This window comes from Proteus columbae (assembly GCF_009914335.1).
In the GTDB taxonomy this organism is placed as follows: Bacteria; Pseudomonadota; Gammaproteobacteria; order Enterobacterales; family Enterobacteriaceae; genus Proteus.
In genome coordinates, this window is the sequence record NZ_CP043925.1 from 1,038,087 (window position 1) to 1,095,757 (window position 57,671).

The window sequence follows — 57,671 nt, forward strand, 5'->3', positions numbered from 1 at the left end:
CTAGCGCACCACCAATAAAATAACTTGTCATATAAGCGGCAGTCAGGCGGTTTCTAGCATCAGGTAAAATACGGTATATGGTGCTCTGATTGGTGACATGAACACCCTGAACAGCTAAGTCTAGCAGGACAACGCCAATAATAAAGCTGATGAGCCCAACCCAGTGATAATAAGGTGCAACAATGATAAAACCCCAAGAAAGAAAGAGGATGATTAATCCTACTGTGGTGGTTTTCTTGCCTTTTCCTTTATCTACTAATACACCCGCTTTACCCGCCATTAATGCACCTGCGGCACCTACAAGACCAAATAAACCAATCACGGCATCCGAGTAATTAAAAGGATCAGAAGCCAATAAAAAGGCCATTGAGGTCCACAATAAACCAAAGTGAGCAAAAATAAGAGCACCAACTAATGAGCGAGTTCTTAATACGGGAGTTGTTGCAAATAATTTGAAAATAGAACCTAGCAATTGGAAATAATTTAAGTTGGTTTCACTTTTATAAGTGGGTAAACAGCGCCATAAGGTGATGGCTAACATCGCCAGAAAAATACTGGCTATCCAGAAAATACCCTGCCAATTAGTAAATGACGCCATTAACCCAGATGCGGTTCTCGCCAGTAAGATCCCGAGTAAAAGGCCACTCATAATCGTTCCGACAGCCTTTCCACGTTGATGTGGCGCGGCAAGCGTTGCAGCAAAAGGAACAAGAATTTGAGCTACAACGGAGAACATGCCTGAGAGTGCAGTTCCTATTAACATCACCCAAATATTAGATGCCATGGCGGTAATTAATAGGCCACTTGCTGAAATTAATGTCATGGTAATAATGAGTGAGCGACGTTCAAAAATATCGCCAAGAGGCACTAATAACATTAACCCTATGGCATAACTTAATTGTGCGGTGGTGACAATAAATCCAGCCAAAGTAGCAGATATGTGGAAATAGTTTGCGATTGAATCAAGTAGAGGTTGTGCGTAATAGTTACTGGCAACAACCATACCTGTGGCAACCGCCATAAGTAAAATAAGACCTTTGCTTAGCGATGTTTGTGGTGCGGTGTTTTCCATAATACTCGTAACAAATCATTTGTAAGGTAAATGATAGTAACATGAGTCATTTTTTTGAGAAAAGAATTACTGTGATAGAAATGTTCAATTAATTTGATACAAACCCTTAGAATCTATTTCTATAACATATTGTTTTATATGATAAATAAATATTAGATTTTGCTTGTTAATAACTGAAAAGTGTAAAAAAGAGCATAGCCAAACACCATATCCATTGAATTGAAACGCCAATAACGGCAAAAGAAAATAGGCGTTTAGTCCCTAGCCAACGGGCTTCCATAGTCTGTTTTTGGGGACGTTTAGGAAATAATATAGAGAGACTTTCATCAAAACTAACATCGTCTTGATAACGATAAAGAGCTTGAAAAAAATGGCTATCAAGCCATAAACGAAAAAGATGATATTGCGTAAATAAAAATAAAAGAGAAGCAACAAAGAAAGCCAATTTATTGTGAAAATGAAGGCTAAATACAGGTAATGTGCTTATATAAGGTAACAGTGATAACAGCAGTAAATAGCGCCAACTTCGAGTTAAAGACACAATGACTTTACCACTAGTTTTTGTTGTCAGCATAGTTGCCTCGTTATCTATTTTGTTGGAAACGTGAATACCAAATTTGTAATGCCTCTTGTGTTTCTGAATTTAAAATCACTTGAGGGCGTGTTTGATACACCTGTTTTATTGCGTCTTCCAAAGTATCTACTGTGCCATTGTAAACGAGCCATGCAACCGCAATGGTTGCACTGCGTGAATAGCCTAATTTGCAATGAATATAAACAGTACCTACTTGGCTAAGTTGTTCCATAGACAACATGGCTTTGCTGATATCATCAGGAGATAATGGTAATAAATCGATTTGAGGTTGGGCTAGATAAAGCTGATTTTGGCTAAATTTGTTTCTTGGCCATTCACAGGTTAAATCAAAAACTGCATTCGCTTTTAATTTATAAAGTGGGCGTCCACCTAATAAAATACCTTCGGTTACTAAACTGGGTGTTTGGCAGCGAGTTAAATAATAGCGATAAGTACACCAAGCAAAAAAGCGATAAGGTAATAGGATTATCTGTGCAGAAAGGGGAATTTCACCCTGTGCATTTTTTTGAAAAATAGAAGCTCCAGCCCCTAAATAACCTAAAGTCACAAAAGTTAATGTGATTGCAGGCCAGAGAAAAACCCAAAAGAAACCTTGTAAACCAAAAGATAACAGGTAGAACACCATTGCTGATAATGCATAGTTTTTACCAATACGTAAACTGCGTTTGCTGCCAGTAAAATGCCATTTCCAACGTGAATTTATTGGCAATAAATAACAGATAAATACGCCAACACCAAAGCCTGTAATAATATCAATAAAGTGATGCTGCCATGTTGTCAGTACAGAAACAGCAATAAGCAATGACCATAAATTTAAAAACCATTGCCATGATTTAGGCGTATGTGCGCGAAAACGTAACCAAAGTATCCACAATAAGATAATGTGCAAAGAAGGGGCTTGATTATAAGGTAAATCAAAACCTTCTAATTGGGTAAATAACCAACCAGAAAATCCTTCTGTTGTTGGGCGAATAAAACTAAATTTTAAAGGAAATAATAAAAAACCAGCACAAGCAATAAGAGAGGCCACAATTAAACGTAGTCCATGTATAAATTGTTCTCTCAATGTTGTACAAATAATCAGTGAAATACCATAGGCAATATTCACACTCCAATAAGGAATGATTGTCCAAGGTAAAAAAGGGATCGCTTTTTCCCACGAATAAACAAAAGAAGGAACATCAGATAAAGTGGAAGTGTAAGTGTTAACTTGCATATAAGTTAAATAGAAAAATGGGGCAAGAAACAACTGCCATACAATACCAGCAAGCCAGATATTTTTTCTCGATGATGTTATTTGAGTGTGTTGGGTTCCACCCATACTAAAATTCCTTTCTTTGTTTATGTTTCTATTTTTACAACAACTTAAAACTATCGCTATATGTTGCCATATAGCGATAGCTCAGTTATTGATGGTGCATTCCGTTAGCGACGTTTTGCTATTGATACACTGAAAATACCCCAATGATCAATTTGTTGATCTAACTTCTCAAAACCAGCTTCATTAACTAAAGCATCCATTTCACCTTGACTACGGCAACGCATGATCCAAGGTTGTCCATTTTGGTGACTCGGTAATACACGCGCAATCATTTCAAGTTGGGGGTGCCAAGGTTGACAGGTATAAATTAATAAACCGCCACTTGGTATGGCTTGCGATAGCCCTTTTAAAGACTCTTTTAACAGATGATTTTCAGGGAATAATTCATAGAGCCCGCTGACAATACCTAACGTTGGTGAAGGCGAAATAGTACTCAAGCTTTCTGCATCAAACGCGTTACCTTCTTCAAAACGCACTTTATCTTCTAAGTGACGTTCTTTAATCACCATTCTGCCTTGTTCAACGTTAATAGCGCTATAATCGCGCATTAAAATCGAATCGACCTTACCATAATCATTAACAGCATCAAAAAGATAGCGACCTTGTCCTGCGGCGATATCCATAATATGCACAGGCATATTATTTTGTATTAATTGGCGAATGGCATAACGAATTGTATTTTCAATATTAATTTTTCGTTGGCGAATACCTTGCCAACCAATACTATTTAAATATTGTCTATCAACGACACGACCAAATAAGCCTTTTCCCTGCGGTTGATTACGATAGACATAATCCAGAGTTGATCCAGAATCAAAACCTTTATCGTAACCCAGAGCAACACCTTCAGATGCTTTACCTAAAGTGCTCATAGAACGGCTAAGTATTTTGTAATAAAGTCTTTTTGGACAATATGTAGGAAGAGGGGTTTGTAATGAGCGATAAACATCTGCACTATGGCTCCAAGTATCTTCATGTTGGTAATCATGTTGATAAAGTGGTTGTGCAAATAATTTTTCAATAAAACTGCGCATTTTATTGATAGGGATAACTCTATCTTTCTCACCTAAGGTATCGTGGTAAAAACCCGGCAGGACATGTTTTTCTTTGATTGATGTGTTTAAACGTTTATAGAAAAGATGTTGAGGCTTGGCGTGAACGACATGATCATTGCCTGAAATAAATAACTGTGTTGGTAAAGTAATCGCGTTTGCATCTTCAACAACACGATCTGCTGTTTTATAAAGCTCTAATAAAATATTGACAGCAATAGGGCGAGTGATTAGTGAGTCTTGGTTAAAAGAGTCGATACGACTTTGGTCATGGGTTAGGTATTTCGCTTTCACATACGAATTAACATAAAAAAGCCCGCGAACTTTTTGCATTAAGGCAAGACCTGTACGTGCAAAAGGAACATATAATTTCACTTTAAATGCAGGAGAAGCTAACACCATGCCGCGAATTTTTGGGGCGTAATCGTGTACCCAACCGGTAACTAAAACAGCACCTACACTTTGACCAACAACCAGAATATTCTCCATTGGAATACTATAGTTAGAAGAAACGTAATGAACGAATTCGTCTATATCTTTTATTGATGTTCCCATTGATGGGCTATAACCGCGAGCACCTTCATTTTTACCATGCCCACGAGCATCCCAAGCAAACATTGAAAAATCAGGAAGATCTAACTCATCAACGAGATGAGCAACACGACCTGAGTGCTCATGTCCTCGGTGAAATAAAATAATTGCTTTTGGCTCAGTGGTAATTTGAGCAGGCCAATGACGATAATACAACGGTGTCTTATCGCTGGTGGTAAATTCAGACTCAATCATATTCCTTTGAGTTTGATATTGCGGCTGTTGATTCATAACGATGTATCCTTATCTTTATCTGTCATCGTTGCTTCTTTTAGTGCGCGATGAATTCGGTGATAACAAGTCAACAAAAGTAATAAATTAATAATAATAAAAAGATAATGTGTGCTTTCTGATAATGTCAGTGAGGGGAATAATCCGATAAAAAATGCGATAGTACCAAAAATAAAGGCTCTATCACTTTTTCCCATCGGGCCATCATAACGACGAGAAGCATTAATAGTTTGGGCTAGAACACCTAAGAACTCAGTCATTATCATTAAAAAAAGTGCCAGCATGATCCACCAGTAGGCTTGTGGAAAAATAAAAGCAAAAGGTAGATAGAGTGCAATGTCTGAAATAACATCGCTGGCTTCGTTTAATATCGCCCCAAGCGCACTTTTTTGATTATGTTCTCGTGCAAGCATGCCATCTATGGCATTAAGCGCCATACGAAAAAAGAGGACAAAAGGGAGTAATAAAAATAAACGAGGGGAAGGATAAAGTAAAAGTAACCCACCAACGGCAATGGATAACAGTAAAGCAGAGAGCGTGACCTGATTTGCGGTGATCCCTTTTGTGAATAACTGTTCTACATAAGGGCGCAATAGAGATTGAAATTTTGGTTTTAGGTCATAAATTGTCATGACGCATCCTTGTGTTCAAAAGTGCGTATATTACCTCAAAATTATTATTTTATTATTAGCTGATTTTTATCCCATTGAATATCTTTATTTCAATGGTTTAATTTATTTAAGATTTAAACATAAAACTAATATCTGAAATTTACTTGAATTAATAATTATTTAGCGCCTTAAAAAAGGGAAAATAAGATACGCATAATTGTAATTATCAGACTGTTCCGTGTCTATTTTATTCTTTTTATTTTAAGAATGATTAAATTTTCTTTAGTAATATGTTCGTAATTATAATTAGAGAATAAAATGAGAGGAATGAAATAAGGAATATCAAATACCTTATAGTAACTAATGAAATTAGTTTAATTTATTAAAAATATCATTTTAGATAAAATTTAAATCTAACAAGAGTGTATCAATAGAGTAGTTATCTGTATTGAGTGATAAATGCAAAAAAACTAGATAATGATAATTATTATCATTATCATAATTAGCGCTGTTAGTTACAGCTCTAACCATCTATCAAACTAATAACCATACAAAAAGATACTACTATTATGATCCATTTCTTAGCAAAAAATGATGCTTATCGTCAGGGAATTGGGATATTTTCATTTTCGTCATCAGCGATTGCATTATTATTGACTTCACTCACTTCGTTAAATAGCTATGCAACTGAAAGTGTAAAACCAGAAATAACGACATCCATAAAGTCGGAGAGTCCTGTACAACCAAAATCGAGTGAAAAGATTATTCTTGAACCTATCTATGTATCAGGTGAGCTCAATTCGAGTGTTGATGCAGGAAGTACCGTTCTGACATTAAAAGATATCGACAGAATTCAGCCTAATAATATTGCAGAGCTGGTGGATAAATTACCCGGAATTTCATCATCGGGCTCACCAAGGCCAGGCGGTCAAACATTAAATATCTGGGGGATGGGTAATCCTGAAGATATTAAAATCACCCTTGATGGTACACCTAAAACCTTTGAGAAATATCGCCAAGGTTCAATTTTTATTGATCCTGAATTAATACGTCGTATTGATGTTGATAAAGGGCCTCATAATATTACTCAAGGAAATGGCGGATTTGGTGGTTCAGTGAGAATTGAAACCAAAGATCCCGATGACTTATTATTACCCGATCAGAATATTGGGATGTTTTTAAAATACGGACATCATACTAACGACAGACAAAATCGTTATAGTGGTGCGGTATATGGCAAATTACTTGATGGTCAAGCTGACGGATTATTCTATTTTAACCGTCGTGAAAGTGATGATCTGCGACGCCCTGATGGAACTAAATTTGGCTATTCACAGTCAGACCAAGATTCTTTTTTAATTAAAACGAATATCTATTTAACTGAAGCACAAACATTAACGTTATCAGCATCACGATCAGAAAGTGATGGTTGGACACCTTGGGCGGCTAAACGGGATGAATTAGCTAAACCTAGCCAAGCTGAAGTGGATAAATATGGCTTTGATGCGGCGATGAAACGTAAATTAGTTTATCGTGATCAAAAAGATGACACCTTCAGTGTGAAATGGAATATTCAGCCAATTGATTCTGATCTAATTAATTTAACGCTTACCTACGGTTATTCAAAAACTAAGCAAAACGATAGTCGCCCAGAGACAGCAAGCTCCTATTTTAGCAGCAGTATGGGGAATCAAAGTTGGGTAGATTATCGAAATCATCAAATTGAAATTAAAAATGAAAGCACTATTATGCAAGGTGCTTTAGAGCATAAAGTATTAGTGGGAACACGTTGGCATCGTAATGATCGTGATGTCTTAATGTTTACTCGTGATAAAGCTAAGAATCCAAATTACAACTATGGATATTATGCGCCTCCTTATATGCCAGAAGGTACGCAAACGACAACCAGTTTCTATCTTCAAGATTCGATGAGTTATAGAAACCTGACGATAACACCAGGCGTTCGCTACGATATCGTTAAAAATAAAGGCAAAGGAAGCCGAGCTATCACTTATCAAGATCCGGATCCCTATTATGGCCATGATTATTCGGATGTGACTTATAGCGGGGCAACGCCTCACTTAGGTTTATTATGGAAAATGAATCAGAATTTCAGATTCTTTGGTGATCTAACCTATACATGGCGAGCGCCATTGATTGATGAGCAGTATGAAGTTCAAGGAAGTGTTTCTAGCTTAACGGGAACAAGTCGCCACCTAGATAAAGAAACAGTAAGAGCTGCACGAATTGGTGCAATTGCAGACTTTGAAAGTGTTATTCAGCAAGAAGACCAACTGCAATTAAGAACAACACTGTTTGATACTCGTGGTAAAGACGAAATCTTCCGCCGCCGTGGTGTCTATTGTGAAAGCCAAAAAGTGGATGGGCATAATGGAAATTGTCCGCCTTCAATAGGTAATTACCGTAATTTACCAGGTTACCATATTCAAGGGTTGGAAATTGAAGCCTTTTATAATAGCCCTAATGTATTCGGTCGTTTAGCGTATTCAACAATGAAAGGAAAACGTGACCAATCACCGCGTGATCCGTGGTTTGGTCAAAAAACATGGATTGCAGAGATCCAGCCTGACGCTTTACATGCCACCCTTGGCGTAAAAGTACCAAGTATTAATGTCAATATGGGATGGACGGGCGATTTTATTGGCGCTCAACGCCGCTCGCCAATGGATGCTGATCCTGATGCTGGCTATTGGTCATTACCAAAAAGTAAAGGTTATGCAATCCACGGTTTATTTGCGAATTGGGAACCTTCTTTTATAGATAATACTGAGGTTCGTTTTACAGTCGCAAATTTATTTAACCGTGATTATTACCCTTATTTAGGTGAATCAGTTTCAGGTGTAGGACGTGATTATCGATTTACTGTGGTAAAACGTTTCTAATATTACTGAAAATAAAAACCGCGGCCTTTGGTCACTTAAACAAATAAACCCCATAGATATTATGGGGTTTATTGTCATTTAGAATTCAATACTCAAGATATTGAATTAATAACCGTGTGATGCAGAAGTTGCAATCATTGCCATCATGGTAGTGAAGAAGAAAATAAAGAAAAGAACAGCCATAATGATACTAATAATAAAGTAAATAAAGCCCGCTCTGTTCCATGTTTCTTGCACTTTCATAAAGGTTTCAACAGAATCGTAATCACCATTTTTCCAAGCCCATTCATTCCCTTTAATACCACAGACAAAGATCCAAACAAGATTAAGTAAAGGAACAAGTACTAATAATGGAAGATAAGATTTATTACCAAAACCCCAAATAATATTAAACATGAAAGCACCCCAGTTCCAACGTTTAATTTCTTCAGGTACTGGTTTGTTAGTGTAAGACACAGTTTATTCCTTATTTAAAATAATAAATATAAAAATGAAAATGCCAAAATGGCAACTGGAGAAAGGAATAATCATAATTGAATAAATGAGAGAATGAAAGACAGGTATATCTTTGCCATTAATAAAAAGAATAATCTTAATAATAAAGTTGTATTAAGATCTTTTAATTTTTATATAAACTCGTTTTGCCTAATCACATGTAATTTTAGTTTTTTATAAATAAAAACAGGTCACAATAATGTGACCTGTTTTGTGATAATCTTAATTTAAGATTATTTATTGATTACTTTACAGCAGCCTGAGCTTGTTCAATCCAACCATCAAAGGTTTTTTGATGTGCTTTGATCCATGCATTAGCATGATGTTCAATATCTGCTTGTGATTTTTGACCATTATGCATACGCAAGTTTTGCGCATTAATATCGGCAACAGACACTTTCATGACTTCAAAGAGTTTTGCCGCAGCGGGATTTTCTTCAGCCCATTTTTTATTTGCTGCAATATGCATAGTACTTGGTGGAAAGCCGTAGTTTTTACCATTTGCTAATGTGGTATCGGTTTTATCATCACCTGGTAACGAAGAGAAGGGGACTTGTAACCAAACAACATCTTTACCCGGTTTTAATACATCACTTATCCAGTAAGGCGTCCATGTGTAATAAAAAATGGGTTTGCCTTCTTTATAGCGAGTAATGGTATCTGCCATCATTGCCGCGTAATTGCCTTGGTTATGTGTAACAGATTTTTCTAATCCATAGGCTTTTAAGTGGTTGTTGATCGCTTCTTCACAACCCCATCCCGGATTACAACCTGTTAAATCAGCTTTGCCATCACCATTGGCATCAAATAATTTGGCAATTTTAGGATCTTTTAATTGCTCAATATTCGTAATGTTATATTTCTCTGCTGTTTTTTTATCAATCAAGTAACCTTGAGCTGCATTAACGACATAATCCCCTTTACGATAAAAGGTATTATCACCTCCTGCCGCTGCATATTGTGAATTATGAAGAGGAACCCAACTGACTGCCATAAAAGTTGCATCACCATTGGCGATAGAGGAATAAGCAACGTTATAGTCAACTTCTTTAATTGGCTGAACAGTGTAACCTAATTGTTCTAGTGCTTTATTGACGATTAAAGTTTGAAAGGTTTCTTCAGAAATCGTACTTTGCACGGGTTGAACCGAAATCCCTTTTCCAGGTAAATCAGCAGCGGATAACTGGGTGCTTATCAGTGTGGCGGACAATACTGTTGCCCAGATAACTGGATTACGCATAGTTTTTCCTTCTGTTGTGATGGTAAGAGATAAATAGCGACAGCGAACTGTCGCCTCTATTTCTTGTATTGATTGAACGTGTTGTTCTTTATTGATTTTTGATACTGATTTTTAATAAATAGTGAAAATATTTATTACGATGCTTTTTTGCCAAAGAGTCGACAAATTAAACCGATAGGTCCTGTCATATACCAGCATCGATTGCCTTTATGACGGCTGTTTTGACCTAAAGATTGTGTTAATCGGTCAAGAATAATGGCGAGGATAACAATACCTGCACCTCCTACGGCAGCAAGTCCCATATCAAGGCGACCTATACCGCGTAATACCATTTGACCTAATCCACCAACGGCTATCATTGATGCAATAACAACCATTGAAAGTGCTAACATCAGTGTTTGGTTTACACCAGCCATAATCGTTGGCATGGCGAGTGGCAATTGCACTTTAAACAGCATTTGACGAGGATTTGCACCAAATGATTGTGCTGCTTCAATTAAATCTTCAGGAACTTGTTTGATCCCTAAAATAGTCAATCTCACAATAGGAGGTAAGGCAAAAATAATGGTGACCACAACGCCGGGTACGTTACCAATACCAAACAGCATGACAATAGGTACTAAGTAGACAAACGCAGGTGTTGTCTGCATTGCATCCAGTAAAGGCCGAACAATTTTGGATGCTCTATCACTGTTAGCTAACCATATTCCTAATGGGAGCCCGATAATAAGACAAAACAGTAATGAAGTGAGTACCAATGCAAGGGTAACCATCGCTTCAGACCAAGCACCAATAGCACCAATTAATATTAATGAGATAAAAGAAGCAGCACCCATGACTTTGCCTGAAAGTTGCCATGCAATCAGAGAAAACAGAATAATGGCGATAGGTGCTGGCATTGAGGTTAAGAAATTTTCAAAACCACTTAATACCAAATCAACCGGTACACGAATACCTTGGAAAACAGGGCGAAAGTGCAACACAATCCAGTCAATCGCTTCGGTAACCCATGAATCTAATGGGATCAGCGTATTGTGAAATGGGTCCATGAGATTGAATGAATCGGGTGCGACATCCGTCGGTGCGGCATCTAGCCAATCACTGCCAGCGGATGAGGTGTCAATATTTTCAGTACCACTTCCTGCACCCCACGGATCGACGTCTGTTGTACTGGTGTCTGTTGTTGCCCAAGGATCATCATTTACGTGATTGGTTGTCTCTTGTGCAGTTTCGTTTGTCGCAGTCTCTTGGATCTTTGTATCCAAAGCTGTATTTTGATCTGTTGTATTACTCATTTGGCGTCTCCTTATCCAGTGCTTGTAGTAACATTCCTTTAGAAATTAAGCCGATATAACGGTTTTTTTCATCAATAACAGGAATTGCACAGGGAGATTGTGCAACCGTTGAAATCAGCTCGTTTAACGGTGTATCACCATTAATGGCACAAGGCTCAGGTAAAATAGCTGACTCAATAGGTTGTTTATTCTTCAGCGCCTCTTCAAGAGACATAACGGAAACAATACCAACAAATTTTCTTCCTCGTTCAATGAGATAGCCAAAGTTTCTATCTTCATCTTCGAGCACTTTTAATGCAGAGCGAGGACCAAAACCAGGTGCAACATGCAGTAAGGTTTCTGGGCGACGTTTGGCTATATCTTTTGCACTAAATACGTGACTAATATCAACACCACGGAAAAACGTGCGCACATAATCATTTGCTGGATTGTTGAGTATCTCATCTGGTGTTCCCGTTTGGACAACAACGCCACCTTGCATAATGGCAATTCGATCACCAATACGCATCGCTTCATCCAAATCATGAGAGATAAATACAATGGTTCGCTGCTTATCGCCTTGTAAGCTCAATAACTCATCTTGCATTTCAGTACGAATTAACGGATCAAGTGCTGAAAAAGCTTCATCCATTAACAAAATATCAGGATCATTAGCAAGCGCACGTGCAAGGCCGATACGTTGACGCATCCCACCAGAAAGCTCATCAGGCCAAGAGTTTGCGTAACTACCCAAGTTGACTTGCTCTAAGGCATCCATCGCTTTTTTATAACGCTCGTCTTTGCTTAACCCCGCGAGATCCATTCCAAATGCAGTGTTATCAAGCACATTCATATGAGGCATCAATGCAAATGATTGAAACACCATACTGATTTTTTTACGACGAACTTGTCGTAATTCTTTATCTGACATGGTGGCAATATTTTCACCATCAATAAGCACCTCTCCCTTTGTCGGAGAGATCAGACGATTGAGAAGGCGGACTAGAGTGGATTTACCTGAACCAGATAAACCCATGATGACAAATATTTCGCCTTCTTCAATTGCCAGATTTGCATTTTGAACGCCCACCGTAAGCCCTGTTTTATCAAAAATCTGATCTTTATTCATACCTGATTCTAATAATTCAAAAGCGCGTTTAGGGTGCTCGCCAAATACCTTGTAGAGATTTTTTACTTCGAGTTTAATTGCCATGCAATATAGTGTTTCCTATTTAAATATTGAAAGGAATAAATTAAATATTAATATATAAGGGTTGTTATTTTCCTAAATAAGATTTTTAGTAAGGGAAATACCCTACCATAATGATTGAGTCTGACAACCCTATGTTAATTATAATTAATTAAATAATTTGGCTGTATTTTCTTTATTTTTAATATGATTAATAATTAAATAAAGTGAAATAAATAAAATTTATTAAAAGAGATATTATCTTCTAACTAACTGAAATAACTTTGTTTTTAGAGATATTATTATTTTGATTAGGATCTCAATAAAAATGGAGACTCAATATCGGAATAGAAGGGGAAAAGAGATGAAAATTAAATGAAAAAAAATCACAATACATTAGTTAAATTAATATTTGTTACCCTATAATAAGCGCTATCTACTCAATATAAGCTAAAATCATTCGAAAAAAATTGATTTTTTGACAATATTGAACGGCAAAAATCAATCAATTAGATTGTTTAGTGAACAAATAAAAATACACCAAAAAATAGTCTATATTTTTCAGTGTATTATGTTTTATATGTGATACATAATTAAATTGAATGCATTGTGTTATTTATCTTAACTTCAACTAGGCTAATAAACCTTAAAAATCCCAATCATCGTCTTCCGTGTTAATGGTTTTTCCAATAACATAAGATGAACCTGAACCAGAGAAGAAATCGTGATTTTCATTTGCATCTGGTGATAATGAAGAAAGAATTGCAGGACTGACATCAGTTATTTCATCAGGGAATAAAGCTTCATACCCTAAATTCATTAATGCTTTATTTGCATTATAATGAAGAAATTTTTTGACATCTTCTGTCCAACCTACAGTGTCGTAAAGATCTTCGGTATATTTCACTTCATTGTCATATAAATCTAATAATAATGAGAAAGCAAAATCTTTAATATCTTGTTTTTCTAATTCTGATTTATTTAATAACTGATTTTGAAATTTGTAGCCAATGTAATAACCATGAACGGCTTCATCCCTAATAATAAGACGAATTAAATCGGCTGTATTGGTTAATTTTCCTCGGCTTGACCAATACATTGGTAAATAGAATCCTGAATAAAATAAAAAGGATTCTAAAAAGACGCTGGCGATTTTTTTCTTTAAAGGATCTTTATCTTGATAATAACGCAAAATAATTTCTGCTTTCTTTTGTAAGTAAGGATTTTCCTCACTCCAACGGTATGCCTCATCGACATCGGTTGTTAAGCAGAGTGTAGAAAATATCGAACTGTAAGAGCGAGCATGAACCGCTTCCATAAAACAGATATTAGATAATACTGCTTCTTCATGAGGCGTGAGTGCATCAGGCATTAAAGTAGGTGCGCCTACGGTGTTTTGGATCGTATCAAGCAAAGTTAGCCCTGTGAAAACACGGATCGTCAGTTTTTTTTCAGCTTGAGTCAGCGTGTTCCATGAAGGAATATCATTAGAGAGTGGAATTTTTTCAGGTAACCAAAAATTCATGGTTAAACGGTTCCAAACTTCTAAATCTTTTTCATCTTCAATGCGATTCCAGTTAATCGCATTAACGTGGCTTAATAAAGGTGATGACATGCTATGTTCTCCTTATTGTTATTATTAAAGTGCGCACGAAACACAGCCTTTGATTTCAGTACCTGCTAATGCAGATTGTCGAATACGAATGTAATACAAGGTTTTAATACCTTTACGCCATGCGTAAATTTGCGCTTTGTTGATATCTCTTGTTGTGGCTTCATCAGAAAAGAACAACGTCAGTGATAATCCTTGATCGATATGTTGTGAAGCTTCGGCATAGGTATCGATAATTTTCTCAGCTCCAATTTCATATGCATCTTGATAATATTGACGGTTTTCATTGGTCATAAAGGGAGCAGGGTAATAAACTCGCCCAATCTTACCTTCTTTTCTGATCTCTATTGGCGCGGCAATAGGATGAATACTTGATGTAGAATGGTTTATATAGGAAATAGACCCTGTCGGTGGTATTGCTTGTAAGTTTTGATTATAGATCCCATGCGTCATAATAGATTGCTTGAGAGTCTGCCAATCTTCCTGTGTTGGAATATGAATATTAGATTGGCTAAATAGCTGGTGGACTTTTTGAGTTTTAGGCAACCACTGTTGTGATATATATTTATTAAAATATTCACCCGTTGCGTATTTTGAATTTTCAAAACCTTTAAAGTGCTGCTTTTTCTTAATCGCTAATTGATTTGAAGCTAATAACGCATAGTAAGTGACGGTATAAAAATAGATATTAGTAAAATCTAACGCTTCCTCAGAGCCATAATAAATCCCTTCACGGGCTAAGTAGCCATGTAAATTCATTTGTCCTAAACCAATGGCATGAGAAGCGAGATTACCTTTTTCAATAGAAGGAACGGACTCAATTTTCGTCATTTCAGAGACATTACTTAATGCCCTAATTGCAGTGCTGACGGTATGTGCAAAGTTAGGTGAGTCCATTGCCATAGCAATATTCATAGAACCTAAGTTACAACTGATATCATGACCGATATGGCGATAACTTAAGTCAGGGTGATACTCACTTGCGCTGTTGACTTGTAAGATTTCAGAGCAAAGATTGCTCATGTTAATTCTACCAGCGATAGGATTGGCGCGATTTACTGCATCTTCAAACATGATATAAGGATAGCCAGATTCAAATTGAATTTCGGCAAGTGTTTGGAAAAACTCTCTCGCTTTAATTTTTTTCTTACGAATTTGCGCGTTATTCACCATTTCACTGTATTTTTCACTAATACTGATCTCTGACATAGGTACGCCATAAACACGCTGTACATCATAAGGTGAGAAGAGATACATATCTTCATTGCGTTTCGCTAATTCAAAAGTGATATCAGGGATAACAACGCCTAAAGAGAGGGTTTTTATTCGCACTTTTTCATCCGCATTTTCTCTTTTTGTATCAAGAAAATGGTAAATATCTGGATGATGTGCATGAAGATAAACAGCACCAGCTCCTTGCCTTGCGCCTAACTGATTGGCATAGGAAAAAGCATCTTCAAGCATCTTCATAACAGGAACAACGCCAGAAGATTGATTCTCTATACGTTTAATTGGGGCACCAGCTTCACGTAAATTAGTCAGCAAAAATGCAACGCCACCGCCACGTTTAGAAAGTTGTAATGCGGAATTTACCGATCGACCGATAGACTCCATATTATCTTCTATACGCAGCAGAAAGCAGGAAACCAATTCACCACGCTGTTGCTTTCCACAATTTAAAAAAGTCGGTGTTGCGGGTTGAAAACGGCCACTAATGATTTCATCAACAAGATGAAGTGCAAGATCAGTATCACCCTGTGCAAGCGTGAGAGCCACCATGCAAACGCGATCTTCATAGCGCTCAAGGTAGCGCTCGCCATCAAATGTTTTTAAGGTGTAACTGGTGTAATACTTAAAAGCGCCAAGGAACGATTGAAAGCGAAACTTTTTGCTATAAGCATGTTTGAATAGCTGTTTGATAAAGGCAAATTCATACTGTTCTAACACTTGAGCTTCGTAATAGTGTTGTTGAACTAAGAATTCTAATTTTTCTCTTAGATCATGAAAAAATACTGTGTTTTGATTTACATGCTGACGAAAAAAATGGTGTGTCGCTAATTTGTCTTTATCAAACTGAATATTACCTTGATCATCATAGAGATTTAGCATGGCATTCAATGCATGGTAATCCAGTTGTTCTGTTGATTGTGTCATGTTAATTATCTCGTGACGCATTGGTCAGTAAGGCTTGACCAAAATGTGCTTAAACCTGTTTTTACGCGGTTTACATCTTCTGGCGTACCTAATAATTCAAATCGATACAAAAAAGGAATTTGGCATTTTTGTGCAATAATATCGCCTGCTAATCCGTAAGCTGCACCAAAGTTAGTATTTCCAGAAGCAATGACTCCACGTATTAATTGACGGTTTTCAGGAATATTTAAAAACTGAATAACCGCTTTAGGCACTGCACCTTTAGCACCACCGCCGCCATAAGTTGGGCAAAGCAACACAAAAGGTTGTGTTGCAAGCAAGGTTTCATCTTCAATAATTCTGGTCGCCTTTAAATTGAGCTTTTGTACAAAGCGATGGCAGTTTTCAGAACGACTTGAAAAATAGATCAAAGGTGCAGTTTGCATGAGATGCTCCTTTAGAGCGTGATCTGTCTGATTTTATCAGGGCAGAAACCCGACCAATGTTGTTCACCGTGAACAACTACAGGTACTTGGCGATATCCCATAGAAACAATGTGAGCGAGGGCTTGTGTATCTTTGGTGAGATCAACTGCAACAAACGGAATATTTTTCTGTTTTAAGGCGCGTTCTGTGGCACTGCATTGAACGCAATTCGGTTTGGTATAGAGGATAACAGACATAAAAATAACCCTTATAAAAATATGGATGTGTCTGTTTTCACATCCATAATGAGAAGTCCTTAAATACTATATATAGATTTATTTATTTTCAACCACACAATATATGGTGATTTTCATTTTTGATAATGATTATCATTAAAATTAAATAGTTAGTGAATTAATTTTATTTTTAGATCGCTCGATTGATCAATTTTTATTAGATATACGAGTAATTAGATGATTGCTTTACCAATCAAGCATGATTTAATCTTGTTATTAAAGACAAATCAGCAGAGAAAACATTATGTACCAAGACTATCTCGATGCACCGAAAGGATTTCCAAAACCCTATATCTCTATCACTGCAAATGAAAAAGGGATCACAAGTCTCTATTTTGTGAATGATAAAGAGGTTGCTGTAAACACAAGCCCCGTGATTAACCAATGTATGCAACAATTAAAAGAGTATTTTGCGGGTAAACGCACGACGTTTTCAGTGCCATTAGCGCCTGAAGGAACTGAATTTCAAAGCCGTGTTTGGAAGACATTACAGACAATCCCTTATGGTGAAATTTGGAGCTATAAAAAATTAGCGCTTACATTAGGTTCGATCAATTATTGCAGAGCGGTAGGAATGGCAAACTCGCGCAATCCAATTTCTTTAATTATTCCTTGCCACCGAGTGATTGGTCATAACGGTAAGTTGGTCGGCTATACTGGTGGATTAGATATTAAGCGTTGGCTACTTCACTATGAAAAAGTAGAAATTGATGAATAGTTCAGATTGTAAGTATTAAGTATTGTTTCTTAAGTGAACTATGCGTTAAGGCATGGGATTTGTCTGAATATTAATCATTTGGCAGAAAAAAAATGTGAGTTTCGTGATCTAGACTGTGGACAGGGAATCATCATTTTTGTTTTACTATAGCCAACGCAAAACGCTTGCGTTTATTTTCTATTTTAAAGGTAAACTTGATGTCTAAATTAAAAGGTAACGTTAAGTGGTTTAACGAAACTAAAGGTTTTGGTTTTATCACTCCAGAAGATGGCAGCAAAGATGTATTTGTACACTTTTCCGCTATTACATCAGAAGGCTTTAAAACCCTTGCTGAAGGTCAAAAAGTAGAGTTTGAAGTTACTGACGGCGCGAAAGGGCCATCTGCTGCAAACGTTGTCGCTATCTAATTAACGACTTCTTTGAGACAGTAAAAACCCGTTTTTTAACGGGTTTTTATATTTCTAGAGCAAAACCTGTTTTTTAACGGGTTTTTATATACCTAGAGCAAAGCTCGTTTTTTAACGATTTTTACATTCCGAGTATTAGATCTCTCGTAGTAACCAAAACGCAAAAGCGGTCATTAAAAATGAACCCGCCAAGTTAGCGCCCATCGTACTTAATGCCCATCCTATCTTTCCTTCAGTTAAGAGTGCGACAACTTCGACGGAAAAGGTTGAAAATGTTGTCAAACCGCCACAAAAGCCTGTAGTTAGCATAATTTTCCAAATAGGATCAATATGTGGCGCTTTGCTAAACCAAGCGATACCAAAGGCAATAATAAAAGCACCAATGCAGTTCGCAATAAAGGTGCCCGTAGCAAAATGAGGAAAAATAGAATTTAGGCGGTAGCTAATCAGCCAGCGCAATACGCTACCTAAACCACCACCTATAAATACAGCAATTGCAATGTTAAGCATGAGAGATTAATTGTTATTTAACCTCAATCCCTTGAGCTTGAAGATCAGCATGATAAGACGAGCGAACAAACGGCCCACAAGCTGCATGGGTAAAGCCCATCGCAAGTGCTTGCTCTTTCATATATTCAAACTCATCAGGACTGACGTAGCGTTGAACAGGAAGATGGTGACGACTTGGCTGTAAATATTGCCCTAATGTCAGCATCGTTACCCCATGTTTACGCAGATCACGCATAACGTCAATAATTTCTTCGTTGGTTTCCCCAAGACCGACCATTAAACCCGACTTAGTGGGAATGTCTGGGTGAGCTTGCTTAAAACGCTCTAACAATGTCAATGACCATTGATAGTTAGCACCTGGACGTACTTGACGATAAACGCGAGGAACGTTCTCTAAGTTATGGTTGAAGACATCAGGTGGTGTGTCTGTGAGGATCTCAAGAGCTTTATCCATACGACCACGGAAGTCAGGGACTAATGTTTCAATACGGATCGTTGGATTTTTTGCACGAATTGCAGCAATACAATCAGCAAAATGTTGAGCACCGCCATCACGTAAATCATCGCGGTCTACGGAAGTAATTACGACGTAGCGTAACCCCATATCTTTAATCGTCTGAGCGAGTTTTTCTGGCTCTTGCGGATCGGGGGCATTTGGGCGGCCATGAGCAACATCGCAGAATGGGCAACGGCGTGTACAGATTGCACCCAAGATCATAAAGGTTGCTGTTCCGTGGTTAAAGCATTCTGCAAGGTTAGGACAAGAGGCTTCTTCACAGACGGAATGAAGACCATTTTTACGCATTGCTGCTTTGATACCCTGAATTTTACTTGAGTCAGCGGGTAACTTTATTTTCATCCAATCAGGTTTGCGTAGCAGTTGTTCACGTTCTGTAGCGACTGTTTTAACAGGAATAAGTGCCATTTTATCGGCGTCGCGATATTTAACTCCGCGTTCCATCTGAATAGGTTTACTCATAATTGTGCCAGTTCCAGTTATCTAGAGTGATTAACACGATGTGACTGAGGTAATCAGGGTTTTAAAAAAATATGACAAATGTTAAAAAAATTATAGCATTTTTATTGCTGTGGTTGGAATCCTAGTTGTGTACAAAAATGCTTAACTAATAACGGTGCTACCTGTGTCGTTGTCGTATTTGGTGCAAAATCAATTAACTGCGTCATTTTTAGATCAGAATAACCACAAGGATTTATTCGTGCAAAAGGGGATAAATCCATATCGATATTGAGCGCAAGCCCATGAAAGGAGCAACCTTTACGAATGCGTAATCCTAAAGAGCAAATTTTATCACCCTTTACATAAACGCCGGGCGCATCAACACGAGCATAAGCTTCTACATTAAACTCCGCTAGCGTATCAATAACGGTGTTTTCAAGAGCGGTGACTAATTGACGAACACCTACATGATTGCGTTTTAAATCAATTAAAACATACATTACTTGTTGACCGGGGCCATGATAAGTCACTTGACCACCACGATCAGATTGAATAACAGGAATAGACCCCGTATTTAATAAGTGTTCAGCTTTACCTGCTTGGCCTTGGGTAAAAACCTGTTCATGTTGAACGAGCCATATTTCATCAGGTGTGTGACTTTCCCGTTTTTCCGTAAACTGATGCATAGAATCAGAAACCGGTAAATAGGGTTTCACACCTAATTGGCGAATAATGATTGTCTTGTCTTGCACCGTGAAAATCTTCATTTGTAGCGTAATTGTGAAGAGCAGTATAACGCTCCAGTAAATGAACTACCAGATTGAGATGTTTTTTTTCCTCGGTAGGATGAAAAATGAAGGGATGCAGAATAAGAAAAAGCGCCTTAAAATGATAAAAGGCGCTTTTAAAAAGTTATCTATTAAAAGAAGAGATTACAGAACCATACGTACCAGTTCAAGTTCACCTAATTCTTTATATAACGTTTCTACTTGATCGATATGAGTTGCGTTGATGGTAATAGAAACAGAGTGGTAATTACCTTTGCTACTTGGTTTCACTGAAGGTGTGTAATCACCAGGAGCGTGGCGTTGAATAACTTCAACGACTTGATCCACTAATTCTGGTTTTGCGTGCCCCATCACTTTATAAGTGAAAGAACATGGGAACTCTAACAGTTCGTTTAATTTTGTTTTCATCATAATGTAATTCCTTAAGACAACAGGTGCTGTTGTTTTAATAATTTATGTCTACACCTAATCTTAGCAAATAAAAAGCGCATTCCTTAAATAATAAGGAATGCGATACTGGTAATTAGGGTAAATATGGAAATGGTAAATGTGTTTGTGCCAATATCTAGATAATAGTTATATGTGGTCACATTTACCTTTTTCAAGCCTTAGCCAAACCAGTGTGAGAATAATAATTTGATGTAGTCGATAATACGACTAAAAAAGCCACCTTCTTTTACTTCATTCATCACAACAAGTGGACGTTGTTCAATAACTTGACCATCAAGTTGGAAATTAATTGTTCCCACAACTTGGTTTTTGGACACTGGTGCATGTAATTCTACATTATCAAGAACATAGCTTGCTTTTAAATCTTTTAAACGACCACGAGGAATAGTTAAATAAACATCTTTATCTACCCCTAATTGCACTTTATCTGTTTCGCCATACCAGATAGGCTCAGCAGCGAATTCTTTACCCACTTGCAATGGTTTTACGGTTTCAAAGAAACGGAAACCCCAAGTGAGTAATTTTTTACTTTCGGCATCACGACCTTTAGATGAGTGACCACCCATAACCGCAGAAATTAAACGCATATCGCCTTCGGTTGCGGAAGCGACAAGGTTATAGCCAGCAGATGCAGTATGGCCTGTTTTAATACCATCAACGTTTAAACTGGTATCCCACAACAAACCATTTCGGTTAGTTTGGCGGATATTGTTGTAGGTGTACTCTTTTTCTTTATAGATAGCATACTCATCAGGTACATCACGAATTAATGCTGCACCAATTAGCGCCATATCGCGAGCCGAACTGTATTGTCCTGGGGCATCAAGACCATGAACGGTTTGGAATTGTGTATTCTGTAAACCTAGGCGTTTAACGTAATCGTTCATCATGGTTACAAACGTATCTTGGCTGCCCGCAACATAAGAGGCCATTGCAACACAAGCATCATTACCTGATTGTAAGTTAATGCCACGAGTTAACTGTGCAACTGTAACTTGATCACCCGGTTTTAAGAACATTAAAGAAGAGCCACGAAAAACAGGATTACCCGTTGCCCATGCTTCTTCACCAATGGGTACGATATCGCTATTAGAGATTTTACCAGCACGAATAGATTGACCGATAACATAGCTGGTCATCATCTTGGTTAAACTTGCAGGATCACGGCGAACATCGGCATTCATTTCAGCCAGTACTTTCCCAGAATTATAATCAATAAGAATATAAGATTCGGCTTCGATACTAGGAACAGCGGGTATCATTGTTTTTAGGGAATCTTCCGCAATACTTTGATGACTTACTGTGAGTAAAGCAAAAGTGGCACTTAATAGGCTTGTTCTTAGTAATTTTGCTGGGAGTATCTGTTTCATTCTGTTTGTTTAATCCGAAAATTCAGGGAAAAATAGGGACTGATAAATAAAATATCAGCAAATCCAGACGATTCTACGCTTGAATTTGCTGATATAAAAAGGATTTTACGTAAAATTATCCTTTATTGGGTAATAATAAAACCAGTGATATCTTTAACTTGTTTCAGCTTGCTTTTTATCACTTCGGCTTGATCCTTAGATGAATAAGGGCCGAGTTGCACTTTATATAATCCATCTGTTTTATTGATCACACCTTGGGTGCTAACTGATGATGCTAAATCATCTAGCCAACGTTGTGCGTTATTTTCATTACTGAGAGCACCGACTTGAACATAAAAGCCTTGTGCTATGGCATTTGAGGATAATACTGGTTTTGGCGCTTTTGTTTCTGTCTCCACTGGAGCGGGCATTGGAACTGGCGCCGGTGTTGGAGTTTGGGCTGGAACTGGCGTTGGAGCAGGTGGCTCAACTGGCATATTGTTGTTGGTAGGCGTTGATGTCGTTAATGGCGCGGGCGTTGCTGGTTGGGCATTAAAATTAGGACGCTCAGGTAATGCCGTTGTTTTTTTCTCTATCTGCGCACCATGTGTACCAATACCACTCATATGGCCAGTTTGGTCAACAACAATTCCTTCAATAAGCAATGGAGTTGTCGGCATTAAACGTAAGCTATCAGAAACCGCTGGCGTAACTTGGATTTGTTTCCCATTAACATAGGGGCCTCGGTCGTTAATACGTACAACCATTGTGCGCCCATTGAGCAAGTTTGTGATTTTCGCATAGCTTGGGATCGGTAATGTAGGATGCGCAGCGGCAAATTCATAGGGATTAACGCGCTCACCAATGGTAGTTAAACGACTCATCGCTAAACTATCATAGACAACAGCTTCTCCTCGTTCACTGAAGTTTGCAGGATCAGTCACAATACGGTAAACCACCCCATTTTTTCGGTAATCTTGATTTGCCGTAGGGTGATAAGGCTCGTAACGTGGCTCAGCACCAAGAACACGTTGAGCTGGCACATTGGGTAATGGTGCTGGCTGTTTATTGGTATTTGGTTTATCAATAACACACCCTGACAGTAGCAATGCACTGATACCAATCAAAACCCATTGCAGACGCATAAAAACCTCATTATAAACTTTTCGATAGTAGTTTTCGGTGTGTATGAATCGACATCACGATACCAAACCCAGCCATTAACACAATAAGGGCGGAGCCTCCATAACTCATCAGCGGTAACGGAACACCCACAACAGGAAGGATGCCACTCACCATTCCTATGTTGACAAAAACATAGACAAAGAAAATTAGCATTAATCCGCCAATCATTACTCTACCAAATGTATTTTGTGCTTTCGTTGCAAGGTAAAGACCTCGCGCAATTAAGAGTATATAAAGCGTTAGTAGTATCAAAACACCAATTAATCCGAGTTCTTCAGCCAATACAGCAAAAATAAAGTCTGTATGGCGCTCTGGTAAGAATTCTAATTGAGATTGAGTGCCTTGTAACCATCCTTTTCCATGTAATCCACCAGAACCAATGGCAATTTTAGATTGGATGATATGATATCCTGCGCCAAGCGGGTCTGATTCGGGATCCAGAAGCATCATTACCCGTGCTTGCTGGTAATCATGCATGAGGAAAAACCAAAGTATGGGGATAAAGGCGGCAACAAGTACAATTGCGATAATAATAAGACGCCAGCTCATTCCAGCAAGGAAAAGAACAAATAGCCCTGAAGCAGCAACAAGAATGGATGTCCCCAAATCGGGCTGGGCTGCAACTAATAATGTTGGAACAAAAATAATGACCAGAGCAATGGCGGTATTACGTAACGTAGGTGGGCACACATCTCGATTCATAAATCGCGCCACCATCAAAGGAACGGCAATTTTAGCAATTTCTGAGGGCTGAAAACGTACAATACCTAAATCGAGCCAGCGTTGTGCTCCCTTGCTGATTTGTCCGAAAACATCAACGAGGATCAATAAGAGAACGCAAAAGAAAAAGAGATGAGGCGCCCAACTTTCATAAACTCGGGGTGGGATTTGTGCCATGATGATCATGACCATAAATCCCATTGCAATTTGTCCTAACTTACGTTGCATCATTTCTGGATCTTGTCCGCTGGCACTCCACATAATAAATGCGCTGTATCCTAATAAAGCAATAATGCAAAGTAAGAATAGAGGATCGATATGGATCCGTGTCCAGAAGGATTTTTTCTTGTTCTTTTCAGTCATGAGTATTATTCCTCTGAACCACGCGGTGCTGGTGGAGAAGCTGGCAATACCGTGTTGTTATCACCAAGGAGAATGTGGTCAAGAATTTGTCTTGTAATATCACCGACAGAAGGGCCTGCACCACCATTTTCTAGGATAATAGAGATGGCTACGGTCGGTTTATCATAAGGCGCAAAGGCAATCATCAATTTGTGGTCACGAAGATGTTCAGCCAATTGGCTCGCATTGTAGGTTTCGTAACTAAACACCTGTGCGGTTCCCGATTTTGCTGCTATTTTATAAGGCGCATCAGCAAAACTTCGGCGACCTGTACCATTAGGGAAGTTAGCCACACCATACATACCGTGTTTTGCTAATTCCCAATAACCTGAGTTGATATCGCCAATTTGGCGTGTTTCAGTATCAACATAAGGCAACATTTCATTGCCAAATTTTGTACCGTAAAGTAGGTGAGGGGTTTTAACTTGACCGTCATTAATCAATGTCATTAAAGCTTTTGCCATTTGAATTGGCGTTGCTGTCCAATAACCTTGTCCAATCCCTACGGGGATCGTGTCACCTTGATACCAAGGCTTTTTATAACGTTGCTGTTTCCACTCACGCGTTGGCATGATGCCATTGCGTTCTTCGGATAGATCAATACCTGTATATTCGCCATAACCAAAGCGCTCCATCCAAGTTGATATACGATCAATTCCCATATCATAAGCAACTTGGTAGAAGAAGGTATCCGCAGATTCTACGATAGATTTTGTAACATTAAGTTTTCCATGTCCCCAACGTTTCCAATCTCGATAACGTTTTTCAGAGCCAGGAAGTTGCCACCAGCCGGGATCATGAATTGTTGTATTGGCTGTGATTACACCTTCACTTAATGCAGCAACAGACATAAACGGCTTTACGGTTGATGCAGGTGGATAAAGACCTTGGGTTGTACGGTTGATCAACGGTCTATCTGGGTTGTTTAGTAACCCTTGATATTCGGTGTTCGAAATCCCACCAACAAATAAGTTAGGATCATAACTAGGATTCGATACAAGCGCTAAAATCTCACCATTGCGAGGATCGGTTACTACAACCGCAGCTCGGCTTGTGGTGAGTAATGTTTCAATATAGGTTTGCAGTTCAAGGTCGATGGTAAGATAGATATCTTTACCTGCCTGTGGAGGTTGTTCGTGTAACTGGCGAATAACTCGACCACGACTATTAACTTCAACCTCTTCATAGCCTGTTGTACCGTGTAAAACAGACTCATAATAACGTTCGATGCCTAACTTGCCAATATCATGAGTCGCAGCATAGTTAGGTGATAAACCTTCTTTATCAAGGCGTTCAACATCCTTATCGTTAATTTTTGCGACATAACCAATTACATGCGTTAATGCTGAACCATAAGGATAATAGCGACGTTGATAGCCTTTAATTTCTAAGCCAGGATAACGGTATTGATTGATAGCGAAACGTGCGACTTGTACTTGGCTTAATGTTGTTTTTAAGGCAATAGAACTAAATCGACGTGAGCGCTTGCGCTCTTTTTCAAATGCAGCAATATCTTCGTCCGTTAAGTCAACGACATCCCTTAAACTTTCAAGTGTTTCTTGTAAGTTTGCTACCTTCTCAGGCACAACTTCTAATTGATAGATAGTACGATTGAGCGCAAGAGGGATACCTTTGCGGTCGTAAATAATGCCTCTGCTGGGAGCAATCGGTACTAATTTAATTCGGTTATCATTTGAACGTGTTTGATAATCATCATGGCGAGCGATCTGTAAGTGATTGAGGTTAAAAACCAAAACACCACTCAATATAATAATTACTGAAAATGCGACAATCACACGACGGATAAATAGCTTTGATTCCGCAGTATAATCTCGAAACGGGGTACGTTTTTTTCTTTTCATCCCATTTGACTTCACTTACTGACCCGCCAATTTATTGATTATTCACGATGATAAGGATGGTTTGTGGTAATGCTCCATGCTCGATAAAGGCTTTCTGCAACCACGACACGAACAAGGGGGTGTGGCATTGTTAAAGGAGATAAAGACCAGCTTTGTTCAGCCGCAGCTTTACAAGCGGGCGCTAATCCTTCAGGACCACCAATGAGTAAGCTGACATTTCTACCATCAAGCTTCCATCGATCAAGTTGTTCTGCAAGTTTTGGCGTATCCCAGCGAGCGCCAGGAATATCGAGAGTGACGATACGATTTCCTTTACCTACTGCTGCTAACATTTGTTCACCTTCTTTTTCGAGAATACGTTTAATATCCGCATTCTTCCCACGCTTACCAGCGGGGATCTCGATAAGTTCTAAAGGCATGTCTTTTGGGAATCGATTAAGATAATCCATAAAGCCGGTCTGTATCCAGTCCGGCATTTTTGTACCAACGGCAATGAGCTGTAATTTCAAACTCAGCTCCAGAGTTTTTCAAGTTCGTACATACGGCGACTATCTTCTTGCATGACGTGTACCATGGCTTCACCAAGATCAACGACAATCCAGTCAGAAACGCCTTGTCCTTCAACACCTAAAGGTTGTAATCCCGCTTCGCGGCAATCATCAACGAGATTATCTGCAACAGACATGAGGTGTCTGCTTGATGTACCCGTACAAATAATCATGTAATCAGTTACACTTGATTTTCCGCGGACATCTAATGCAATAATGTCTTGAGCTTTAGAATCTTCAAGTTTATCAATAATAAATTGCTGTAATTCAGAGCCTTGCAAAAGGATCACCTTTAATCTAATGAGTTAATTCAATCGAAAAATAACATACTCGTGATACTTCAAGTTGCAGCGTTGTTGACTACATTTATTCGCACTAGTTATATACTGTGGCATATGCCTAGCGACTTACTCCACTTGTTGTCTAACTGCACCTCAAATTATTTAGAATATGAATGCTATTTTAAAGGAATTTATACCAATAAATCTATTTTACTGGATGATTAATTCCAGTTAGCAATAACAAGAACATAAACCTCATTTTCTTGTTTTTCGACGTTTGATTTAGAAAAATTCATATATGCCCATTAACTGCGTCATAATAAATAACAAAAAGAAGGCAGATAAGAACTTTTCCGTTTAGACGACAGTTTTACCTTACAGTTCCCTTAAGGGAACAGAGGGTGAGAATAACAGCTAAACCTCGTCTGTCAATGCTGATTAAACACCTAATTAGCGTGTTTTGACTTTGTTAGGTTTAGATTATACAGACTAATACTCATACTTTTTAGTTAGAGAGAAAAAGAATGGAAAGAAAAGAAAATTATCTCGGGCTATCTTCAGAAATTGTGAGTAACAGCGATCGCCAATTACAAGAAAAGTTAGCGTTACTTTGTCGTGTCGTTAAAGATGAAAAAATAGGCATTATGCGGATAGATCTCCAAAACAGAGATCATCCGTTGCCGATTTATGGTTATATCGGAAAAGAAGGGGATAGACTTGTTTCGCCATCAAATTTTATTTTACCTCAATTAAGTCTTGAGCAACTTTTACAGCCTATTATTCTCGATCACTTTCTTACTCAATTCTTTGCACTATGCGATTATCAACAACAGGTTAATCAATCATTAAGTAAAGGGGCTTTGATTGAATTTCATAGTCGATATAAATATTTAATTATGGCTTATTCACAAGTGGCTTATCGTGAATTAGGGCGTTATATCGCTAATCTTTCTGACGAAATCTCTCTTGATGAAATTACATCTAAATATCAACAAAAGTTAATGAAGGCATTAAGCGTTGCACCAAGTCGAGAAGGACAAACTAATGCATTAATGCATATGGCGGGTTACTTTAAGCGAGATCTGAGTTCGCAACAGAAACAAGAAATATCACAGACAATTTTGCTATATCGTCAAGGTGTAGTGCCTTTCTCTAAACCTTATGATTTACTCCAATATTGGTTAACCATTTATCCCGATGACTATTTGATTAACCAACGCTATTTTTCGCCTTATCCATCTGCCTTTAATTATTTAAGAGAACAACTTTAAAAAGAATACGTTATTTATAAAGTTGTTGTTGGCGAATATAGTTTTCAACGGAGTTGGGTAGTAAATCGTGGCAATCTAAACCTGCTTTGTGGCGAGCTCGAATGTCTGTCGCTGAAATATTATAAAGTGGTGTGTCAGCGAGGAATATTTTACCTGCGGGTAAGCAATGAATATCTTCTTGCTGTTTGGTTTGGTGCTTTTCCAACCATGCTTGCATTTGCGCTGATTCAAAATGAGTTTGATAACCAGGACGAGCACAAACTAATAAATGACACATGTCTAATAAACTTTCCCATTTGTGCCACGTATTTATTGAAAGCAATGAATCTTGACCAATAATAAAGGCCAAAGGTTGTTTCTCGCCAATTTCTTGTCTGAAGTCTCTTAATGTCTCGATGCTATAAGAGGGGGTTGGTTTTTCAAGCTCGCGGGTATCCACTTTAAAGGAGGAATACGGCTCAAGCGCAAGACGCACCATTTCAAGGCGTTGTTGAGAAGATGCTTCTGGTTGAGGGCGATGAGGAGGAATATTGTTAGGTAACCAAATCACTTCTTTTAAACCAATTAATCCTGAGAGTGCTTCAACAGGACGCAAATGCCCATAATGAATAGGATCGAATGTACCACCATATAAAGCGATGGCTTGGTTAATTAAAGGTGTTGAGTGATTGGTTCTAGGCATGACTGACAAATCCTTCTGGTAGTGCTTTTCCACAAAGTAATAAGCCCAGAGCACTGAGCGAGGGCCAAACTGTCTGTCCGTAATCTTGCTTAATAGTAATTTCAATTGTTGCAAGTAATCGTATTGCTGTCAGCAATTGATGTTCAGATAAACGTTGTAGTGCTGCTGTGAATATTGGGCGTCGGTTTTGCCAAATTCGATGTTTATCAAAAATCGTTTTTAATGAAGCTGTTTTAGATTCACGATGTAGTGTAATCAGCTGCATTAACTCACGTTGTAAAGTTCTGAGTAAAATAACAGGTTCAGAGTCTTCTCTTTTGAGTTGTTGCAATATATGCCATGCACGTTGTGTTTTCCCTGCAAGTAATGCATCAACCCAGTGATAAGGGGTAAAATGTGACGCGTCATTGACCGCCGCTTCGACTCTTGGGAGTGTTAATTTACCGTCAGGGTACAGCAGATAAAGGCGTTCGATGGCTTGTGCTAGTGCTAGTAAATTTCCTTCATAACAGTAGCAAAGTAATTGATTACCTTGTTCATCCAGCGCTAACCCTTTTTGTTTTGCTCGACGCGCAACCCAAGTAGGTAATTTATCAAGCTCAGGTGTTAGACAAGAAACATAGGTTCCATGTTGGCTTAATGTTTTAAACCATTCACTGTTTTCTTGCGCTTTTGTGAGTTTATTGCCACGTAAAATCAACAATAAATCTTGATGCAATTCTTGAGATAGGCGAGTGAGTTTCTCTGACATCGCTGCATTGGGGTCATTTTCAGGTAAATGCAGTAAAAGAGATTGTCTTTGAGAAAAAAGGCTTAGCGATTGACAAAGCGAGTAAATTTCATTCCAGTCTGTATTATTATCAAGGGTAAATTGATAGTGCTCGATAAATCCTTGGGATTTAGCGGTGGATTGAATAGCATCTTGAGATTCTTGGAGTAACAGAGGTTCATTACCCCAGAGTAGGTAACTTTGGCGCAGCCCCTCTTGGAGCTGCGCATTCAGTTGTTCTGGATATAAGCGGATCATTTGGCTGGTGAGATTATCTGTTTTGCCTGCTCAGCTTGTGCGGCTTTTTGGCGTTCAGCGTTGTGAACAACCAATAATTTACGCACTAATATCGCTGTCGCTTGTTCACGCATCTCTTGCTTGATAATGTCATTTTCAGCATCTTTCGCTAATGCTTCTAATGGGTTATCGAAGAATGGGCGTGAAACCTGTGATGAAATTGGGTAAATCGTACCATCAGGCATAATCACTTGTGCATCAAGCACAAATGTTAACTGACTCTCTGCTGATTTACCGTCTTGATACACAGATACGGTTTCTTTACTTTCTGATGAGCCGACAATTTTAAGAATAGGGATATTGGCTGTTGGATTTTCAACAAGCTGAACACCACTAAGTCTAAGTTGTTGACGCATTACTCGAGATAATGGGCCATAAGGGTCACCAGAGCTAAGATAAAGCGTTTTTAATTCTGCTGGAACCTGAGTTTTACCTTGAAGGTGAAAACCACAGCCAGCGGTGATTAACACCGCTAAACCGAAAAATAGCGAAAATAGATATCGCACTAGGCCTCCTTATCAGCCAACAACGATGTTCAGTAATTTGCCTGGAACATAGATGACTTTACGAATAGCCACATCTTCCAAGTATTTTGCAACACTGTACTCTTTTGTCGCCATTTCCTGAACATATTCTTTTTCTGAATTAGCCGGAACAGTAACACGACCACGAACTTTACCATTCACTTGAACGATAATCAGTTTAGTGTCATCAATCATGGCTTCTTCATCAGCAACAGGCCATGGCGCAACATCAACGTCTTCTTTACCACCTAATGCTTGCCACATAACAAAACATGCATGAGGAATAATTGGAGAAAGCATACGAACAATTGCTTCTAATGCTTCTTGCATTAATGCACGATCTTGTTCTGTTTCTTGTGTTGCACGAGTTAATTTATTCATTAACTCCATAATGGCAGCAATCGCGGTGTTAAAGGCTAAACGACGACCTACGTCATCAGATACTTTCGCAATCGTTTTATGTAAGTCACGACGTAAATCTTTTTGTTCTTCTGTCAGTGTAGAAAGATCAAGAGACTGTGTCGCTCCTTTTTGAGTGTGCTCGTGAACTAAACGCCATAAACGACGTAAGAAACGGTTTGCACCTTCAACGCTAGATTCTTGCCATTCCAGTGTTAATTCTGGTGGAGCAGCAAACATCATAAATAAACGAACGGTATCTGCACCATAACGTTCAACCATAGTTTGTGGGTCGATGCCGTTATTTTTAGATTTAGACATTTTGCTCATGCCAGCATAAGTCAATTCATGACCTTCGCTGTCAGTCGCTTTAATGATGCGATTTTTCTCATCACGTTCAACAATCGCTTCAGCAGGAGATACCCAATGGCGAGCACCATCTTCACCAGTGTGATAGAACGCATCCGCTAATACCATGCCTTGGCACAGTAAGCGTTTTGCTGGTTCATCCGAGTTTACTAAACCAGCATCACGCATCAGTTTATGGAAGAAGCGGAAATACATTAAGTGCATGATGGCGTGCTCAATACCACCAATATACCAGTCAACAGGTAACCAATAGTTAGCTGCTTTCGGATCTAACATGCCTTTATCGTAATCAGGGCAGGTATAACGAGCGTAATACCAAGAAGATTCCATAAAGGTGTCAAAAGTATCCGTTTCACGCAGCGCTGGTTGACCATTGATTGTGGTTTTTGCCCACTCAGGATCTGCTTTGATTGGGCTGGTGATCCCGTCCATTTTGACATCTTCTGGCAGGATAACTGGCAGCTGATCTTCAGGAACAGGAACAACAGTACCGTCTTCTAAAGTTGCCATTGGAATTGGCGCACCCCAGTAACGTTGACGAGAAACACCCCAGTCACGTAAACGGTAGTTAACTTTGCGCTCACCAACACCCATTTGTGCCAGTTTATCAGCAATAGCGTTAAAGCCAGCTTGGTTATCAAGACCTGTGAATTCACCAGAGTTAATCAGGCTATTTCTTTCAGTGAATACACTGGCAGAGACATCTGGTTGGTTACCTTCAGCATCTGCAATAACAGCTTTAATTGGTAAATTGTATTTAGTTGCAAATTCCCAGTCACGTTCATCATGGCCTGGAACCGCCATTACAGCACCCGTGCCGTATTCCATTAAGACAAAGTTAGCAACCCAAATAGCGACTTTTTCTTTAGTTAATGGATGAATAGCGTAAAGGCCTGTTGCAATCCCTTTTTTCTCCATTGTTGCCATATCGGCTTCTGCCATTTTCATGTTACGGCATTCATCAATGAATTGTTGAATTTCAGGATTATTTTGAGCAGCTTTTTGCGCTAATGGGTGACCTGCTGCAACTGCAACATAAGTGACGCCCATAAATGTATCTGGACGCGTTGTATAAACGGTCATTGTGTCGTTGCTGTCAGCAACATCAAATTTAATTTCGACACCTTCAGAGCGACCAATCCAGTTACGTTGCATGGTCTTAACTTGTTCAGGCCACTCATCTAACGTATCTAAATCGTTTAACAGCTCTTCGGCATACTCGGTAATTTTGATAAACCACTGTGGAATTTCTTTACGTTCAACAGGGGTATCACAACGCCAGCAGCAGCCATCGATAACTTGTTCGTTGGCTAAAACTGTTAAGTCATGTGGGCACCAGTTAACAGCAGAGGTCTTTTTATAAACTAAGCCTTTTTCATATAACTTAGTAAAGAACCACTGTTCCCAGCGATAATATTCTGGTGTACAGGTAGTGACTTCACGATCCCAATCGTAACCAAAACCCAGTTTTTTTAACTGGTTTTTCATGTAATTGATGTTTTCGTAAGTCCATGGTGCAGGGGCGGTTTTATTTTTTACTGCGGCACCTTCTGCTGGTAAGCCAAACGCATCCCAACCAATAGGCTGTAAGACGTTTTTACCTAGCATACGTTGATAACGGGAAATCACGTCACCAATGGTGTAGTTACGGACGTGTCCCATGTGTAGTCGGCCAGAAGGATAAGGTAGCATTGACAGGCAGTAATATTTTTCTTTGTTATTATCTTCTGTCACTTTAAATGTATTGTTCTTTTCCCAGTGTTCCTGGATAGTTTGCTCTATATCTTCGGGACGATATTGTTCTTGCATGGCACCGATAATCCTATGGTGAATTAATGGCTACCGGAGGGTAACCGCTATTATGAAATTAAGACTTGCATAGCATAGCTGATTTTGTCTAATAGCCACAACTATTGATCTCAATGAAAGCCACTGTTTGCATAACTTTTTCAAGACAATTGCGAGATATCTTGGAAAGAGTTAGAGCAAAAAGACAATAAATGCGTATTTTCTGAAAAAATAATAGGAATATTGCGAAAAAAGAAGATTATTTGATATTTAGTTGCGAGGTTAATCGAAATTATTATTTTGGGCTGACGTGCTGAAAAAGCACGCCAGCAGAGGAGATGTGGGAGTTAGTGTAGAATTTTAGCGAGGAAGTCTTTTGCTCGCGCTGATTTTGGATTATCAAAAAAATCATTTTTAGGTCTATCTTCCACAATTCGACCTTCATCCATAAAAATAATACGGTCAGCAACTTTTTTAGCAAAACCCATTTCATGGGTCACTACCATCATTGTCATACCTTCATTTGCAAGCTCTACCATTACATCAAGTACTTCATTAATCATTTCAGGATCAAGCGCTGATGTAGGTTCATCAAATAACATTGCAATAGGGTCCATGCATAATGCGCGAGCGATGGCGACACGTTGTTGTTGACCACCAGAAAGCTGAGCTGGATATTTGTTAGCATGGCTTGCTAATCCTACTCGCTCTAATAGCTTTAATCCTTTCTCTTTTGCGGCACCTTTCTCTCTATTAAGCACTTTAACTTGTGCCAGTGTAAGATTTTCAATAATAGAGAGGTGAGGGAAGAGTTCAAAATGTTGGAAAACCATACCCACTTTTGCTCGTAATTTAGCAAGATCAGTATGCTTGTCATTTACTTTGATTTCATTAACAAAGATCTCGCCTTGTTGTATCGGCTCTAAGCCATTCACTGTTTTGATCAGTGTTGATTTACCTGATCCAGAAGGTCCACAGACAACAACAACTTCCCCCTTTTTAACTTCAGTGGAACATTCAGTCAGTACTTGAAACTGACCATACCATTTGGATACGTCTTTTAGGGAAATCATCTAGGTAGTCCTTTTTTTAAGAAAGTTTACTAACATCGAAGCAGCGAAGCTAATGACAAAATAAACAAAACCAGCAAAGAGGATCATTTCAACTTGTGTACCATCTCGTTCTCCAATATTTGCCGCTGTTCTGAAAAAGTCAGTAAGACTTAAAACGTAAACCAAGGATGTATCTTGGAATAATACAATTCCTTGAGTCAGTAAAAGCGGGATCATGGCTCGAAAGGCTTGAGGTAGGATCACTAAACGCATGGTTTGTGATTTGGTCATACCTAACGCGAGTGAGGCTGAAAATTGTCCTTTGCTAACACTTTGAATACCTGCTCTTATAATTTCAGAGTAATAGGCCGCTTCAAATAAAGAGAACGCTATCATTGCTGAAATTAAACGGATATCACTTTTAGGTGAAAGTCCTAGAACATTTTGTAATATGTTAGGCACAATTAAATAAAACCACAGCAATACCATGACTAATGGGATAGAACGGAAGGTATTAACGTAAGCGGCTGCAAACCAGCTAATAGGCTTAAAGGTAGATAGGCGCATAACGGCAAGCACCGTTCCCCATAAAATACCGACCACAATAGCAGTGATAGTGATTTTTAGTGTGATAGCCATTCCATCGACTAAAAATGGTAGGCTTGGAACAACAGAACTCCAGTCAAATTCGTACATTATTGACCTCCTGTTGTGCCGGGTAAGCGAACGCGTTTTTCAAGCCAATTCATTATTACCATAATGATGACATTGATAAATACATAGGCCAGAGTGATTGCTGTGAATGACTCATACGCTTTCGCGGAATAGTCGAGGAGTTTATTTGCTTGTGCCGCCATATCAATAAGTCCGATAGTAGAGGCAATCGCTGAGTTTTTCACGAGATTGAGCATTTCGGATGTCATTGGTGGAATAATGACTCGGTATGCATTGGGTAATAAAACATAACGATAAGTTTGAGGTAAAGTTAAGCCCAATGCTAAACCTGCGGCTTTTTGTCCGCGGGGTAATGAGTTTATTGCGGCTCTAACTTGTTCACACATACGCGCGGCGGTAAATAAACCTAAGCAGAGTGCTGATGAAACAAAAAATTGCACATTGGGCGCTAAGTCCATTTTAAACCAGTCGCCAATAGATTGAGGCAAGAGTTCAGGAATAACTAAATACCACGTAAAGAATTGAACAATAAGTGGTACGTTACGAAATAACTCAACATAAACAGTGCCTAAGCTTGAAAGCCAGCGATTAGGTACTGTGCGTAAAATCCCGAATAAAGAACCAACAAAAAAGGCAATAATCCAAGCGCATAAAGATAAGGCAATGGTGACTTGAAAGCCAGAAATCAGCCATCCTAAGTATGTGGTGTTTCCGAAAGGGGCTTCTTGGAAGAATATCCCCCAATCCCAATCAATCGACATGATTTCACCTCCGGTGAAAAAAGAGGGGCAGGGAACGGCTGCCCCAAACTTCACTGATCTGTCTGTCCAACAGATACTTTATAATTATTTATTTTGCATCAATTACTTATGTGTTTTTAATTCAATGCCTTATCATTTGGTGATGCAAATAATGCTTTCATTTCATCAGAGATGGTGAATTCTAAGTTAAGATTTTTAGGTGGGATCGGTGCATTAAACCAGCGATTGAACGATTTTTCTGCTTCACCCGATTTTTGTGCTTGAGCGATAGTTTCATCAATTAGTGCTTTGAATTGAGCATCATCTTTACGCAACATACAACCATAAGCTTCTTCAGATTGCGGGGTTCCTACAATTTCCCACTCACCTGGTTTTTTCGCTTTAGCACGCTCACCAGCCAGTAATGCGTCATCCATCATAAAGGCAACAGCACGAGCTGATTCAAGTGTACGGAATGAGTCTCCATGATCTTTTGCGCTGATAATGCGCATATTCATCTTTTTCTCATCATTTAATTTGTTGAGTAACATTTCAGACGTTGTTCCTGATGTTACGACAACGTTTTTACCTGACAAGTCAGCAAAATCTTTAATTCCACTGTCTTTTTTCGCCAGTAAACGTGTACCTACGATGAAAATAGTATTAGAGAAACCAGCTTGTTGCTGACGAGCTTCATTGTTGGTTGTTGAGCCACACTCAAAATCAAATGTACCATTTTGTAATAATGGAATACGATTCTGAGAAGTAATAGGAATGAGGCGAACTTGTAAGTTTGGTTTGCCTATTTTGTCTTTTACAGCCTGCACAATTAGGTTGGAATAGTCTTGCGAATAGCCAACGACTTTCTGTTGATTATCATAGTAAGAGAAAGGAACAGAGGATTCTCTGTGTCCAACAATAATAATATCGTTGTCATTGATTTTCTTTAAGGTTCCAGTGAGTTCTTCTGCCTGCACTGCTCCTGCCGCCCCTAAGATCATTAATGATAATGCTAGTTTACGCATGCGCATAATAACTCCTGTCGTGGTGATAAGTGATATTGGTGTTTTGCTTTGTGTTGCTTTTTTGTTTTAATTTGTTTTGATAATGTTAATAGATAGAACAAATAACATACTGTTGGGAAGTGCAATTTGTGAAATACGAGAGGTATCTCCCAATAAAAGAATGAAATCAAATGTAGTTGATTATTTTTTTGGAAGTTGTTTTCAATATTTAAAATTATTGTAGTAGAAACCTTATAGAAATAAAGGTTAAAGATGAAAATTTGAGATGATGCGAAAAATAAACTAAGTAGGGATTTGTAAAGTTTGTCTTAAGGAGTTGTTTGTCTGTGGATTACCGTTAAGATAGCGAGTCATATTGATGAGGAACATCTATGAGTAATTGGCGGTCAGGTCGCTGGCTAGTGGTGATAACAGTTTTGCTGATCTTGTGTTGTATTGTTCAGCGTTCATTAGGTGCCCACATCATTAGTGAGCGCTTAGCAACAGCTGTTGCTCAAACACAATACCCACTATCAACACCAATTGCTGATGAGAATAGCGTAACAGAGCACACTTTTTCATTGTCTACCTGTGAATTAAGCGCCAAATCATTATTATCTGTTCCTCCATTAACAATAGAGCCATTTTTCCATTCATGGGTTGTATTACTGTTGTTAAGCATGGCTGCTGTCTATGTATCGCGTCAGCGTAATCAGAAAAAACACCATCATCCACCTCCACCAATCAGACTTCACCTTCATTATTGTATTTTGAGGGATTAGAAATTTCCTTTTAGCTAAAAGATTGCTCGTCTATTTTGGACGTGGCTTTATGTGTAGCGTTGTAGGAATTTTTAGGGAGTTGTTATGTTTCGTTCTTTTGTTATGGCGTTGATATTAACGCTATTTACTTTATCTACTTCTCAAGCAGCAGATACAGGCTGGTTAACCACGCCTGATAATTCTCATGCACAAGTTAGGGCGACAGCACAAAAGTTCCCAACGGGTGATGTGAAAGTTTTACTTGAAGTACAGCTTGAGTCTGGATGGAAAACGTATTGGCGTTCTCCAGGAGAAGGTGGTGTTGCCCCTGAAATTAATTGGTCGCAAGATGTAAGTACAATGATTTGGCATTGGCCTTCGCCTTCAGCTTTTGATGTAGCGGGTATTCACACACAAGGTTATGATAAACAAGTTATTTTCCCCATTGAGTTATCTCCTGTTCACGCTGATCGTTTAATAGGCGTTTTAACTTTATCAACATGCAGTAATGTCTGCATTCTGACTGACTACACTTTAGATTTAGATCTTACCGAACCTGTGCCTGCTGATTTTGAATGGCAATATAATCAGGCAATGGCCAAAATTCCTGTTGGAACGGGATTAATATCATCAGTTTCTTCTGGTTATAACAATAGCCAACTCACTATCTCTTTACAAAAAGAGCAAGGTGCTTGGGTTAAACCTAATATTTATCTCGATCCTCCTGAAGGTATGCTTTACGGTATTCCAAAATTAAAGCATCAAGATAAAAACCTATTTGTCACGGTTGATGTGACAGATGATTGGGGGGATGCTGCTGGTAATATCTCAGGTAAGGTACTTTCTTTTGTTATTACTGACCAAGATTTTTCTCGTCAAGTTAATGACATAATAGGGCATGGAAAAGAGGAGACTGCTCCACCTTCTAATTCAGGTATTGGGCTTTGGGGTATTCTTGCTTTTGCACTATTGGGCGGCTTAATTCTGAATTTAATGCCCTGCGTATTACCCGTACTTGCGATGAAAATGGGATCAATTTTACATCTCGAAAATCGTGATAAAGGCGTTATTCGCAAGCAATTTTCTATCTCTGTTTTAGGTATTTTAGTCTCATTTTGGGCGCTAGCTCTGTTTATGACAGGCTTACGTTATAGCCAAGAAGCTTTAGGTTGGGGGATCCAATTCCAAAGTCCTTGGTTTATTGGCTTTATGGTATTAGTTACCGCTATTTTTACTGCAAATCTATTCGGATTATTTGAACTGCGTTTAAGTAGCAATATGAATACCAAAATGGCAACAGCGGGTGGACAAGGATATAGCCGACACTTTTGGGAAGGTGCATTTGCAACCTTACTCGCGACACCTTGCTCAGCACCGTTTTTAGGAACCGCAGTCGCTTATGCACTTATAGCGCCTCTAAATGAACTATGGCTTATTTTTACTGCCCTAGGAATTGGAATGAGTTTGCCTTGGATCTTAGTGGCAATATTTCCATCTATCGCCAAAGCACTACCAAAACCAGGTAAATGGATGAATCGCCTAAGAGTTGTTTTGGGCTTTATGATGCTGTTGTCGAGTATTTGGCTAATAACGCTCTTGATCCCTCACTTAGGAATGCCAATAGTTGCAGGTATTTTTGTTATTATTGGGCTGTTGTTATTGTTTGCTATCGCAAAACATTATGGCAAAAAAGTATTATTGATTTCTACCGCGGTAGCCTTTCTTTTAGGGGGAAGCACCTATCTATTTGTGGAGCAACCAGCAAGCCAAACACTTGCGGGTCAAGATACGATAAATTGGCAACCTTTATCAGAAGAAGCGATACACCAAGCATTAGCAGAAAATAAACGCGTATTTGTTGATGTAACAGCTGATTGGTGTGTAACCTGCAAAGCAAACAAATACAATGTATTATTGCGAGAAGAGATCCAAACTGCACTTTCTGCACCAGATATTGTTGCATTAAGAGGGGATTGGACTAAACCCTCCGATAAGATCACTCAATTTTTAAAACAACGTGGTCAAGTTGCAGTACCTTTTAACCAAGTTTATGGACCTTGCCATAAAGATGGCGTGGTTTTACCTCCTATTTTAAATAAAGATTCAACATTGACAGTTCTTTCTGAGGCTAAAGGAGCCCAATAATGAAAAAAACACTTTCTGCACTGGTTATCTCTTCGTTACTTTTTGGTGCAAATGTACAAGCAGCAGCGTTAAGTGCGGATCAGGAAAAAGAAGTTCGTGCGCTGGTTCGTGATACGTTAATTAAAAATCCAGAAATTTTGGAAGAAGCTATCACAGCATTACAAGCGCAAAAAGCAGATGAGCAACAAGCTCAATTCCGTACTGCATTAAAAGCAGAGCATGACGCATTATATAACGATGCAGCAAGCCCTCGTATTGGTGCCAAAGACGCTAAGTTAGTGTTGGTTTCTTTTACTGATTATAACTGCCCTTATTGCAAACGCTTCGACCCATTATTAGAACAAATCACAAAAGATTATCCTGAAGTTGCCGTGATTATTAAACCACTGCCATTTAAAGGTGAAAGTTCTGCAAAAGCCTCTCAAGCGGTACTTTCAGTTTGGAAAGAAGATCCAAAAGCATTCTTAGCATTACACCAACGTTTAATGCAGAAGAAAACAATGCTTGATAACGCAAGTATTGATGATGCAATGAAAACAACCAATACAAGCAAAGTGAAATTAACCGATGAAAGCCTAAAAGCGTTACAAAATAACTTAGATCTTTCTCGTAAGTTAGGTATTCAAGGTACACCAGCAACGGTTGTTGGCGATATGGTTATCCCTGGTGCTGTTGATTACGCTCAGCTAGAAGTGATTGTTAAAGAACAACTGGCTAAAGTGAAAAAATAATGCGTAGTCGCTTACGAAAGTGGAGTAAAGAACTGATTGTTCTGATTGTCATTTTCGTTGTAGCTTCTTTTGCAATGGATTGGTGGCGTCAACCTATGCCACCAGCCTTAACGAATTTACCTGAGCTATATACTGTTGATAATAAAGTTGTTTCTTTAGCTGAATTGAGTGCTGAAAAGCCTTTATTAATCTATTTTTGGGCAACTTGGTGTGGAGTTTGTAAACTCACAACTCCCTCAGTAAATTCGTTAGCACTAGATGGTTATAACGTGACATCTGTTGCGATCCGTTCTGGTGATAACGCAAAGTTAGAGCGCGGCATTCAGTCTAAAGGATTGGTCTTTCCTGTAATAAATGATAGTCGAGGGGATATTTCTCAGCAGTGGAAAATTAGCGCAACACCTTCATTTGTTATTGTTTATAAAGGGGAAATGGTAGGCTTTACGAGCGGTTGGTCATCTTCATGGGGATTAAAACTACGTTTATGGTGGGCAGGCCTTTGAACGGTATACAAACAATCATTTTAGGCTTTTATCAATTAAAAATAACGGAATTCAATATAATAATGAATTCCGTTATTTTATTTTGCTTTACTCAACTCGCCGTTTAATAAAGGCGATGATAAAAAATAATCCAACCATTATCCACAATGGTGTATTACCCCACTTGTAATAAGGGGTTAATCCAGTTGTTGGTGTGATTTTTTCTGCTAAAGCACCTTCTTCAAACTGAGGAAGTTGAGAAATAACATCACCATTGGCTGCAATAAAGGCGGTAATACCGTTATTCGTTGAGCGTAATAATGGTCTTCCTAACTCTAAAGAGCGCATTCTTGCCATTTGAAAATGTTGCCAAGGGCCGATTGAATTACCAAACCACGCATCATTAGAAATCGTTAATAAGAATCGTGTATCGGGTTTAAAATTAGCGCGGACTTGTTCACCTAAAATAATTTCGTAACAAATAGCTGCGGTTATTTTGGCATCATTGACAGTGAGCTGAGGCTGTACATATTCACCTTGGCTTAATGATGACATCGGTAAATTAAAGAAAGGCGCAAGTGGGCGTAATAGCGATTCTAATGGTACATATTCACCAAAAGGAACAAGGTGATGTTTGTTATAGCGATCTGTTGCTGGGTATTGGTAAGCATAGTGTTCACCTAATGTGATGACACTATTGTAGAAACGATAACCTTCTAATGTCGGTCGAGCATCAATAATTCCCGTCATTAAATGGGTATCTTGCTCTCTCAGTTGCTTATCAAGCTCAGCTAAAAAGCCTTGTTGTTGAATTTCAACATCAGGGATCGCTGATTCAGGCCAAATAATAAGATTTGCATTACCGATAAAAGGGCGGCTTAAAGTGAGATAGGTTTTTAGCGTGCTCTCTAATGTACCGGGTTCCCATTTTAATGATTGTGCAATATTTCCTTGGATTAATGCAATTTCTTGCGTTTCATCGGGTAAAGGTTGATACCACTGATAGGACTTAAAGCTGATAGGTAATACTAATAAAAGCAGTGCAACCACGACACTATAAATCGATTTGCGATAGAGTGCAAACGCAATTAATCCACTGATAACGGTTAGGAGTAGCGTTATCATGGTAACACCAAAAATAGGTGCAATGCCTTTTAATGGGCCATCAATCTGGCTATAACCAAACTGCAACCAAGGGAAGCCGGATAACACCCAACCTCTTAAGAATTCAGTGATTTGCCATAATGCAGGAGCTGCAAATACAAACCGCCAGAGTGTTGGTTTTGGAAAAAACTTATTCAGTAATCCTGCAAATAATAGCGTGTAGAGTGATAAATAGAGAGCTAATAAAATCACTAAAAAGATATTTATCGCAAACGGCATACCACCAAAATCAGCGATACTGACGTAAACCCAATTTACGCCGCTACCAAATAATCCAAATCCCCAAGCAAAGCCAAGGAATGCGCCTTGGCGAGTTGTGCGGTGAGTGATTATCAGTAATAAGCCAAGTAGTGAAATTAACGCCGCAGGCCAAAAATCAAATGGCGAAAATGCTAATGTGCCAATGGCACCGAAAAAAACCGCCAGAAAGGCGCGAACCCACTGGCGGTTTAAGAAAGAGATCTTATTCATTGATATCCTATGCATCATTACCTAGTTCAGGGATTGGCGCATCATCGGGGATATGCACATAAACCTGAATGATCTTACGGCTATCTGCCATAACAACTTTAAATTGGTAATTATCAATAGTAATAGTTTCACCACGAGCAGGAAGGTGACCAAAGGCTTGCATGACTAAACCGCCAATCGTATCAACTTCTTCATCGCTGAAATGCGTACCGAACGCTTCATTGAAATCTTCTATCTGGGTTAAAGCTCGAACTGAGTAAGCGTGACGACTTAACGGACGAATATCAATATCATCCTCATCATCATACTCATCTTCAATTTCGCCTACGATAAGTTCAAGAATATCCTCAATTGTGACGAGTCCAGATACGCCTCCAAATTCATCGATCACAATCGCCATATGATAGCGTTGAGAGCGGAACTCTTTTAATAGGCGATCAACCCGTTTGCTTTCAGGCACAACAACAGCAGAGCGTAAGACTTTATCCATACTAAATGGCTCTGCGTCGGTACGCATAAATGGCAGTAGATCTTTCGCCATTAATAAGCCTTCAATATGATCTTTGTCCTCGCTAATGACTGGGAAACGAGAATGTGCTGAATCAATAATCACATCTAAACACTCATCAAGGGTTTGATTGCGTTTTAGTGTGACAATTTGCGAGCGAGGGATCATAATGTCCCGAACGCGTTGTTCAGCAATATCCATTACCCCTTCAAGCATGTCGCGGGTGTCGGGATCAATTAATTCTTTCTGTTCAGAATCGCGGATAAGCTCCATCAGATCATCACGGTTTTTAGGTTCACCGTGGAACCACTGATTAAGCAGTGTGAGAAACCCTTTCTTAGGACCAGGGTTATCGTTACTCGAAGATTGGTCGTCGCTCATGGCGTTTTAACTATTTTTCCTCATTGAATGGTTAATTAGATATAGTATTTATCATAAAAATAAGAGAACTGTTACTCTTTTTCAATCAAATAGGGATCTGTATAACCTAAATTTTGTAAGATTTCTGTCTCTAAACCTTCCATTTCTTCGGCTTCATCATCTTCAATATGATCATAGCCTAAAAGATGGAGACATCCATGAATAACCATGTGTGCCCAATGTTCTTCAACAGTCTTACTCTGTTCAACCGCCTCTTTTTCTACCACTTGGCGGCAAATAATCAAATCACCTAATAACGGCAATTCAATTTCAGGTGGAGCCTCAAAGGGAAAAGAAAGCACGTTAGTCGGTTTGTCTTTTCCACGATAAGTGAGATTCAGTTCGTGACTTTCTGCCTCATCAACAATACGAATAGTCACTTCACTTACAGGTTGAAATTGCGGTAATACCGCTTCTAACCATGTCATAAATTGGGCTTCAGTAGGAAGCCCTTGCGCATTTTCACTTGCTACTTGTAAATCAAGGATAACTTCACTCATGATTTTCTCTCTGAAGCTTCTCTTTTTCTGCTTTGATAGCTTGGCGGCGTTTTTGATCTTCCATTTCCCAAGCTTCATAGGCGATAACAATTTTGGCAACCACCGGATGGCGAACAACGTCTTCACTATGGAAAAAGTTAAAACTTAAGTCATTAACATCAGATAAAACTTCAATGGCATGACGTAAGCCTGATTTATTGCCTCTTGGCAGGTCAATTTGGGTAATATCCCCAGTGATAACCGCTTTAGAGTTAAAGCCAATACGTGTTAAGAACATTTTCATCTGTTCGATGGTCGTGTTTTGGCTTTCATCAAGAATAATAAAGGCGTCATTTAATGTGCGCCCACGCATATAGGCGAGGGGTGCGACTTCAATGACATTACGCTCTATTAGTTTCTCAACTTTTTCAAAACCTAACATCTCAAATAACGCATCATAAAGTGGTCGTAAATAGGGATCGACTTTTTGACTTAAATCGCCCGGTAAAAAGCCCAGTTTTTCACCCGCTTCAACCGCAGGGCGCGTTAATAAAATACGACGCACTTCTTGGCGTTCAAGAGCATCAACAGCAGCAGCAACAGCCAGATAAGTTTTCCCTGTACCAGCAGGCCCAATACCAAAAGTAATATCATGAGTCTGGATATTGGCAATATATTGTGCCTGATTCGGTGTACGAGGTTTTATCACACCTCGCTTAGTTCGAATATTGGTTGATTTCCCAAATTCAGGAACATGCTCATCACTTTGCTCAAGCACACGGCTTTCTTTGATTGCAAGGTGAATTTGTTCAGGGTCGATATCGGGGATCACGCCTTTAATTGGCGAGGTTTCCACATACAGGCGACGTAAAATTCCTGCGGCTGCATTGACACACAATGATTTTCCCGTGAGTTTAAAACGGTTATCACGATGATTAATCTCGATACCTAAACGGCGCTCAAGTTGCTTAATATTATCGTCAAATGGACCACATAGGCTCATTAAACGGGCATTGTCAGCTGGCTCTAAGAAGATTTCTTGGGTCGCTACCTGTGCATGTGCTATTACTGTCACTGATTATCCTTTTGTTCAATCTGATCAATTAAGGTTGGTAAACACCTACCCCTAATTCATCTTCTTTACGTGTACGTGCAATGACGGATTCTGGAGATTCGTGAATACGTAAATCCATTTGGTCTTCCGTTCTAACAACTTTACCACGTAGTGAGTTGGCATAAACGTCAACAATCTCAACATCAACGAACTTACCAATCATATCTGGTGTACCTTCAAAGTTAACCACACGGTTATTCTCAGTACGACCAGAAAGCTCCATCACATTTTTACGTGAAGGCCCTTCAACTAGAATACGCTGTACCGTATTTAACATTGCACGGCTAAAGTTCATTGCTTGTTGATTGATGCGCTGTTGTAGCAGATATAAACGTTGTTTCTTCTCATCTTCACTAACGTCATCAGGTAAATCAGCCGCTGGGGTGCCCGGACGTGCTGAATAGATGAAACTAAAGCTCATATCGAAATTAACATCCGCAATTAATTGCATGGTTTTTTCAAAGTCGTCTTGGGTTTCACCCGGGAAACCAATGATAAAGTCTGAACTTATCAGAATACCAGGACGTGCTTTGCGTAGTTTGCGAATGATGCTCTTATATTCAAGTGCAGTATGGTTACGCTTCATTAATGTTAGAATGCGGTCAGAACCACTTTGCACTGGCAAGTGTAAATAGCTGACTAATTCTGGAGTATCTTCATAAACCGCAACAATATCGTCAGTAAATTCGATAGGATGGCTGGTAGTAAAGCGAATGCGGTCAATGCCGTCAATTGCGGCGACTAAGCGAATTAATTCAGCAAAGCTACAGATTTGACCATCAAAAGTAGCGCCTCGGTAGGCGTTAACGTTTTGACCTAACAAGTTTACTTCGCGCACACCTTGTGCCGCTAATTGAGCAATTTCAAATAGCACATCATCACAAGGGCGGCTAACTTCTTCACCGCGTGTGTAAGGAACTACGCAGAAAGAGCAGTATTTGTTACAGCCTTCCATGATGGAGACGAAAGCAGAAGGACCTTCAGCGCGAGGCTCTGGTAAACGGTCAAATTTTTCGATTTCAGGGAAGCTGATATCGACAACAGGGCTTTTAGTCCCTTTAACCTGATTAATCATTTCAGGTAAACGGTGTAAAGTTTGTGGTCCGAAGATAATATCGACACACTGCGCACGTTGACGGATGTATTCACCTTCTTGAGAAGCAACACAACCGCCGACGCCAATGATAATATCGGGTTTATTATCTTTAAAATATTTCCAACGTCCTAACTGATGAAAGACTTTTTCTTGTGCTTTCTCACGGATAGAACAGGTATTTAGCAGTAGAATGTCCGCGTCTTCGGCGACATCGGTTAACTGATAACCGTGGGTGCTTTCGAGTAGGTCTGCCATTTTGGATGAATCGTACTCATTCATCTGACAGCCCCAAGTTTTAATGTACAGTTTTTTTATCGTCGACATTGTGTAAATCCGGTATTTTCAGTGAGACAATAGCTAATCATTGGAAAACGTTGCGTGTAATAAGCCAATAAGGCGGTTATTGTAGTCATTTGTGTGGTCAGTGACTAGAGCAAGTCGGCGCTAATTCTCTATGGCGTTTAGTTTAATCGAAATAAACTGAAACAGCGCTTACCTATTATTTAAAGTAATGAGTTATGGCATAACAATGATGAGTAATGTAAAAAACGATTTTGATGCAATCATCGCTGGTGGAGGGATGATTGGCGCTGCTGTTGCAATTGGGCTGGCGCAAGAAGGATTGCGTGTTGCAATGATTGAACGGCAGTCTCCAGCACCTTTTGATGCGTCATCTCATCCTGATATCCGTATTTCTGCGATTAGTTGCGCGTCTGTTAGTCTATTAAAACAATTAGGTGCATGGCAACATGTTTTAGCGATGCGTTCTGCGCCTTATCTTACCTTAGAAACATGGGAAGAAGAAAATGCCCATGTGGTTTTTGATGCTAAAAGCTTAGGTTTACCAGAATTAGGCTATATGGTTGAAAACCGAATTTTGCAATTAGCCCTTTGGCAAGAGGCTGAACGTTATAGCAATATCACTTTATTATGTCCAAATAGTCTAAGTAAAATGACTTATTTAGATGATAAATGGAAAGTAACCCTTTCTGATGGCAGTGAAGTGACCACAAATTTAGTGGTGGGTGCGGATGGTGCAAACTCTCAAGTGCGCCAATTTGCGGGTATTGGTAGCAATGGCTGGCAATATCGTCAATCTTGTATGCTGATCACCGTGAAAACAGAGTTGCCTCCTGAAAAGGGTACATGGCAACGTTTTTACCCTTCAGGACCTCGTGCTTATTTACCGCTTTTTGATAATTGGGCTTGTTTAGTTTGGTATGACTCGCCTGACAGAATTAGAAAACTGCAAAATATGACAATGGCGCAGTTAGAAAAAGAAATTCAACATGCTTTTCCTGAGCGATTAGGTAAAGCGATACCTATTGCAGCAGGTTCATTCCCATTAACGCGTCAGCATGCAAGTCGTTATGTTGATAAAGGCATTGTTTTGTTGGGAGATGCGGCTCACACCATCAATCCTTTAGCGGGACAGGGCGTTAATTTAGGTTACCGTGATGTGGATTGTTTCTTAGATTTAGTCGCTGATGCCAAAAAACATTTTGAGCCTTGGGATTCAATGGCGTTATTGAAGAAATATCAGCGCCGTCGTATGCCTGATAATTTAGTAATGCAAGCGGGCATGGACGTATTTTATCACGCCTTTAGCCACCAATTACCGGGTTTAAAAGTTGTTAGAAATATCGGTCTTTTAGCTGCTCAACATGCAGGCAAAGCGAAAGAAGCTGCATTACGTTATGCGTTAGGTATTAAGTAATTAGAAATGCGATGATCTGAGTTGAATATCAGCAATAAGATCATCGCATTGTTGTTATGCTTTTAAATGCTTGGCATGAAAAGCAATATGCTCACCAATAAAGCTCGCCACAAAGTAGTAACTGTGATCGTACCCTTGATGTAAATTCAATTGATAAGAAAATTGTTTTGCATCGCAAGCTTGTGAAAATAATTCAGGCTTCAGCTGCTCTTGATAGAAAGGATCATCGAGTCCGACATCAACACGCATAGGTAATACATTTTCTGCTTGGCTAATCAATGCCACCGCATCATATAGGTGCCATTGTGTCGTATCATCGCCTAAATAAGCGCTAAACGCTTTTTTACCCCAAGGAACAACTGACGGTGCTACTATCGGAGAAAACGCTGACACACTGCGGTAGCGTGCCGAATTTCGCAATGCAATTGTTAGTGCCCCATGACCTCCCATCGAATGCCCACTAATGGCACGTTGATGAGTCACAGGAAAATGCGTTTCTATCAGTGTAGGAAGTTCATCAACAATGTAGTCATACATATTGTAATGAGTATTCCACGGCGATTGTGTCGCATTAAGGTAAAAACCTGCGCCTTGCCCTAAATCATAAGCACTATCATCAGCGACATTTTCACCACGAGGACTGGTATCAGGTACGACTAAAATAATGCCATGCTGCGCCGCAAATTGTTGAGCTCCCGCTTTAGTAATGAAATTTTGTTCGTTGCAGGTTAAGCCTGATAACCAATATAAAACAGGGTATTTTTGCTCTTCTTCCATAGGAGGAAGGTAGATGGCAAATTTCATCTCACAATTTAACGTCTTTGAGGTATGTTGATAGACTTCTTGCCAACCGCCAAAGCAGGCGTGACGTTCAATCCTTTCCATTTTGACTCCTTTAAAAGCAAAGACAAACCTATGAGACATAGGTTTGAAGATGATTAATCGAAATGAATAACCGTTCGGATTGATTTACCTTCATGCATTAAATCAAAGGCTTCGTTAATGTCTTCAAGCGGTAATGTGTGAGTGACAAATGGCTTTAGTTCGATAGTACCTTTCATCGCATCTTCAACCATACCCGGTAATTGGCTGCGACCTTTAACACCACCAAAAGCGGTACCTTTCCATGAACGGCCTGTGACTAATTGGAAAGGACGAGTTGAGATCTCTTGTCCTGCACCAGCAACACCAATAATAATGGATTGACCCCAGCCACGATGTGCACTTTCTAATGCAGCTCTCATGACATTAACGTTACCAATACATTCAAAAGTATGGTCAACACCCCATTGTGTCATTTCAACAAGGACTTGCTGAATGGGCTTGTCGTAGTCATTAGGATTTAAGCAATCTGTAGCACCAAATTGACGTGCTAATTCAAATTTTTCAGGATTAGTATCAATCGCAAAAATTCGACCTGCTTTGGCTTGTCTTGCACCTTGAAGAACAGCAAGGCCAATGCCTCCTAAACCAAACACTGCAACCGAATCACCTTCTTGCACTTTTGCTGTATTGTGAACCGCGCCAATACCGGTTGTTACGCCACAACCTAATAAGCAAACTTCTTCGTGATTGGCTTCTGGATTGATTTTTGCCAGAGAAACTTCAGCCACCACAGTGTATTCGCTAAAAGTAGAGCATCCCATATAGTGATAAATAGGCTGCCCGTTATAAGAAAAACGTGTTGTTCCATCTGGCATTAAACCTTTACCTTGCGTTGCTCTGACTGCAACACATAAGTTTGTTTTGCCTGATTTACAGAATAGACATTCACCACATTCAGCAGTGTACAGAGGAATAACGTGATCGCCTGGTTTAACGCTAGTGACACCTTCACCAACCTCTACAACTACACCAGCACCTTCATGACCAAGAATTGCAGGGAATACACCTTCAGGATCATCACCAGAGAGTGTAAATGCGTCTGTATGGCAAACACCGGTGTGGCTAATTTTTATGAGCACTTCACCCGCTTGAGGTGGCATTACATCAACTTCAACGATTTTTAAAGGTTCTCCTGGCCCAAATGCGACCGCAGCACGAGATTTCATGGTGTATCCTTTTTGTTATTAACGCAGGTAAGTGCGGATAAGTGAAATGGCATCATCAACGGAATTTTTTTGATCTTCAGGAGAAGCGACGGCATCCATAAGACCTTCACGTAAATGACTTTCGAGTACTCCAGCCATCAGGCCATTGATAGCACCTCTGATGGCGGCAATTTGTTGTAATACCTGACCGCATTCATTTTCATTTTCAAGTGCAGTTTCTAATGCAAGAAGCTGCCCTTTAATTTTTCTTACGCGAGTTAACGCGGCTTTTTTTTCTGCTGGTGAGTGTGGCATACATAATCCTTAAATATACTATGGGGGAGTATAGTATCTGGAGGGATATATGTACAGAGGGATCAATAAAGTGTGGAGTGATGAGAATAAATAAAAAATGATGATGTGGAGAATGTTGATCTTTGAGAGTGAGTAGAGGAATAAGAAAAGAAGGAGGGAATAATGATGTTTAGATAACAGATAGGAAAAAATGAAGAGATAAAAACAAAAAAGACCCGCTATTGCGAGTCTTATCTGTTGATTTCGTGATAAACACGTTAATAATCAATGGTGCGGGAGGCGAGACTTGAACTCGCACACCTTGCGGCGCCAGAACCTAAATCTGGTGCGTCTACCAATTTCGCCACTCCCGCATACAACTTTTCAGAAAAAAAGACTCGCTCTGCGAGTCTCTCTTTCAAAATATGGCTGGGATACCAGGATTCGAACCTGGGAATGCCAGGATCAAAACCTGGTGCCTTACCGCTTGGCGATATCCCAAAAAATGGTGGCTATGACGGGATTCGAACCTGTGACCCCAACATTATGAGTGTTGTGCTCTAACCAGCTGAGCTACATAGCCTTATTGAATCTAGCTATCTTTCTTTTGAAAGATGGCTGGGGTACCAGGATTCGAACCTGGGAATGCCAGGATCAAAACCTGGTGCCTTACCGCTTGGCGATACCCCATCCGCTAATTCAATTGTCAACACACTTATTTATCAGAAATATGGCTGGGATACCAGGATTCGAACCTGGGAATGCCAGGATCAAAACCTGGTGCCTTACCGCTTGGCGATATCCCAACTGATAAATTCTTGACGAGGTTAAAATGGTGCGGGAGGCGAGACTTGAACTCGCATACCTTGCGGCGCCAGAACCTAAATCTGGTGCGTCTACCAATTTCGCCACTCCCGCAAAAATATGGTGGCTATGACGGGATTCGAACCTGTGACCCCAACATTATGAGTGTTGTGCTCTAACCAGCTGAGCTACATAGCCATCTTTTTTTGCATAACCTTCGTCGGCGTTGCGGGGCGCATTATGCGTATTACAGACAAATCCGTCAACTGCTTTTTGCATTAATTTTCGAGAAACGTGTCCGTTTGCTCGATGGTTAATCATTTTGTCGAAAAAAGATCCAAAAAACAACCTTGTTGATGAAAAATATCTCAAAGAATAAGGCGCAATAGTGTGTGAATAAAAAGAAAAAACAAAGCAGTAAGAGAAATGATATTAAGCTAAAGAAGGAAAAGATGAAGAACAATGAGTATAAAAAAAGAAATGAGGTGAAAAACTCACGCTACATTTCTTTTTCTTTGGATATTACTGATTGAATTTTAGACTTATTTCGCAATAAAGGTTAGAAAAGTATATATTCAACTCAAAAAGTATAATTTATCGACAATAAATTACTTTTCTAATAGCTGTTGAAGCAATTCTCCGTTAAGCATTGCGCGTTTAGTTAAGGCAAAAGCCCCTATGGCAGAACGATGATCAAGCTCTGATGTGACGACAGGAAGCTCTTCTCTGAATTCTTTTAATACTTGCGTATTAATACAACTTTGAATTGAGGGAAGTAAAACTTCAGCTGCTTCAGTCAATTCACCCGCTAAAACCACTTTTTGTGGGTTAAATAAGTTAATAGCGATAGCAATAGCTTTACCTAAATGTAAACCCACTTGTTTGATAGTTTCGACTGCTAGCGGGTCATTTTTAACAGCAGCTCGACAAATATCTTGGATTTGGCACTGTGTTGGCGATAAATACTGGCTTGGGTAGCCTTGCTCTAATTGATAGCGCACTTTGGCTTCGATAGCAGTATTGGATGCAATCGTTTCTAAACAACCAAAATTACCACAATGGCAACGTTCACCTAGAGGATCGATTTGAATATGACCAATTTCCCCTAGGTTACCACGCTGGTTGAGCAGAATTTTATTATTAATGATAACACCTGCACCTGCACCACGATGTATCCGGACGAGTAGTGAGTCTTCACAATCTCGTGTGGCACCAAAATAGTTTTCAGCGAGTGCAAGGCTTCGAATATCATGCCCAGCATAACAAGGTAGGCTAAAGCGTTTTTCTAAGCTATTTACCAGAGCCCAATTATCTACTTTCATATGAGGCATATAGCGAACAATGCCTTTATTTGGATCAACAAGACCGGGCAAGATCACGGAAATTGAAATAAGCTCACGAATGCGACGTTGATTTTGTTTAATAAAATCATCAATTGCATTGATGAGCAGGGCTTCAACTTCATTTTGAGTACTCTGCTCTAAAGGGTAGTGCTGCTCAATGATGACTTTACCGCTCAGATCGTAAAGAGCGACAGTAGCATCATTACGCCCCAATCGCACACTGACTGTATTAAAGTTGCGGTGTTCAACAATAATAGAGATTGCGCGACGCCCACCTGTTGATGCCTGTTGATCAACCTCTTTGATTAAGCCTCGTTCAAGCAACTGACGAGTAATTTTAGTCACACTGGCTGGCGCTAGTTGGCTTTGTTCGGCTATTTGGATACGGGAAATTGGCCCGTGTTGATCAATCAGTCGATACACAATCGCACTGTTAAGTTGTTTAACAAGATCGATATTGCCAATTTGCGTTTCAGTGTTGTTATGACTCATCAGCATAGACATCCATTAGTTATTCAGTTATTTCGATACCATTGACAAACGTTGTGCAAAGGTTGAAGTCCTTGTCGAAAGAAGTGAGGTTAGCAATTTTTCCTGCTTCAATTGTTCCCAATTCTTTTTCCATTCCGATTGCACGAGCAGGATAAAGTGTTGCCATCCGCAATGTTTCATCTAATGGAATACCTACATGGATCACGCTATTTTTAATTGCACCAATCATGGTCAGTGATGATCCACTTAATGTGCCATCTGCATCGACACAAAGACCATTACGATAATATATGGTTTTACCCGCAAAAACGAAGCTATCCATCTCATTTTTACTAGGATCAAGCCCTGCTGGCGCAGTTGCATCTGTGACTAAAAGTAGTTTTTCACCTTTCAGACGCTTACTGTTACGAATATTTGCCCATGAAACATGTAAACCATCGGCAATGATACCAGCATAAACCTCAGGTGTATCATAAATGGCACCTACAAGCCCCGGCCCTCTGCCTGTAATATAAGGCATTGCGTTGTAAAGGTGAGTCGATAATGAGATACCATTACGGAATCCTTTACGTGCTTCTTCATAAGTCGAATTGGAGTGACCCGCAGAAACAATGATACCTGCTTTGATTAATTGACGAACATACTTTTCATCAACCATTTCAGGTGCTAGGGTGATTTTAGCGATAACATCAGCATTATCGCACAAATAGTCAATCATCTGTGCACTAGGTTGGCGAATAAACTGTGGATCATGAGTCCCTTTTTTAATTACATTGATATAAGGGCCTTCTAAATGTAATCCCAACACTTTATTTTCATGTTTCTTCATATAAGCACGAGTTGCGTCAATGCCTATTTTCATCAATTCATCAGAACAGGTAATTAACGTGGGTAAATAGCTAGTGCAACCTAAACGTTCATTTGCTTTTTGCATAATTTCTAACGTTTCAACGGTGACATTTTCAGGCGTGTCATTAAATTGTACGCCACCACAGCCATTAACCTGTAAATCGATAAAACCGGGAGAGACAATTGCACCTTTCATATCACGAACAGTGATATCTTTTGGCAGTTGATCCTGTGGGCAAACCTGCTCAATACGGGAGCCGTTAATAATAATGGCGTGGTTTTCTAAACGGTCGAAACCTGTATAAATAACAGCATTTGTTAAGGCAAACATACCTTTGTCTCCTGATAAGGGAAGTCAATCTAAAAATCCGATATCAGCCAGCAAATTCTGGCTGATAAGTAAGAGAGCTTAGCCTTTTCCACTACTTAATCAGTAGGTACTTATTTTACTAAACTTAGTCTTGGTATTTCTGACACTCTTGCGCTTCAATCTGTTGGAAATAACGCAATGTTTTTACTCGTAATTCCATTGTTGCAGGATCATCACACACTAAAATGGCTTTAGGGTGAAGTTGAACACAGGAAATCGTCCATAAATGGTTAACAGCGCCTTCTGTTGCAGCATGTACTGCTTGCGCTTTATTAAAACCAGTTGCCAAAATCATTAATTCTTCAGCATCTAATAATGTACCTACACCAACTGTCAGTGCATATTTAGGAACATGATTAACATTATTATCGAAGAAGCGTGAATTTGCTAAACGAGTGTCTTCTGTTAGCGTTTTCATGCGAGTACGTGAAGAAAGTGATGATGTTGGCTCATTAAATGCGATATGACCGTCGTTACCTACACCGCCCATAAACAAATTGATTTTGCCATAAGACTTAATTTTAGCCTCATAACGTTCGCATTCTGCTTGTGGATCTTCTGCATTACCGTTTAATAAATTGATATTTTCATCTTTAATATCAATATGATTAAAGAAGTTCTCATACATAAAAGTACGGTAACTTTGTGAATGATCTGATGGAATACCAACATATTCATCCATATTGAACGTTACAACGTGTTGGAAGCTGACTTTTCCTGCACGATGTAATTCAATTAACTCTTTATATGTCGCCAATGGCGTGCCACCAGTCGGTAAACCAAGCACGAAAGGGCGCTCTGCTGTTGGATTAAACGCATTGATCTTCTCAATGATATAATTTGCAGACCACTTACCAACTTGTTTTGCCGTGGATAGGGGGATTAACCTCATAGTAACCTCATAGAAAAAAGACAAATCTGATAACTCAGTAACGTGTTATTTTATCGTGTGATTATCAGTGGCTCATCTATACTCGTCATCCTTCAAGTTGCAGGGGTGTTGGCTACGCTCAGCTACCCGAATCACATACATGAGTATACTCATCGGGATATCTTTGCTTGTCGCCTACCTGCAACTCGAATGATTTAGAGTGTATAACACGAATTTCTTTTCATTTTTAGCTGATGATCGAAATGTCCCGCCAAAAGATATTTTTAATCATAAAATAAGCTTTCTGACTTAGCCAGCATTTCAGCTAAAAAATATACTATATTGGTGACTTAACTCACAAATTATGACTAATTAATTTGCGATACGAAATAAATTTTTTAGACTAAAAATGGAATTAAATAATTAGCTCATCAATTTTCTTATAAAATATGAATGAGTATGAATAAGATCCCAATATAGGGGCTATCCAAGGGGGAGTTTGTGAATATTTTAAGTTATCTGCAGAAGATAGGACGGGCGCTGATGGTGCCTGTTGCTACATTACCTGCAGCAGCAATTCTGATGGGGATTGGCTACTGGATTGACCCAGTAGGCTGGGGTAGCGATAACGCGCTTGCTGCCTTACTTATCAAATCTGGTGCTGCTATCATCGACAATATGTCAGTCTTGTTTGCCATTGGTGTTGCTTATGGTATGTCGAAAGACAAAGACGGTGCTGCCGCTTTAACAGGGTTTGTTGGGTTCTTAGTTGTGACAACACTTTGCTCTCCAGCAGCGGTGTCAATGATCAAAGGCCTACCTTTAGAAGAGGTTCCAGTTGCTTTTGGTAAAATAAATAACCAGTTTGTTGGGATCTTAGTTGGTGTACTTTCAGCCGAGCTTTATAACCGCTTCAGTAGCGTTGAGCTGCCTCGCGCACTGTCGTTCTTTAGTGGTCGCCGTTTAGTTCCCATTCTAACCTCGTTTTTAATGATCATCGTCGCCTTTATTCTGATGTATATCTGGCCTGTGATTTATGGCGGATTAGTTAGCTTTGGTGAAAGCATTAAAGATATGGGAGCATTAGGTGCGGGTATTTACGCATTCTTTAACCGTTTATTAATTCCAGTGGGCTTACACCATGCGTTGAACTCTGTATTCTGGTTTGACGTTGCTGGTATTAATGATATTCCTAACTTCCTAGCAGGTCAGCAAGCTATTGATTCTGGCTTAGCAACAGTGGGTGTTACAGGTCGTTATCAAGCAGGTTTCTTCCCAGTAATGATGTTTGGTTTACCGGGTGCAGCTCTTGCTATTTATCACTGCGCACGTAAAGAGCACAAAGCAAAAGTGGCTGGTATTATGATGGCGGGTGCGTTTGCCGCATTCTTCACAGGTATTACTGAGCCGCTTGAATTCTCCTTTATGTTCGTCGCACCAGTGCTTTATGTTATTCACGCATTCTTAATGGCGATTTCTGTTTATATCGCGGCAAGCATGGAGTGGATTTCAGGATTCGGCTTTAGTGCAGGCTTAGTGGATATGTTCTTATCTTCACGTAACCCACTGGCTGTTCATTGGTACATGCTGATTGTTCAGGGTATTGTTTTCTTCTTTATCTATTACGGTATTTTCCGTTTCACTATCACTAAATTTAACCTGAAAACACCAGGTCGTGAAGATGAAGTGACCGGTGATGAAACTGCTGATGGTTATGATGAAGATATCAAAACAGCGCCAGCAAATAGTAAAGAAGGTATTCAACAAGAAGCTCGCCAATATATCGCGGCTATTGGTGGTTCTGATAACTTAACGGGTATTGATGCTTGCATTACACGTTTACGTCTTAATGTAAAAGACTCTGGCGTTGTTAATGATGCATACGCAAAACGTTTAGGGGCTTCAGGCGTTATTCGCTTAAACAAACAAAGTGTTCAGGTGATTGTGGGTACACGCGCAGAGCTTGTCGCTAATGCAATGCGCGATGTATTAACACAAGGTCCTGTGCCTGCTTATGAAGGTGCTTCTGCTTCAACAGTTTCTACTGAAAAAGCACCCGTAAAACAAGCTAATGCCAATGCAAAAGTGTTACTTGAAATGATTGCACCTTTTGATGGTGAAGTGGTGGCATTAAAAGATGTGCCTGATGAAGCGTTCTCTAGTGGTGTTGTTGGCGATGGCGTAGCAATCAAACCAACCTCTAATATCGTGATGGCGCCTGCGACAGGTACTGTTGTTAAGATTTTTGATACAAACCATGCATTTTGTATTGAGACTGACAATGGTGTGGAAATCATTGTGCATATGGGAATTGATACCGTTGCATTAGGTGGTAAAGGCTTCAAGCGTTTAGTTGAAGAAGGTGCAGACGTTAAAGTTGGTCAACCTATCTTAGAATTAGATCTTGAATATCTGAACGCTAATGCCAAATCGATGATAAGCCCTGTTATTGTCAGCAATATCGATGATTTTGATAAGATTACTGAACAAGTTGCCGGTGTTGTGGTCGGAAATAAAACGGTTATCTACAAAGTGTTAAAATAAATTCTATATAGATATTTAATCCTCTATAAAGAGATGGTTAAATAAGACGATAAAACGGGGAGTCTTTCGAACTTCCCGTTTTTTTATCTCTATTTTGATAAATATCTCAGGGGTGTATTTAGCTAAGGTATTTATGAAACCTGCTTATTGGATTATAGTGGGTTAATTATGCGTTTTGCTTTGAGGAAAAAATGACCA

The 57,671-nt window shown here is 39.2% G+C and carries 53 protein-coding genes and 7 tRNA genes (2 of these 60 cut by a window edge); 11 read left to right on the forward strand and 49 right to left on the reverse strand.

Features of this window, described 5'->3' with window-relative positions:
* The 5 genes from F1325_RS04795 to F1325_RS04815 all read right to left on the reverse strand — a co-directional run.
* Window positions 1-1,072: the 5' portion of an MFS transporter gene (locus tag F1325_RS04795; RefSeq protein ID WP_109374061.1), read on the reverse strand. The gene continues 137 nt to the left of window position 1, outside the view; the window shows 1,072 of its 1,209 coding nt (coding positions 1-1,072); the start codon lies at window positions 1,070-1,072; the stop codon falls past the left edge of the window.
* A 166-nt stretch (window positions 1,073-1,238) separates the two neighbouring features.
* A complete protein-coding gene (locus tag F1325_RS04800) occupies window positions 1,239-1,646 on the reverse strand; it encodes a hypothetical protein (RefSeq protein WP_160230057.1) in 408 nt (135 codons plus the stop codon).
* Window positions 1,647-1,656: 10 nt separating this feature from the next.
* On the reverse strand, window positions 1,657-2,988 hold the full coding sequence (locus tag F1325_RS04805; RefSeq protein WP_109374063.1) for a phosphatase PAP2/dual specificity phosphatase family protein: 1,332 nt from the start codon (window positions 2,986-2,988) through the stop codon (window positions 1,657-1,659).
* 104 nt (window positions 2,989-3,092) lie between these two features.
* Entirely contained in the window at window positions 3,093-4,862 is a 1,770-nt protein-coding gene (locus tag F1325_RS04810) for a bifunctional alpha/beta hydrolase/class I SAM-dependent methyltransferase (protein ID WP_160230058.1), read from the reverse strand.
* Window positions 4,859-5,494, reverse strand: coding sequence for a CDP-alcohol phosphatidyltransferase family protein (locus F1325_RS04815; RefSeq protein WP_109374065.1), 636 nt, complete (start codon window positions 5,492-5,494; stop codon window positions 4,859-4,861). The genes F1325_RS04810 and F1325_RS04815 overlap by 4 nt, the downstream gene beginning before the upstream one ends.
* A gap of 548 nt (window positions 5,495-6,042) precedes the next feature.
* Here F1325_RS04815 and F1325_RS04820 point away from each other — a divergent pair.
* Window positions 6,043-8,376 carry a TonB-dependent hemoglobin/transferrin/lactoferrin family receptor gene (locus F1325_RS04820; protein ID WP_109374066.1) on the forward strand — a complete coding sequence of 778 codons (2,334 nt, stop codon included), beginning with the start codon at window positions 6,043-6,045 and terminating at the stop codon, window positions 8,374-8,376.
* Between the two features lie 105 nt (window positions 8,377-8,481).
* Here the strand turns inward: F1325_RS04820 and F1325_RS04825 are convergent, their stop codons facing one another.
* The 8 genes from F1325_RS04825 to nrdH form a co-directional block, all read right to left on the reverse strand.
* Window positions 8,482-8,832, reverse strand: coding sequence for a ribonuclease G (locus tag F1325_RS04825; protein WP_109374067.1), 351 nt, complete (start codon window positions 8,830-8,832; stop codon window positions 8,482-8,484).
* 283 nt (window positions 8,833-9,115) lie between these two features.
* Complete coding sequence (proX, locus tag F1325_RS04830) at window positions 9,116-10,111, reverse strand: glycine betaine/L-proline ABC transporter substrate-binding protein ProX (protein WP_160230059.1); 996 nt, start codon at window positions 10,109-10,111, stop codon at window positions 9,116-9,118.
* A gap of 134 nt (window positions 10,112-10,245) precedes the next feature.
* On the reverse strand, window positions 10,246-11,406 hold the full coding sequence (gene proW, locus F1325_RS04835; protein ID WP_109374069.1) for a glycine betaine/L-proline ABC transporter permease ProW: 1,161 nt from the start codon (window positions 11,404-11,406) through the stop codon (window positions 10,246-10,248).
* Entirely contained in the window at window positions 11,399-12,598 is a 1,200-nt protein-coding gene (gene proV, locus F1325_RS04840) for a glycine betaine/L-proline ABC transporter ATP-binding protein ProV (protein WP_109374070.1), read from the reverse strand. The genes proW and proV overlap by 8 nt, the downstream gene beginning before the upstream one ends.
* Window positions 12,599-13,220: 622 nt before the next feature.
* The gene (gene nrdF, locus F1325_RS04845) at window positions 13,221-14,189 is read right to left on the reverse strand and encodes a class 1b ribonucleoside-diphosphate reductase subunit beta (protein ID WP_109374071.1); all 969 of its coding nucleotides are present in this window, start codon (window positions 14,187-14,189) and stop codon (window positions 13,221-13,223) included.
* A gap of 24 nt (window positions 14,190-14,213) precedes the next feature.
* Entirely contained in the window at window positions 14,214-16,340 is a 2,127-nt protein-coding gene (gene nrdE / locus F1325_RS04850) for a class 1b ribonucleoside-diphosphate reductase subunit alpha (protein WP_160230060.1), read from the reverse strand.
* A 5-nt stretch (window positions 16,341-16,345) separates the two neighbouring features.
* On the reverse strand, window positions 16,346-16,765 hold the full coding sequence (nrdI, locus tag F1325_RS04855) for a class Ib ribonucleoside-diphosphate reductase assembly flavoprotein NrdI (RefSeq protein ID WP_109374073.1): 420 nt from the start codon (window positions 16,763-16,765) through the stop codon (window positions 16,346-16,348).
* Between the two features lie 11 nt (window positions 16,766-16,776).
* The gene (gene nrdH / locus F1325_RS04860) at window positions 16,777-17,001 is read right to left on the reverse strand and encodes a glutaredoxin-like protein NrdH (RefSeq protein ID WP_023581131.1); all 225 of its coding nucleotides are present in this window, start codon (window positions 16,999-17,001) and stop codon (window positions 16,777-16,779) included.
* A 283-nt stretch (window positions 17,002-17,284) separates the two neighbouring features.
* Between nrdH and F1325_RS04865 the strand changes: the two genes are divergently transcribed.
* Window positions 17,285-17,758 carry a methylated-DNA--[protein]-cysteine S-methyltransferase gene (locus tag F1325_RS04865; RefSeq protein ID WP_109374074.1) on the forward strand — a complete coding sequence of 158 codons (474 nt, stop codon included), beginning with the start codon at window positions 17,285-17,287 and terminating at the stop codon, window positions 17,756-17,758.
* A 197-nt stretch (window positions 17,759-17,955) separates the two neighbouring features.
* Window positions 17,956-18,165, forward strand: coding sequence for a transcription antiterminator/RNA stability regulator CspE (cspE, locus tag F1325_RS04870; RefSeq protein ID WP_023581133.1), 210 nt, complete (start codon window positions 17,956-17,958; stop codon window positions 18,163-18,165).
* A 135-nt stretch (window positions 18,166-18,300) separates the two neighbouring features.
* Here the strand turns inward: cspE and crcB are convergent, their stop codons facing one another.
* The 10 genes from crcB to rsfS form a co-directional block, all read right to left on the reverse strand.
* Complete coding sequence (gene crcB, locus F1325_RS04875) at window positions 18,301-18,675, reverse strand: fluoride efflux transporter CrcB (protein ID WP_109374075.1); 375 nt, start codon at window positions 18,673-18,675, stop codon at window positions 18,301-18,303.
* A gap of 13 nt (window positions 18,676-18,688) precedes the next feature.
* The gene (lipA, locus tag F1325_RS04880; RefSeq protein WP_075671558.1) at window positions 18,689-19,654 is read right to left on the reverse strand and encodes a lipoyl synthase; all 966 of its coding nucleotides are present in this window, start codon (window positions 19,652-19,654) and stop codon (window positions 18,689-18,691) included.
* A gap of 101 nt (window positions 19,655-19,755) precedes the next feature.
* Window positions 19,756-20,400, reverse strand: a complete 645-nt coding sequence (gene lipB / locus F1325_RS04885; RefSeq protein WP_109374076.1) for a lipoyl(octanoyl) transferase LipB — start codon at window positions 20,398-20,400, stop codon at window positions 19,756-19,758.
* 165 nt (window positions 20,401-20,565) lie between these two features.
* Window positions 20,566-20,829, reverse strand: coding sequence for a DUF493 family protein YbeD (ybeD, locus tag F1325_RS04890; RefSeq protein ID WP_036912266.1), 264 nt, complete (start codon window positions 20,827-20,829; stop codon window positions 20,566-20,568).
* A gap of 200 nt (window positions 20,830-21,029) precedes the next feature.
* Window positions 21,030-22,241 carry a D-alanyl-D-alanine carboxypeptidase DacA gene (dacA, locus tag F1325_RS04895; protein ID WP_109374077.1) on the reverse strand — a complete coding sequence of 404 codons (1,212 nt, stop codon included), beginning with the start codon at window positions 22,239-22,241 and terminating at the stop codon, window positions 21,030-21,032.
* Window positions 22,242-22,363: 122 nt separating this feature from the next.
* The gene (gene rlpA / locus F1325_RS04900; RefSeq protein ID WP_109374078.1) at window positions 22,364-23,365 is read right to left on the reverse strand and encodes an endolytic peptidoglycan transglycosylase RlpA; all 1,002 of its coding nucleotides are present in this window, start codon (window positions 23,363-23,365) and stop codon (window positions 22,364-22,366) included.
* Between the two features lie 10 nt (window positions 23,366-23,375).
* Complete coding sequence (gene mrdB / locus F1325_RS04905) at window positions 23,376-24,488, reverse strand: peptidoglycan glycosyltransferase MrdB (protein WP_109374079.1); 1,113 nt, start codon at window positions 24,486-24,488, stop codon at window positions 23,376-23,378.
* 5 nt (window positions 24,489-24,493) lie between these two features.
* On the reverse strand, window positions 24,494-26,389 hold the full coding sequence (gene mrdA, locus F1325_RS04910; protein WP_109374080.1) for a peptidoglycan DD-transpeptidase MrdA: 1,896 nt from the start codon (window positions 26,387-26,389) through the stop codon (window positions 24,494-24,496).
* Window positions 26,390-26,427: 38 nt separating this feature from the next.
* A complete protein-coding gene (rlmH, locus tag F1325_RS04915) occupies window positions 26,428-26,898 on the reverse strand; it encodes a 23S rRNA (pseudouridine(1915)-N(3))-methyltransferase RlmH (RefSeq protein WP_004246050.1) in 471 nt (156 codons plus the stop codon).
* A gap of 2 nt (window positions 26,899-26,900) precedes the next feature.
* Window positions 26,901-27,227 carry a ribosome silencing factor gene (gene rsfS / locus F1325_RS04920; protein WP_006537732.1) on the reverse strand — a complete coding sequence of 109 codons (327 nt, stop codon included), beginning with the start codon at window positions 27,225-27,227 and terminating at the stop codon, window positions 26,901-26,903.
* A 515-nt stretch (window positions 27,228-27,742) separates the two neighbouring features.
* Between rsfS and F1325_RS04925 the strand changes: the two genes are divergently transcribed.
* Entirely contained in the window at window positions 27,743-28,489 is a 747-nt protein-coding gene (locus F1325_RS04925) for a YbgA family protein (RefSeq protein WP_160230061.1), read from the forward strand.
* Between the two features lie 10 nt (window positions 28,490-28,499).
* On the opposite strand, the gene nadD is transcribed toward F1325_RS04925, so the two are convergent.
* From nadD to F1325_RS04965, 8 genes are all read right to left on the reverse strand, one after another.
* Entirely contained in the window at window positions 28,500-29,171 is a 672-nt protein-coding gene (gene nadD, locus F1325_RS04930; RefSeq protein WP_109374082.1) for a nicotinate-nucleotide adenylyltransferase, read from the reverse strand.
* Window positions 29,164-30,198 (reverse strand): DNA polymerase III subunit delta, encoded by a 1,035-nt coding sequence (gene holA, locus F1325_RS04935; protein ID WP_160230062.1) that lies wholly within the window; start codon window positions 30,196-30,198, stop codon window positions 29,164-29,166. Before holA ends, nadD begins: the two co-directional genes overlap by 8 nt.
* Window positions 30,195-30,743, reverse strand: a complete 549-nt coding sequence (lptE, locus tag F1325_RS04940) for an LPS assembly lipoprotein LptE (protein WP_109374084.1) — start codon at window positions 30,741-30,743, stop codon at window positions 30,195-30,197. The genes holA and lptE overlap by 4 nt, the downstream gene beginning before the upstream one ends.
* A 12-nt stretch (window positions 30,744-30,755) precedes the next feature.
* Window positions 30,756-33,338: a leucine--tRNA ligase gene (gene leuS, locus F1325_RS04945; RefSeq protein WP_109374085.1), complete on the reverse strand. Its 2,583-nt coding sequence runs from the start codon at window positions 33,336-33,338 to the stop codon at window positions 30,756-30,758.
* 326 nt (window positions 33,339-33,664) lie between these two features.
* Window positions 33,665-34,390: an amino acid ABC transporter ATP-binding protein gene (locus F1325_RS04950; RefSeq protein ID WP_109374086.1), complete on the reverse strand. Its 726-nt coding sequence runs from the start codon at window positions 34,388-34,390 to the stop codon at window positions 33,665-33,667.
* Window positions 34,391-35,065 carry a glutamate/aspartate ABC transporter permease GltK gene (gltK, locus tag F1325_RS04955; protein ID WP_006537724.1) on the reverse strand — a complete coding sequence of 225 codons (675 nt, stop codon included), beginning with the start codon at window positions 35,063-35,065 and terminating at the stop codon, window positions 34,391-34,393.
* On the reverse strand, window positions 35,065-35,805 hold the full coding sequence (locus tag F1325_RS04960; RefSeq protein WP_109374088.1) for an amino acid ABC transporter permease: 741 nt from the start codon (window positions 35,803-35,805) through the stop codon (window positions 35,065-35,067). The genes gltK and F1325_RS04960 overlap by 1 nt, the downstream gene beginning before the upstream one ends.
* A gap of 116 nt (window positions 35,806-35,921) precedes the next feature.
* On the reverse strand, window positions 35,922-36,815 hold the full coding sequence (locus F1325_RS04965) for an amino acid ABC transporter substrate-binding protein (RefSeq protein WP_160230063.1): 894 nt from the start codon (window positions 36,813-36,815) through the stop codon (window positions 35,922-35,924).
* 365 nt (window positions 36,816-37,180) lie between these two features.
* Here F1325_RS04965 and F1325_RS04970 point away from each other — a divergent pair, with 365 nt between their 5' ends.
* The 4 genes from F1325_RS04970 (at window position 37,181) to F1325_RS04985 (ending at window position 40,928) form a co-directional block, all read left to right on the forward strand.
* Window positions 37,181-37,570, forward strand: a complete 390-nt coding sequence (locus tag F1325_RS04970) for a metal resistance protein (RefSeq protein WP_160230064.1) — start codon at window positions 37,181-37,183, stop codon at window positions 37,568-37,570.
* Between the two features lie 84 nt (window positions 37,571-37,654).
* Entirely contained in the window at window positions 37,655-39,694 is a 2,040-nt protein-coding gene (locus F1325_RS04975; RefSeq protein WP_109374091.1) for a protein-disulfide reductase DsbD family protein, read from the forward strand.
* Window positions 39,694-40,425 (forward strand): DsbA family protein, encoded by a 732-nt coding sequence (locus tag F1325_RS04980; protein ID WP_109374092.1) that lies wholly within the window; start codon window positions 39,694-39,696, stop codon window positions 40,423-40,425. The genes F1325_RS04975 and F1325_RS04980 overlap by 1 nt, the downstream gene beginning before the upstream one ends.
* Window positions 40,425-40,928: a protein disulfide oxidoreductase gene (locus F1325_RS04985; protein ID WP_109374093.1), complete on the forward strand. Its 504-nt coding sequence runs from the start codon at window positions 40,425-40,427 to the stop codon at window positions 40,926-40,928. Before F1325_RS04980 ends, F1325_RS04985 begins: the two co-directional genes overlap by 1 nt.
* An 87-nt stretch (window positions 40,929-41,015) precedes the next feature.
* Here F1325_RS04985 and lnt read toward each other — a convergent pair whose 3' ends face one another.
* The 5 genes from lnt to miaB form a co-directional block, all read right to left on the reverse strand.
* A complete protein-coding gene (gene lnt / locus F1325_RS04990; RefSeq protein ID WP_109374094.1) occupies window positions 41,016-42,542 on the reverse strand; it encodes an apolipoprotein N-acyltransferase in 1,527 nt (508 codons plus the stop codon).
* A 7-nt stretch (window positions 42,543-42,549) separates the two neighbouring features.
* On the reverse strand, window positions 42,550-43,431 hold the full coding sequence (gene corC, locus F1325_RS04995) for a CNNM family magnesium/cobalt transport protein CorC (RefSeq protein ID WP_023581153.1): 882 nt from the start codon (window positions 43,429-43,431) through the stop codon (window positions 42,550-42,552).
* A gap of 71 nt (window positions 43,432-43,502) precedes the next feature.
* The gene (ybeY, locus tag F1325_RS05000; RefSeq protein WP_109374095.1) at window positions 43,503-43,970 is read right to left on the reverse strand and encodes an rRNA maturation RNase YbeY; all 468 of its coding nucleotides are present in this window, start codon (window positions 43,968-43,970) and stop codon (window positions 43,503-43,505) included.
* On the reverse strand, window positions 43,963-45,024 hold the full coding sequence (locus F1325_RS05005) for a PhoH family protein (RefSeq protein ID WP_109374096.1): 1,062 nt from the start codon (window positions 45,022-45,024) through the stop codon (window positions 43,963-43,965). The genes ybeY and F1325_RS05005 overlap by 8 nt, the downstream gene beginning before the upstream one ends.
* 28 nt (window positions 45,025-45,052) lie before the next feature.
* Complete coding sequence (miaB, locus tag F1325_RS05010) at window positions 45,053-46,483, reverse strand: tRNA (N6-isopentenyl adenosine(37)-C2)-methylthiotransferase MiaB (protein WP_109374097.1); 1,431 nt, start codon at window positions 46,481-46,483, stop codon at window positions 45,053-45,055.
* 205 nt (window positions 46,484-46,688) lie between these two features.
* Here miaB and ubiF point away from each other — a divergent pair, with 205 nt between their 5' ends.
* The gene (gene ubiF / locus F1325_RS05015) at window positions 46,689-47,876 is read left to right on the forward strand and encodes a 3-demethoxyubiquinol 3-hydroxylase (RefSeq protein ID WP_160230065.1); all 1,188 of its coding nucleotides are present in this window, start codon (window positions 46,689-46,691) and stop codon (window positions 47,874-47,876) included.
* Between the two features lie 54 nt (window positions 47,877-47,930).
* Here ubiF and fghA read toward each other — a convergent pair whose 3' ends face one another.
* From fghA to nagB, 13 genes are all read right to left on the reverse strand, one after another.
* Window positions 47,931-48,761, reverse strand: coding sequence for an S-formylglutathione hydrolase (gene fghA / locus F1325_RS05020; protein WP_160230066.1), 831 nt, complete (start codon window positions 48,759-48,761; stop codon window positions 47,931-47,933).
* A 53-nt stretch (window positions 48,762-48,814) separates the two neighbouring features.
* The gene (locus F1325_RS05025; protein ID WP_109374100.1) at window positions 48,815-49,927 is read right to left on the reverse strand and encodes an S-(hydroxymethyl)glutathione dehydrogenase/class III alcohol dehydrogenase; all 1,113 of its coding nucleotides are present in this window, start codon (window positions 49,925-49,927) and stop codon (window positions 48,815-48,817) included.
* 18 nt (window positions 49,928-49,945) lie between these two features.
* On the reverse strand, window positions 49,946-50,221 hold the full coding sequence (locus tag F1325_RS05030) for a metal-sensing transcriptional repressor (RefSeq protein ID WP_036938507.1): 276 nt from the start codon (window positions 50,219-50,221) through the stop codon (window positions 49,946-49,948).
* A 268-nt stretch (window positions 50,222-50,489) separates the two neighbouring features.
* Window positions 50,490-50,574, reverse strand: a tRNA-Leu gene (locus tag F1325_RS05035).
* A gap of 52 nt (window positions 50,575-50,626) precedes the next feature.
* Window positions 50,627-50,701 (reverse strand) — tRNA-Gln (locus F1325_RS05040).
* Between the two features lie 5 nt (window positions 50,702-50,706).
* A tRNA-Met gene (locus tag F1325_RS05045) sits at window positions 50,707-50,783 on the reverse strand.
* 32 nt (window positions 50,784-50,815) lie between these two features.
* Window positions 50,816-50,890, reverse strand: a tRNA-Gln gene (locus F1325_RS05050).
* A gap of 41 nt (window positions 50,891-50,931) precedes the next feature.
* Window positions 50,932-51,006 (reverse strand) — tRNA-Gln (locus tag F1325_RS05055).
* 27 nt (window positions 51,007-51,033) lie between these two features.
* Window positions 51,034-51,118 (reverse strand) — tRNA-Leu (locus tag F1325_RS05060).
* Between the two features lie 7 nt (window positions 51,119-51,125).
* Window positions 51,126-51,202 (reverse strand) — tRNA-Met (locus F1325_RS05065).
* Between the two features lie 410 nt (window positions 51,203-51,612).
* Window positions 51,613-52,845, reverse strand: coding sequence for a DNA-binding transcriptional regulator NagC (nagC, locus tag F1325_RS05070; protein ID WP_088493435.1), 1,233 nt, complete (start codon window positions 52,843-52,845; stop codon window positions 51,613-51,615).
* A gap of 13 nt (window positions 52,846-52,858) precedes the next feature.
* Window positions 52,859-54,019 carry an N-acetylglucosamine-6-phosphate deacetylase gene (nagA, locus tag F1325_RS05075; protein WP_109374101.1) on the reverse strand — a complete coding sequence of 387 codons (1,161 nt, stop codon included), beginning with the start codon at window positions 54,017-54,019 and terminating at the stop codon, window positions 52,859-52,861.
* Between the two features lie 124 nt (window positions 54,020-54,143).
* Window positions 54,144-54,950: a glucosamine-6-phosphate deaminase gene (nagB, locus tag F1325_RS05080; protein WP_109374102.1), complete on the reverse strand. Its 807-nt coding sequence runs from the start codon at window positions 54,948-54,950 to the stop codon at window positions 54,144-54,146.
* Window positions 54,951-55,430: 480 nt separating this feature from the next.
* Here nagB and nagE point away from each other — a divergent pair, with 480 nt between their 5' ends.
* Entirely contained in the window at window positions 55,431-57,473 is a 2,043-nt protein-coding gene (nagE, locus tag F1325_RS05085) for an N-acetylglucosamine-specific PTS transporter subunit IIBC (RefSeq protein WP_109374103.1), read from the forward strand.
* 197 nt (window positions 57,474-57,670) lie between these two features.
* Window position 57,671: a 1-nt sliver of a glutamine--tRNA ligase gene (gene glnS / locus F1325_RS05090; protein WP_160230067.1), read on the forward strand. The gene runs 1,667 nt beyond the window's last position; a 1-nt sliver of its 1,668-nt coding sequence is all that appears in the window; only part of the start codon is in view: it crosses the right edge, with 1 base visible at window position 57,671; its stop codon lies beyond the right edge, outside the window.

Coding starts and splice junctions, on each gene's coding strand:
- holA (WP_160230062.1), bottom strand. CDS start 30,198: ATGATCCGCTTATATCCAGAACAACTGAATGCGCAGCTCCAAGAGGGG.
- corC (WP_023581153.1), bottom strand. CDS start 43,431: ATGAGCGACGACCAATCTTCGAGTAACGATAACCCTGGTCCTAAGAAA.
- nadD (WP_109374082.1), bottom strand. CDS start 29,171: ATGCCTAGAACCAATCACTCAACACCTTTAATTAACCAAGCCATCGCT.
- proV (WP_109374070.1), bottom strand. CDS start 12,598: ATGGCAATTAAACTCGAAGTAAAAAATCTCTACAAGGTATTTGGCGAG.
- F1325_RS04970 (WP_160230064.1), top strand. CDS start 37,181: ATGAGTAATTGGCGGTCAGGTCGCTGGCTAGTGGTGATAACAGTTTTG.
- mrdA (WP_109374080.1), bottom strand. CDS start 26,389: ATGAAAAGAAAAAAACGTACCCCGTTTCGAGATTATACTGCGGAATCA.
- gltK (WP_006537724.1), bottom strand. CDS start 35,065: ATGTACGAATTTGACTGGAGTTCTGTTGTTCCAAGCCTACCATTTTTA.
- nagA (WP_109374101.1), bottom strand. CDS start 54,019: ATGTTTGCCTTAACAAATGCTGTTATTTATACAGGTTTCGACCGTTTA.
- crcB (WP_109374075.1), bottom strand. CDS start 18,675: ATGCTTAACATTGCAATTGCTGTATTTATAGGTGGTGGTTTAGGTAGC.
- nagB (WP_109374102.1), bottom strand. CDS start 54,950: ATGAGGTTAATCCCCCTATCCACGGCAAAACAAGTTGGTAAGTGGTCT.
- nrdF (WP_109374071.1), bottom strand. CDS start 14,189: ATGTCATCACCTTTATTAAGCCACGTTAATGCGATTAACTGGAATCGC.
- ybeY (WP_109374095.1), bottom strand. CDS start 43,970: ATGAGTGAAGTTATCCTTGATTTACAAGTAGCAAGTGAAAATGCGCAA.
- lipA (WP_075671558.1), bottom strand. CDS start 19,654: ATGAGTAAACCTATTCAGATGGAACGCGGAGTTAAATATCGCGACGCC.
- ubiF (WP_160230065.1), top strand. CDS start 46,689: ATGATGAGTAATGTAAAAAACGATTTTGATGCAATCATCGCTGGTGGA.
- mrdB (WP_109374079.1), bottom strand. CDS start 24,488: ATGACTGAAAAGAACAAGAAAAAATCCTTCTGGACACGGATCCATATC.
- miaB (WP_109374097.1), bottom strand. CDS start 46,483: ATGTCGACGATAAAAAAACTGTACATTAAAACTTGGGGCTGTCAGATG.
- dacA (WP_109374077.1), bottom strand. CDS start 22,241: ATGAAACAGATACTCCCAGCAAAATTACTAAGAACAAGCCTATTAAGT.
- lnt (WP_109374094.1), bottom strand. CDS start 42,542: ATGAATAAGATCTCTTTCTTAAACCGCCAGTGGGTTCGCGCCTTTCTG.
- F1325_RS04810 (WP_160230058.1), bottom strand. CDS start 4,862: ATGAATCAACAGCCGCAATATCAAACTCAAAGGAATATGATTGAGTCT.
- F1325_RS05025 (WP_109374100.1), bottom strand. CDS start 49,927: ATGAAATCTCGTGCTGCGGTCGCATTTGGGCCAGGAGAACCTTTAAAA.
- F1325_RS04965 (WP_160230063.1), bottom strand. CDS start 36,815: ATGCGCATGCGTAAACTAGCATTATCATTAATGATCTTAGGGGCGGCA.
- F1325_RS04980 (WP_109374092.1), top strand. CDS start 39,694: ATGAAAAAAACACTTTCTGCACTGGTTATCTCTTCGTTACTTTTTGGT.
- F1325_RS04985 (WP_109374093.1), top strand. CDS start 40,425: ATGCGTAGTCGCTTACGAAAGTGGAGTAAAGAACTGATTGTTCTGATT.
- F1325_RS04960 (WP_109374088.1), bottom strand. CDS start 35,805: ATGTCGATTGATTGGGATTGGGGGATATTCTTCCAAGAAGCCCCTTTC.
- F1325_RS04975 (WP_109374091.1), top strand. CDS start 37,655: ATGTTTCGTTCTTTTGTTATGGCGTTGATATTAACGCTATTTACTTTA.
- ybeD (WP_036912266.1), bottom strand. CDS start 20,829: ATGAAAACAAAATTAAACGAACTGTTAGAGTTCCCATGTTCTTTCACT.
- F1325_RS04800 (WP_160230057.1), bottom strand. CDS start 1,646: ATGCTGACAACAAAAACTAGTGGTAAAGTCATTGTGTCTTTAACTCGA.
- cspE (WP_023581133.1), top strand. CDS start 17,956: ATGTCTAAATTAAAAGGTAACGTTAAGTGGTTTAACGAAACTAAAGGT.
- nrdI (WP_109374073.1), bottom strand. CDS start 16,765: ATGCAAACTGCACCTTTGATCTATTTTTCAAGTCGTTCTGAAAACTGC.
- F1325_RS04805 (WP_109374063.1), bottom strand. CDS start 2,988: ATGGGTGGAACCCAACACACTCAAATAACATCATCGAGAAAAAATATC.
- F1325_RS05030 (WP_036938507.1), bottom strand. CDS start 50,221: ATGCCACACTCACCAGCAGAAAAAAAAGCCGCGTTAACTCGCGTAAGA.
- F1325_RS04865 (WP_109374074.1), top strand. CDS start 17,285: ATGTACCAAGACTATCTCGATGCACCGAAAGGATTTCCAAAACCCTAT.
- F1325_RS04950 (WP_109374086.1), bottom strand. CDS start 34,390: ATGATTTCCCTAAAAGACGTATCCAAATGGTATGGTCAGTTTCAAGTA.
- nrdE (WP_160230060.1), bottom strand. CDS start 16,340: ATGACACAATCAACAGAACAACTGGATTACCATGCATTGAATGCCATG.
- F1325_RS04815 (WP_109374065.1), bottom strand. CDS start 5,494: ATGACAATTTATGACCTAAAACCAAAATTTCAATCTCTATTGCGCCCT.
- proX (WP_160230059.1), bottom strand. CDS start 10,111: ATGCGTAATCCAGTTATCTGGGCAACAGTATTGTCCGCCACACTGATA.
- F1325_RS04820 (WP_109374066.1), top strand. CDS start 6,043: ATGATCCATTTCTTAGCAAAAAATGATGCTTATCGTCAGGGAATTGGG.
- nagC (WP_088493435.1), bottom strand. CDS start 52,845: ATGCTGATGAGTCATAACAACACTGAAACGCAAATTGGCAATATCGAT.
- nrdH (WP_023581131.1), bottom strand. CDS start 17,001: ATGTCTGTTATCCTCTATACCAAACCGAATTGCGTTCAATGCAGTGCC.
- rlpA (WP_109374078.1), bottom strand. CDS start 23,365: ATGCGTCTGCAATGGGTTTTGATTGGTATCAGTGCATTGCTACTGTCA.
- F1325_RS04925 (WP_160230061.1), top strand. CDS start 27,743: ATGGAAAGAAAAGAAAATTATCTCGGGCTATCTTCAGAAATTGTGAGT.
- proW (WP_109374069.1), bottom strand. CDS start 11,406: ATGAGTAATACAACAGATCAAAATACAGCTTTGGATACAAAGATCCAA.
- lipB (WP_109374076.1), bottom strand. CDS start 20,400: ATGAAGATTTTCACGGTGCAAGACAAGACAATCATTATTCGCCAATTA.
- leuS (WP_109374085.1), bottom strand. CDS start 33,338: ATGCAAGAACAATATCGTCCCGAAGATATAGAGCAAACTATCCAGGAA.
- fghA (WP_160230066.1), bottom strand. CDS start 48,761: ATGGAAAGGATTGAACGTCACGCCTGCTTTGGCGGTTGGCAAGAAGTC.